This window comes from Chitinophaga pinensis DSM 2588 (assembly GCF_000024005.1).
Classification (GTDB): domain Bacteria; phylum Bacteroidota; class Bacteroidia; order Chitinophagales; family Chitinophagaceae; genus Chitinophaga; species Chitinophaga pinensis.
Genome location: NC_013132.1, coordinates 2,479,728 through 2,537,398, shown reverse-complemented (window position 1 = coordinate 2,537,398; position 57,671 = coordinate 2,479,728). Strand labels below are relative to the sequence as shown.

The following is a 57,671-nucleotide window of genomic DNA, read 5'->3' as shown; positions in this document are numbered from 1 at the left end:
TATGTACCCCATCTTTAAAATCACCTTGCTGCTTGTTTCCTTTGCTATCTTCCACAGCTACAAGCGTATTACTCCAGTTATTATTATCATATGTATACTGTAGGTCATCTATACCTGATTTCACCTTTCCCAGTAACATCCCATCCTGTTTCAATTTTTTGATATTTCCGTTTGCATCATACTCCAGATCGTATACTTTATAATCCACATCGGTATTATTCCAGTTGCTACCTGTATTTTGTGTATAGTCAGCTTTTGCAAGCCCTCCTCCACTGTTGTATCCGAAGCCATACGCATGCCATTCATCGGGATCGCCTTTTCTGCGCCATGTTACACCAGACAACTTATCGTCTGTTCTTCCATTCTGGAAGCCATCATCATAAAAGAACTGCATACCAAAGTAGTTGCCAGCTGACTTATCTTTCGCATATGCCGCATTCATACCAGTTATCCTTCCCTGAAAATCATAATCGTACTGTAATGTTTCAAGTGTTCCCAGCTTATTCTGGGTAATGCGCCCCCATTCATCATAATCATACTCACCCACTAACTTTGAAACCGCTTGCCCGTTCACAATTTCATGATAGACCTTCATTATTCTACCATTCTCATATTCATTGCGGACACGTGTTCTCACTTCGTTCAGTGTAACAGCTTTAGGATTTTTAACTATACTATAGACAGAAAGGACATTGCCAGCAAAGTCATATTGGAAAGTGACAATATCTTTACCCCCGCTTATATTATCAGACTGACACTGAATAGCGTTTCCATAACGGTCATAAAAAAATGTTGTTGATAACCATTGATCTGTGCCTAATACTTTTACTTTATAACCGGTCGGAATCCCTTTAACTTCATAGTCAGGTTCTACATTCAGCGGATATTTGTTATTTCCCGCGCTTACCTGAAAGTCATCACTAAATTTCGCAGCCCCTGACCAATTATAGTTATCATAGTAGGCTGTTACCAGTGGCTCATAGTTACCATAGTCAAAACCAGGGATGATACTTAAGGGTCTGGACTCCACAGTCCCCGGAGCATTGGGATTTATATCAGCTGCAATCTCGTCATTTACGTTTGTTTCAAATCCGTCAATAAATACTATCGAGTTTTTTGCAATGTAGGATGATACTCCTTCTTCACGTTTATCAATGTACAAATCAGAGATTGCTGGTATGGTAATAGACGTCGTTCTCGCAGATGCAGCAGCTGCATCTATCTGAGTCTGAAGACTTGGTCTCGTAGCACTGGCGTTCTTATATACTGCCCGCATTACCTGACGATCGATATGGTCGTAAAAAAACAATATCCATTCTCCTTTATTATTGGAGCGCAATTTGGCATCTTGTGCGAAGATCAGTCGGTCCCTGTTATCATATACCATATATGTCGGCCCGTCCGTTCCTGGCTTTTGAGAACTGATTATACGCCCTTTTACATCGTATAGATATCTGGTAGATAGTTGCTCTAATATTGAAGTTGCTCCTGAAAAGTTCCAGTTGTTATTAGCCACACAATAAGCTGTCGCCAAAGGAGGAAGAATATAACGAAGATTACCTATAGCATCATATATATAGTAGGTTCTTGCACCGTCACCAGGATTATCTGCACCATTTCTTTGGTCAGATTCAAGCACTGTACGGCCTTCTTTATCTGTATAGGTATAGATCTTATTACCTTCGTCATTTGTATAAATGCTTACAGTAAGCGCACCAGGCTCATATAATGCACTACTGGAAGGTATATCATTATCATTATCACCTATTACCCATATTCTTACTTTGTCAGCTACCGTATTCACTCTCAATTCAGACCTCGCCCCCTTATTTATTCCAGCCGCCCTCTTACCCGGACCACTCCCTATACTATTCCTCGGAGCTATTGAATTTTCTTCCGAATATGTGGAATAAAAGTGGCTTTCTTTACCCGCAGTGAGTGTATTATAGTAGGCTTGTTGTGCTGTTCCAGCGTCTACACGGAACTGACCTGCATTATTGGCGTCAGTAGCAGCTACATAAGGCAAAGGCGTTATCTTTTCAACACCAAATTTATCATAGACAGATTGCGACACGATATCTTTTCCGCTTCTACTACGCTTATAGTAAACACTTTGTATGGGACGGGAAATACCATCCTGATAAGTAATCTGTTTTCTATAATCCGCATCAGACAATGGCGTACCAGGATTCTCCCAGTTTACCACATTGGGTTTGAGAATATCCACAGTCGTTCTTTTGCGCAGATTAGCCGTCACAAGTCCACTATATCCAGGAAAGCCCACAACCGGCACAGTAGTGTTAACCGTCGTAGCTGCCGGCGCATTCTGCGTAACATTATTATTAAGAAAGAGTTGTATTGAATTAGAGAAACTCTCCTGACCTCCAGAACTTACCTTCCGATGGAAATACTTTGTAGCAGTCACTGCTGCTGGTTGATAAGTCTGGGCTGTAGCGCCGCTAATCAATGTCCAGTTAGTTTCGTCATCAGAATATTCCCATTGATAAGAATAAGCACCTGCACCTCCAGTAGCGCCAGCCACATTACCTAATACTGATGGGGTAACACCTGGAGCAATGTATTGCGCTCCGGATATCTCACCTCCTGTTAACTTTTCCTGAACAGATATGATAGCTTCGTTAGAATTCAATGAAAACTTTCGTCTGTAATAAATAGTTCCCGTGGTGGTTGCTATTTCATGTAATTCATTACTCCCCCTTCCATTATTAATAGCCACCCAGTTCATTCCATCAGTCGATTTTTCCCATATCTGAACAGGCATCGGAGTCTGTATACTTACGGGAGACCTGGTATTTTTAATATAAATGATATCTCCTTTTACAAAAACATATTTCTCTGGAGCAATTGTACCAGGATCAACACTTATCGTCTGCGCTTTAGCTCTAGATAAATAGCTGCAGAGAAAAGGTATAAGGAATAAGACTACTTTATTTATAATTCGCATACTATTATCATTAATTAAGAGGGGTCCAATCAATAGTTATACTCATAATGCTTTAACATATTGCTATACTGGTCAAACAAGCTTATGGGACGATTTTGATTATCATATTGATATATCAATATCTTATTGTTTTCATCTATAGAAGAAATTATATTCCCTTTTTTGTCATAGTCATAAGTCTGCATAACGGCATCAGATGGATAAAGTCTCAGATTGTCGAGTGTAACTGATCCTGATAGAACAATATCAGATGTCCCCATGGTAAACTCATGTTCAAAGTAGGTATAGTTATTATACTTATTAAGTTTTATAAAAGTATTGGTATAGTTCAGAGTAACTGGTTGCGGATTTGTTGCGATAGCCCCTGTTGTAACCCAATAGCTAATCTTATATTTTTTACCCGCCACAAGACCTGTTGCGCTTTTAGTAATATTCCCGTTGGCGAGTTTATAATAAAAAGTACCCGTCATCGGCTTCGGCGTTTGTATAGTACCATTACTTTCATCCGCGGCGATACCACTAAATGAATATGCCCATGTTCCATTTTCGGCCTCCTCAAATCCTGCATATGCAGTTTCCGAATAGGCAGCATTTGTTGTCAGGGCTAACATTTGACGCCAATAGTCATGAATATAGCTATTGATCTCACCTTTTGTTTCTACCTGCGATACGTTGCCAAAAATATCATATGCATATTTGACATCTTCTTTAAAATAAGCTGGCGCTCTGTTCAACACACCATTAAATACACCAATGGTACCTTCCGCAACCGGTTTGTTACTAAAAAATTGATAGGAAGATGAGGGCAAAACTGCACCGTTAGTCTGCACGACAAAATTAGAAAATACGCCGTTCACTATTTTTCTATCTGTACCGTTTACCAACCAGGTTTCTGTAGCAACAGTTGTATTAATCTCATTGTTACTGGTCATTGAAGTCAAAACACTATTAGCACTGTAGTTGTAAGGATAGTAGATCCTTTCCTCAATGACCTCGTTTTTACTGTTTGTTGTGGTGATCTTCTTTAAGTTATAATAGTTGAGATCATATTCATAGTCAGTAATATTGGTTGTAATATTCCCGTTCAGATCAAAAAAACGCTCTGTTTCTCTCACCAATTCTGCTCTTCCGGTAACAGGATAGTACGTCTCTGAATAAAAATTAATCTTACTTCTCAAACTATTTTGCAATGTCCACGGAGACACACTATTATATTCATCACATTTGCAGGAGACCATTATAGAATCTGAAAGTGATGTCGAGATGACCTTATATTCATTAAAAACATCCTTTATCACTTTACCGGAAGCACTATATGTAGTAACATTTCTTGGATTTCCAATTGCCCAGCTTTGCACACGTTGTGCAGCAGAATAAGGAGGATTTAGTTTTGTGGTATATGGCTCCTTGTCTCCAAAATCAGTATATTGATATACAATTTTTCCTTTATTAGCAGCCTCAGTACCGTGTATGACTTCAACCCTGCTATAAAAGAATGGTAGAGGGTTTGTTGTAAATAAAGGATATGCCGCCCAGGAGCGGGTATTATAAGTAGCTGTTTCCGCCTTATTACCTATGAAAAAAGAAATAATATCATCTATTAGTTTCGTAAGTTCTGAGGCTTGAATACCCGAGCTTAACGTGGGATTACCGCTATAAATTGATACCGCAGTATTAACGGCATAGGAAATAATTTTACTAGCCATGTGAGTGCCATTCGACACATAATATGATGAATTATCCTTTGTATATGTACCTGTCTCATATCCCGTACCAGATGAGGAACCATCAGCATTTCTATATTTATAGGTAACAACCTGATCATTAGCATGATCAATACCATCGTACAATGTTGCGCTTGCAACCCTCACTCCACCATAATATTGTTCAGTACCATTATTGAAATAGCTGTTATTTTCATAATCATACTGCAAATATCCCCCCGCAGCATAGTTAACCTTATCAAGCATTCCCATTTGTGCAGCCATCCTGACCTGGGTTGATAGTGGATTAGTAGCAGCCGGTAACCGGTACTGATCATTAAAGAAATCGTCCAGACGACGGCCATAGGCAAAGACGCCTATAAAATATCCATACATATCCTGCCACATTGACCCCCGACCCGGAACAATTCCCGGCTTATAATCAAAAGACATATATGGCTTGGGACTTCCTGATATTACGTTTTCGATGGACATTAAAGACAGTCGTAGATTGGCCTTCGCCGTAGCAGTTGCTGCAGGAGCATCTGCATAGTTCATAAAGGAACCGACATTATGATACCGATAGTTAAAATTGTAATTAGCAATGACTGCATTTTCATCACGTGCTGTAACCTTAAGTGCCGTAAGTACAGGTTCACCCACAAGATCCTGCCTCGTATTATCGTAAGTAAATGTTAAAGTAGCATAACCTCCTGCGTATATAGTAGCCAAACGCATTTTTACCCCTGCAAACTGCTGATTGAAAATGGTATAATTGATGTTGTCTACCTCATTAGCAGCATTTAAAGTAGCAGTTTTTATAGGCAGGCCCAAAAAAGAATAGTCCACAGAATAACTATCATAAACATAATTAATAGCCTTTTGCGTTCGGACATTCTTTACCTGCGTCAAGTACCAGTTGTTAACTACATACTTGCCTGTATGATAGGGAGTAACAGTCACTTCATCGGATGTTGGAATCGGGTCGCCCGGATGTATTACTTTTATTGGTCCGCTAATCGGCGGGGGACTTACTGCTTCATCTCTATCTGTTGTGAATATCTCACTCAATTCTTTGTTGCTAAACGTATATTGAGTTCCATCTTCAGTAATTATTTCAAACCTTGTAATTCTGGTAATCACATTTGAGGAAGACATATCTGCTTCAAATAACCTTACTTTTAACTTTGAATCCCCTATAACCGTTACAGGGTATTCAGTATCACCAGATTTCTTTCTGCCTATTACGAAGCTACCCGAACGACCGTTAAAGCTGAAGAAGAAAACATCAGCCTCCCTGTCCCATCCATTATACTCTCTTTTCAATGTTCCAACATCGCTATAACAATCAGTCAGCAGAGATGTGTAAGGAGCATACATTCTTCCAGTACCCGTTTTGTTAATTCCAAGGTTACCATACTGATCGTCTGGTTTACCCATAGTCATTCTGCTAATAGAGCCACCAGCGTTTATTTTCCATCCTAGACCTACCTCTGAAGCCATATCATTCACCTTCACACCATTACCGGCTGTATAGGTTACATTTACATTCAGCGCAAGCTTATCCCCATCACTATAAGAGTATAAAGGAACGCTAAGCTCTACGCCTCCGGTAATAGAGTTAACCTGCGCTCTTGAACTGGCCGTGAAAAAAAAGGGAATTAACAGGAGAATAGATCTCCACCATCTTGAATTTACCGTTTTACAGTAATACATTATTCGACGCACTTTATTATTGAGATATTATTGTTTATAACACTGTAAACATTACAGTTATCCCATTCGCGTCAGATTGAATTATCTAACGCAAACATCAATGGAAATAGCTAAGAAGATATAGGATTTATAGCCATAAGGGTAAAACAATACGAACAGGCATATAGGGAAATCTAATACATTCTCTTATACACAAAAATAATGTTATAGCAACAAAAGAATATAACACATTTGTTGTACTCTATTTTCTTCATTTCATTGAGACCATAATCGGAAGATTTCTTGCTTGTTAAGCCAATATCTAACATTGACTTCTCAACTGACAAATTTCTAATCACCCAAACAGATTTTGTCAAGTTATAAAAAGAATAATTATTTTCTTATATGAATCCAACAGCTTATAGTGGTGGTCTTTGAAATAAAACCACATATGGTTGCCTATATAATTCCGGACCGCTAATAATTCTGCTATTTTTATCCGCCCTTCGTTGACCAGAGAGGGGCAATAAACATGTAAAAAATATGATCTGGCTCCGTCATTTAATGACTAGGTCTTTTATGAAAAAATGAATAAATCCAGAATTTTACTTTGTAATACCTCGCTAATTCTATTTCTGAGCTGGAGGGTTAGCTGATTCTCCTGTTATCGTATAATAACTTTGATAAGGCTTTGTACTCTTCCAAATATAGATAGTGTCACTCGATAGCTCTCTGTATATCACTTTTTAACCTCGATTCAGCTGTTCATCTCCATCACGTGCAATTTTGCTTAATACCTCATCTCCGTATTACCTAACATTTCAAAAATAAATTCTGTCAAAACTGTCATATAACAGATTTAGCATTTAATAAATTAACATACAACAACCTGTTAAGATCGTTTTTCATTGAAAACGAAACGATTACGTTTCCACAACGCAAACATGGCCCATATCAGCGATATAAGAATTTCTCTTTTTACCCCATTAAAGTGGGATCTTATTTAGATCGCTGTGTAATATTATAGACATTAGTTACCTTTGCGGACTCGCATTCAAAAAGAAAATTGTATGAGCCGTTATAATGAATATCTTAAGGAAATAGAAGAAAGAAAAGGTCAGGAACTGCATCCAAAGCCGATTGATGGTGCCGAATTGTTAAATGAAATCATCGAACAAATTAGAGATCTGGCAAATGTGCACCGGAAAGATTCTCTTAATTTCTTCATTTATAATGTGTTACCAGGAACCACGAGTGCAGCTGGTGTAAAAGCTAAGTTTTTAAAGGAGATCATCCTTGGAACAGCTAAAGTAGAAGAAATTACACCTGCTTTTGCTTTTGAGTTGTTATCCCACATGAAAGGAGGTCCTTCCATTGAAGTGCTGCTGGATCTGGCCCTGGGTAATGACGCGGCGATTGCAAAAGAAGCTGCTAAGGTGCTCAAAACACAGGTTTTCCTGTACGATGCGGACACAGACCGCCTGAAAGAGGCATTCAAAAATGAAAATCCGATAGCGAGAGAGATCATTGAAAGTTACGCTCAGGCTGAGTTTTTCACAAAACTGCCTGAAGTACCTGAAGAAATTAAGGTAGTGACTTTCATCGCTGGTGAAGGTGATATTTCGACTGACTTGCTCTCTCCTGGCAACCAGGCGCATTCCAGATCTGACCGCGAACTGCATGGTAAATGCATGATCACCCCTGCAGCACAGGCTGAAATCAAGAAATTACAGGCAGAACACCCTGACAAGAGTGTGATGCTGATTGCTGATAAAGGTACCATGGGTGTAGGTTCATCAAGGATGTCCGGCGTAAACAACGTGGCACTCTGGACAGGCAAACAGGCAAGTCCTTATGTTCCATTTGTTAACATTGCCCCTATTGTAGGTGGTACTAATGGTATCTCCCCTATCTTCCTCACGACTGTTGATGTTACCGGTGGTATCGGTATTGACCTCAAAAACTGGGTAAAAAAGGTAGACGAAAATGGTAAACTGATTCGTAATGAAGCTGGTGAACATATTCTCGAAGAAGTATACTCTGTGGCTACCGGCACCGTACTGACAATCAACACAAAGAAGAAGAAACTTTATAACGGCGATAAAGAACTGATTGACATTTCCAAGGCACTGACGCCGCAGAAAATGGAATTTATCAGGGCTGGCGGATCATATGCGATCGTATTTGGTAAAAAGATCCAGACTATCGCCGCAAAACTCCTGAACATCGAAATTCCCCCTGTATTCGCTCAGCCAAAAGAAATTTCTCACGAAGGTCAGGGTCTGACAGCAGTAGAGAAAATTTTTAACAGAAATGCCGTTGGCACAACTCCAGGTAAAGTATTACATGCTGGTTCAGATGTTCGCGTAGAAGTGAACATCGTAGGTTCTCAGGATACGACTGGTCTGATGACTGCTCAGGAACTGGAATCTATGGCAGCAACCGTGATTTCGCCAATTGTGGATGGCGCCTACCAGTCAGGCTGTCACACCGCTTCCGTATGGGATAAAAAGGCACAGGCAAACATTCCAAAACTCATGAAATTCATGAACGAATTTGGTCTGATCACTGCCCGTGACCCGAAAGGCGAATATCACTCCATGACAGACGTTATTCACAAAGTACTGAACGATATTACGGTAGACGAGTGGGCAATCATCATCGGTGGTGACTCCCACACAAGAATGTCCAAAGGTGTTGCCTTTGGTGCTGACTCAGGTACCGTTGCCCTCGCACTGGCTACAGGTGAAGCATCCATGCCTATTCCGGAATCAGTGAAAGTAACCTTCAAAGGAGAAATGAAGGATCACATGGATTTCCGTGATGTGGTACATGCTACACAGGCACAGATGCTGCAGAAATTTGCAGGAGAGAACGTTTTCCAGGGCAGAGTCATTGAAGTGCATATCGGAACACTCCCTGCTGACCAGGCATTCACCTTCACCGACTGGACTGCAGAAATGAAAGCAAAAGCTTCCATCTGTATTTCTGAAGATGATACCCTGATCCAATCACTGGAAATTGCTAAAGGCAGAATCCAGATCATGATTGATAAGGGTATGGACAACAGCAGACAAGTACTGCAGGGCCTGATCAACAGAGCTGATAAGAGAATCGCAGAAATTAAATCAGGTGAGAAACCAGCTTTAACGCCCGACGAGAACGCAAAATATTATGCAGAAGTTGTAATTGACCTGGATGCTATCGTTGAACCAATGATCGCGGATCCGGATGTTAATAACGATGATGTTGCAAAACGATATACCCATGATACCATTCGTGCGCTCTCATACTACAGCGGCGAGAAAAAAGTAGATCTTGGTTTCGTTGGATCTTGCATGGTACACAAAGGTGACCTGAAAATTGTTTCTCAGATGCTCAGAAATCTGGAAAATCAGAATGGCAAAGTTGAGTTCAATGCACCACTTGTAGTGGCAGCACCAACCTACAATATCATTGATGAACTGCAGGTAGAAGGAGATTGGGAAATACTTCAGAAATATTCTGGTTTTGAATTCAACGACAATGCTCCAAAAGGCGCTGCTCGTACCGAATACGAAAACATGATGTATCTTGAGCGTCCAGGTTGTAACCTTTGTATGGGTAACCAGGAGAAAGCAGCTAAAGGTGATACCGTAATGGCTACCTCTACGCGTCTTTTCCAGGGAAGAGTCGTTGAAGATTCTGATCGCAAAAAAGGTGAATCCCTGCTTGCATCTACACCAGTAGTTGTTCTTTCTGCCATCCTTGGAAGAATTCCTAATATGGAAGAATATAAAGCAGCAGTAGTAGGTATCGATCTGACGAAGTTCGCGCCTCCGCTGAAAAACATGACTACAACCGCAACACGTACAGACAGTCTGTCTTACTAATGTTTTAAATCATTATAAAAACAATACCCCTGCTCCTGCGAGTAGGGGTATTGTTTTTATAGCGTTTAGTGAAAACAAAAACAGGATTTTCAATCTATCAGTCAGAAGTCCCGTCAATGACAAATACAAAATATTTGTCAAAGATCTATCTCTGATTTTATCTTCCTGAATACCTCTTCAATACGCTTCTCATTCTTCTTATCAACCACGGATAACAATATCACAATAGCTTTATCATGAATGATAATTTCCCTTGAAAAAAGACTGATAGTATCTCCAGGGTATGCAATACTCAATATACCTGCTTTCCGTTGCACTTTGCCAATCCGCCCGATGTGTTTTTCTACTTTAACTGGTGAGTTAGCATTCACCACATCTTCCAGTTGCCAGTTTAATAGTGAATTCAAATCTGCCGAATTAAACCTGCTGTCATTATAAATACGGACATTCATCCAGGCGGATGAATCCTTCTCGCCCACATATTTATTAAAAATTAAATGATCGTCCAGGAATTCTGGCAGCCTCAATGTATCCCAACTTAGAGGTAAAGGCAAGACTATTTTCTTTTTAATACTATTGTCTGAAAAATCAAAAGACTTATAACTGGTTGAGCCAGCAGTACAAGCCATCATAGAGACAAGCAAGGTAATAACTATGCATTTTATCATTTATCTAATATTTTTTTATAGGTATATGAGCGTTAATATGCCAGACAGCACTCATTCGTCGTGCAAATTCTACCAGCGCTAACAACTAAAATATCAAAAAGTGTAACTTAAAAAGAAAAAAACTGCGCTATTACCCGGAAAAAGCTGAATACATTTATGGTAGCAGTACAATCAAAACAATGGTTGTAAAGCCCACAGATATACAATAACGCATATGCAAATTATTATACTAAAGCGTGTTACGCTGCTTTCTGTACTCCTGGTATTGTTCACGCAGATGCAGCTGTTTGCGGCCACGCCTGACACAACAGCCCACCAGATACAGCTCTCCTGCCCGGGAAATGCTGTTACGCTGCTGATTGACTATAACAACGGCGCTATGATAAAAGCACTTCACATCAATGGTGGTGCTAACCTCCTGTCGGCATCCGGAGTTACTACAGGTATTTTACTTCACTCAGGGAAAGCATATAATAGCGCCTCCGGCCGACCAGCAAGTATACGGCCATCAAAAAACAGACTGGTCATATCTGGTATCAGTTATGGCGATGACAGTCTGCGCGTCAATGAAACCTGGGAATTCTCTTACACCCCTGACAATATCAGTTGGGAAATTACACGTGAATACAGCAATAACGCTATACTGGATGACAACGCATTTCCTAAATGGGCTTTTCAGCATTTGAATACCTGGACTGGAGGCATTCTCGGTAATGGTGGTGTTGTCTGGTGCAAATACCTCAGTGAAATCAATGATACTTATGGCGTGCATACCGGCGACGTTACTTTGTGGAATACCGCATCTGCTGATGGATTAAAGATCACTACACGCGCCACATCAGATCATGAAACGGCCGTCCGCTACAGTCACAGCGATAAAGACGAATTTATCGTTAACCACATGATCAGTGATTCCTGTTTAAAACAACGTTATCATCTGAGTCGCTTTATACGGGGTAAAGCCCTCGTTTTTGCGCCATATAAGGTCAGGAAAAGTAAAGTCAAGGTCCGATATGATATAGCCTATGTAGACTATCCGAAAGTATATTCAAGGGGCAATTTAAGAGGCATAAACGCCACCGCTGTCCGCGAATTGCTGAATACCACCGGTCGTTATGGCGTAGTTGACAACAACATCAGCGGCGGTAATGGATGGCTGACCAATTGGAAATGCCTGCATGAACCATTTTTTGCACAGATAGGACTGGCTTTGAATGACCCGAATTATGACCGCAACCTCTCAGCGACCCTTGACCAGGAACGTGACCAGGCCATCAAGCCAGACGGAAGGGTACTGTCCCGTTGGCACAATGTTCCCGGAGATGAGATCCCTGGCACCTATAACAAAGAAACAGGGTATTATGAAGCGATGTGGGGCTATACTGTCGATTCGCAAACAGGTTATGTCATCAATGTCTGCGAACAATTTGACATTACAGGAAAACTCAGTTGGCTGAGATCGCATCAGCAAAGCTGCGAAAAAGCCCTGAACTGGCTTATCCGGAGAGACAGCAACCACAATGATATCTTTGAAATGGTGAATCATAACATCGCAGAAAAAACAGCCAGCGACTGGCTGGACATTGTCTGGGCCAGTTATGAAAATGCTTTTGTAAATGCGCAGATGTACGAAGCACTCCTGCGCTGGTCAGATTGCGAGCGGATAATGGGCGATACACCTAAGTCGGAATATTATGCTTCGCTGGCGCTAAAGCTGAAAACAGCATTTAACAAACCTACTGAGGCCGGAGGGTTCTGGTCTGAAAAAGACGGACAATATGTTTACTGGCGGGATAATGATGGCAGCATACATGGCAATAATATGGTTACTCCTGTGAACTTTGCCGCCATTGCATTTGGTATATGTGATCAGCCTGCACGTATTAAGATACTCCTTGACAGCATTGAGCAACGTATGACACGTGAAAAACTCTTTCACTGGCCATTATGCTTCGATTCATTTAAAGAAGAAGAGGTGTCCGGGGGGAACTGGCCGTTCCCCAAGTACGAGAATGGAGACATCTTTCCAACATGGGGATATCTGGGCGTCCGCGCCTACGCGTCGTATAACAGGGACATTGCACTAAAATATATCAAGAACATCCTTCATCAATACCAGCTGGATGGACTGTCCTCACAACGGTATAGCAGGGTAACACAACAAGGACTCGGTGATGACGTACTGGCAGGAATATCCACAACAATAACAGCCTTATACCGCGATATATATGGCATCCGGCCTAAATGGAACCGGATGGGCCTTGAGCCGCACCTGAATAACTCGCTGGATGGTACCTCATTCAGATATATACTTCGTGACACTGCCTATCAGGTTACACTCAACCAGGGAAAATATGAGCTGAGTGGAAACCACTTTTCAGTTTCCTCCTCAACAGGTTTCGGTGTAGCAAACTCGCAGACGGGGCTTCGTTATTTTCATCTTAATCAAGACAGTTGCACACTGGAAGTAAAAAAAACTGCCGGAAAACCAAATATAGACCTGACAATCCTCCTTTGGGATGAACAACATCTCTCGTTCAGATTACAATGCAAAGGGCAGGTAAAAATGGAAATAAATGGCCTGGCATCGGATAGCTATTACACGGTCAATACCGGCCAGTTGACAAAACGATTAAAAACTACAAACAAAGGCCGTATGGTCATTGCATCCGGCATTCCGGGGCAGCTGAAAGTCACCATCAAAAAAGACATTTGAGTATTTGTAAAAAATCCTCCATACACAGTATGTTATTGAGCAACAATAAGTATCGATAATATCTGGCATTCCTGTATAGCAGCTACAGGAGATTCTTAAAATCATTAGTCTATTGAGCGAGAAAGGTCCTACACTTATGAGCATAAAAAGAGGCAGCTTTTTATAAGTTGCCTCTTTTTATGTTAACTTTTAACCGCTTAAACCACGCAGCTTTCTTATACTAGTTTAATAATTTAACAATACGGTTACCGTTGCGAAGCATATACGGCATATAATAAATAGATGACACTAGTGAGTCGTCAGAAAAATTAGTGATAATCACATCGTGTTGATAGCCTGTTCGTGAAAATGAGGCACGTTTAACAGGAATTTCAGCATCAGCTCTGGTTAAAGATGCATTTTTCTCACCAACCTTCTGCCAGCTTCCACTTTCATAACGATAAGTAAATACAACAGCATCTGATTCCCTGTAACAAATCACATAATTAAGTATTCGAACCACTTCACCCGATTTTTTAAGTTCTATTATTGTCCAATTGTTTTTAAGAGGTAGCGCATCTGTTGTTATTTTCTTCAAAAACCGCCATCTGATAGAGTCCCTGTTAAGACTATCTGTTGTTACTGACCACATATATGGTAAACTTGCAAGGCGATTAGCACATAGAGAACTGTCATTCTCCTGTTTCATATTATTACACGTTTTTTCCAGCGTGCACAAAGTGAGCCTGTTCCATTGAAGAAATAAGTCATCAATCTTTTCATCTGTATTACCGGATAGAAAAGAAAAAAAAAGACATATTAGTATACCTGATGTGTTCATTATCATGTTTAAAAGTGCTTCTTCCTTTCAAATATGTCTCAAGTATCATCAAATCAATTATAAAACCGGATAAAAATTATCGGCTCTTAAACGATCTTCACCAGCTTCAATCTCTCAATAAACGCCGCAGTACCTTTTATATCAAACTCCTCCTCCATTACATACTGCTTCTTTAAGCTGAGTGGCAGATACCTTCCCCACTTGCCGGTATAAAAAGTATCGGGACTATGATCCATGATATCACTTATACGCTGTGGTAATAGTAATATCTCCTTTTTAAGTAATGGCAGCAAATTTGAAAATCCAATTTCCAGGGTCAGCTCCATACCAGGCGTATCCGGGTGCATATCGACCTCCTTCAGCAGATAAGCCAGTGTACTGTGTATTCTGTCACCTGCAAATGGAAACCAGGTGATGAATCCCTGATGAATAAATACAGGGCGTTCAGACTCAAAATTATGCAGCACCACACGTGAAAATTGCTCCCTGAGTGTATGCAGGCAAGCCAGCGCATCAGGTTGCAATTCGGCCTTCAGCGTATCTGTACAAAGCAGCTCCAGCATCTTCTCCTCTATCTTAGGATGCACAGCCATCCCCTCACTGGAAAAAAATGTTTTTCCGGACTTGTTCGTCGCCACCACCGTTATCTTACCGGCCAGCCGGTCTATATCAGTGATCATCCAGCTTTTTGTGGCCAGCAATATACAGGTGCCAGGAAAAAGCGCATACGCATCTTCTTCATCAATGGAACCAATAGTTATACCTGCATGTACAACCTTTATCTTTTCGGGTGAACTGAACATCGCATAAAAGTCCCGGGAATTCGTGATTGCTTCTCCCTTGTACCCAACAATCAGTTCTCGCTTCAGGTCTTCCAGGAATGACTCCTTTACCATGTGTGTGATCAGACCCGTGATTTCTTCTTTACTTAGCTCCTTAAAAACAGCATTCCCCATGATCCGCTCTACCAATGCTTTGCGGGTTATACCATAGCACTCTCTGGCAATCGATAAAATCTGATGAAAAAGAATATCGAAAGGTTTGGTCCTGTCTTTCAACGGCTCTACATAACCTGATTGGTACAATTCCCAACAGGCAATAGATTGCAGCAGGGACCATGGTCTGGTGGCATACATCAACAGGCGGCTCATAGCACCTTCCTGCCTCCCGCTACGCCCTGTGCGCTGAATAAGCGATGCAACAGAAGGCGAGGCATCTACCTGTACCACCAGATCTACAGAACCTATATCAATACCAAGTTCCAATGTAGAAGTACAAATGATACAGTAAGGCTGCCGCGTACTGTTTTTCGCAAATTCCTCTGCATAATGCCGTTGCTCTTTGGTTAAAGATGCATGATGTGAAAACCACGCGGTATGCCCCTGATGTTGTTCTGCTTTTCCGCGCAGTTTTGAGGCCAGTTCTTCCACGTTTTTCCTACTGTTGGGAAACAGCAAAACCTTGCTGTTCTTAGTATCCTCATACAGATCATTGATAAAAGCGTCGCTAAACCCCTTATAGGCGCTTACCGGCCAGTACACAAACTCCGCTTGCATCTGTTTAGGCGTACTATCCACCAGTACCTTTGTCCTGTCAGGCTCTCCGGTGAATTGCTTAGCAGCTTCATAATCTCCGATAGTGGCAGAAAGTCCGATCATTCTTGCCGGCTTCGTCTTTGCCAGCGCATGTATACGCGATAATAACGAACGCAGATGCAATCCACGATCTGTATTCAGAAAACTATGAACCTCGTCAACGATGATAAACTGCAAATTAGAGAAGAGTACCCGTCCCCGTTCTGGCCGGTTTGAAAATAAACCTTCTATTGATTCTGGTGTGATGAGTAGAATACCATGCGCCTCTTCTATACGCTTCATCTTATCGGAACGATTACTTTCTCCGTGCCATCTTGTCACTGGTATATCCAGGTATTTACATAACAGTTCCGCCCGTTCAAACTGGTCATTGATAAGTGCTACCAACGGTGAAATATACAATACCTGAATGCCTGGCTGCTTAAAGTCCACCGCGGACAACACAGGCAGAAAAGCAGCCTCCGTTTTGCCGGATGCCGTAGCTGATACAAGTATATAATGATTGTCCGTACTGAGTATCCTCGTGATAGCAGCCTCCTGTATCGGACGCAGTGTTTCCCATTTTTTATCTCTTACATACCGGCGAATGGGCTCACTCAACATTTCATAGGCCGTCATATTTCTTTGATATTATCATGGGGCCGTTCATCCCGTATCTTGATTTTCTTTATAAATGCTCTTTTATCCAGATCCGGGTTTTGTCGCATGATGCTGAGTACATTCAGGAAATCACGGATCACTTCGCGGGGCGTAAGGAATTCATGAGCGCCCGGCTTGTTATAGATATCTTCCATGAACTGACGAATGTCTTCTTTGTCGATGTTGATGGTAGTGTTATAATTCAATTCAAAGATCTGTCGCAAACTTTGCAGCAGTACGAATACTTCCGTATTGTCCAGTGGCAACAGGCGAATTACCGGTTGCGCAAAATCGCGTATACCGTTTGTTTCATGCTTGTTTGTCTCCAGTCTTGACTTCAGCGCATGATAACTGAACAATCCACGTCTTTCATTTTCGAGAAATTCTCTCGTACCGGCGATATTGAAGAACAGATGACTTACCTTACCCTGAAAGCAGTCATTATACATGCTTAACAATTTCTCATAATTCTTCTCCCGGTTATGCGACATCGTGATTTTATAGAGATTAATCGCTTCATCCAGATTAATGATAAATCCATTGTATCCCATGCTTACAAACAACCGACAGAAATTTTTAAGCATATTGTAATAGTTCCCATCGTCGATAATCTCCCTTGCCCCCAGTTCCATCCGCGCATGGGTCTTATTGCGATATTCTCCTTTCAGCCAACGCAATGCACATATGCGCAATTCGTCGTCTTCCCTGAGATAGGCTTCAAAATACTTTACAATCACTTTATTAAACTCAAAACTACCAATGTCAGTCACCTCGTTCAGCTTGCGTTCCATATTAGCACGCAATTGCTTCACATATTTCTCCTCTCTTACATCATTTACATCTATATCAAGTTCCTCCGCCGTTTCGGACATGATCTGCTCTATCCATTTCTCCAGCAGAGTTGGTAATGCGCCGCCTTCCGGCATTGACTGAATGGCCAGACTATCGATGATGGCAGTGTATAATAACGTAGCTCTATTTTCAGTTGAATACAGGCGGTTCTCCGGAGTGAAGTCCGCATTCGCTACTACAAATTTTTGTTTCATTGCCACCGTATTCAGCAGGTGCATCATGAATGATTTGCCGGAACCATAATCACCAATCCAGAATTTCATCATGCTATGCCCGTTCTTTACATCTTCCAGCGCAGTCAGAAACGATGCCACTTCAGCTGAGCGGCCTACAGTAATATGTTGGAGACCGATCTTCGGTACCACCCCGCCTAACAAAGAATTAATGATAGCTGTTGCTTCTTTTGGTTTGACATGCTCTATCATACAAGGATAATTTTGTGGTAATATTTTTCAAGTACTTCATAGCCCTCTCCCGTCTCCTCGATTAATACATCATCCAGCAGCTCCTGACAGGCGTCATTGATGCTTTCTATTAATTTATTCTTTAGGAGCTTATGACTCTTGGCATACTTGCTTACCTCATCTTTAGTAAGGGTAAATTTGTGTTGCTGAAATAGCTGCAACAAGCCGGTTTGTATAGGTGTTAATTGGCTGTTAGTGGCTTTTTTCGGTTGTTTGACAGTAGCCACTTCTTCCTCTGCTAATAATTTATTGAGTACTTTTACCGTATCTGCATGTTTGGTGGCCGCCTTATCAATAGCCTGTTCATCGAGTTCTACAGAGGTATATTTCCTGTTATAGATGTAAGGCACTTCCGCCAGTACAGCTTTGAGATCCCTGTGCTGAATCAATTCCTTTATTAATAGCTGTAGCGCTTTTAATTCCTTTTCATTGGAAACGAATTTCCCATAAGTAGCTTTTAACCGTGACAGGGAATTAATGTCTATTTCACTGGCAACGGCGTTTATATATTTCAGGTAAAAGGTAGCGGCGACCTGCCGGTCGTATGTACCAAATAACTTAGCCACCCAGAACCAGAAGGAATCTGCAGCGCCCTTCTTATCCACCGGAACAGGCATCTGGTCGATATGCGCTAACCATTCCTGCCAGTTATCGGCATTGACAGATTTTTCTACATTATAATTGTAATAATCAGCCCATCGTTTAGGCATCCTTTTATAAAACTGTGCCTGCAAAGCGTCACTGGCAGGCATAATCGTGTCAGCATGCTGATCTACAATCCTGTTAAAAACGACACCCAGCGAGTTTTCGAGTTTCTTCACTTCTCTGTCAAACAGGAAAGTATCATGTATCCGGCCGAGGTGATATTTCCTTCTGAAAGCATTTTCTACCTTCCTGAAAAGCAGATAATATATGTCGTACCGGTCATCTTTCCCATGTCTGCCATGAACAGCTACCCGGGCGTCCTTCATCAGTCTTATGATGTAATCCTCGACGTTATCGCCTTCCGCCTGTCGCTCTTCATTTAAGGATCTCATACAGGTGATGTATAGCCGGACGTTCATGTCATAGCATTCATTGATGCGCTGAAAAGGAGTTTCTGAGCGCAATGGAAGCCAGGCCCGTTCTCTTTTGGTGAGTTGAAACTTGCCATAACGTTTTTCTTCTGTGGGTGGAGTCTCGCCTGCTGCTTTGGCAGGTTTAACTGGTCGGGTAGTTATCTTCGCCATGCGCGGCAAAATAATTCATTTTCTTCAGATAGTGATAAGCGGGTAATCTCGACAGTGGTGCAATACGGTAGCCCGCTATCACAGGAAAGAAGTCTTCTCAGGTCCGGTGAATACCCCAGATCCCAGTAATTTAATCATTTTTTTAGTGCATGAACTCATTGAGATAACTGTATACAAACTTCAGAAATAGCCCGCCTCTGTGCCGGTACAACTCAATTAAATGATATGCACATATTTAGACCTTCGCGCCCGCATCTAATACCTGGACAAGCTTTTGCTGGTATTGCCTGATCGTGCCTTCTTTATCTTCAGTCAGCGCTTTTAACAGCTCCGGGTTACCCGGCGGATTATAGGTAGACCCCCAGATCGTCATCTCCATAATAATCGGAACCAGGTCAATTGCCTTTTTAGTTAACGTGAACAGGAACTTATTCTTTTTTTCAGCCGACACCTTCTTTGTTACAAACCCATACTCTTCCAGCTTATTCAACTTATCTGCCAACACATTGGTCGCAATCTTCTCATTGGAACTCAGGAAATCGCCATAGCTGCTTTTACCACCAACTACCATATCGCGCAGAATCAACAGTGTCCATTTATCCCCTAGAAAATCCAGCGTGAAGCTAATCGGGCACCCAGACCGTGGTTCAATTTTCTTCATGAAAAATAAATTTTAAAAAAATACTTGTTTTTTGCAAGCAAATATCTATACCTTTGTTTTACTTGCAATTTACAAGCAAAAATACAAAATAATACGCAAACCTAAAATTAGAGTGATGTCATTAGTTAAGTCATTTGAATGGCGTTATGCGACAAAAAAGTATGATACCGCCAGAAAAGTCGACCCTGCGGTGCTGGCTGATCTGACTGAAACAGTGCGGCTGGCGCCGTCTTCCTTTGGCCTGCAGCCCTATAAATTCCTTTTAATTGAAGACAAGGCGAAGCTGGAAGAAATTAGCCGGGCAGCCCATGGCCAGCCGCAAATTACAACAGGTGCACATGTAATGGTACTGGCGGTAGAAACGGATATAGATGAAAAAACAGTGGCTAGTTATATCGACAAGGCGGCTATTGCCCGGCAAACCGAACGCAAAAATCTTGAAGCACGCGAACAGTTTGTGAACACCGTGCTAAGCAAGCTGGATTATAACCAGCGCATTGTATGGGCAGAGAAGCAAGCTTTTCTAGCCGTAGGAGTATTCGTAAGCGCTGCCGCTGAGGCAGGTATCGATGGCGTAGAAGTGTTCTACCAAACAGTTAAACAGGACGATCCAAATACACTGGTATTCTTTGAAGTATTCAAATCCCAGCAAGCGCTGAAGGATCATCTGGCCGCAGATTACACCCAGGCATTTTTTGCAGGCGTCAAAGATAAGCTGGCAGGCAAGCCTGCATCTAAAATTTTAAAAGAATTATAGGGGATAAATAATGCAAATATCAAAGATAGCCAGCCACCGGGAACTGTTCCTGCGCTAACCTAACAGACAAAAAATTCATTCATCAAAATATTAATAAACTATGAATATTCAGAGTAAAACAGTCCTCGTAACCGGCGGCGGTTCCGGCATTGGATACGCTATAGCAAAATTATTAAGCGAAAAAGGGAATAAAGTGATTCTCTCCGGTCGCAATGCTGCTAAAATTGAAAAAGCCGCCAAAACTTTAGGGCTTGACTACATCGTCTGCGATGTCACCAATGCGGAGGCCGTTAATAACCTGGTCACAAGACTTAATACCGATTACGATGGTTTAAGTGTGTTGATCAATAATGCAGGCGTAGCCAATTTGTACAAACTATCTGAAGATGCGCGTGCGTATGAAAAATCAAAACAGGAATTCGAAACCAACTATTTCGCGCCGGTAAGACTGACAGAAGCGCTGCTGCCATTGCTCAAAAAGCAGCCGGAGGCAGCGATCATCAATATCACATCCAATGTGACCTTCCATCCTTTATTAGTGCTGCCGACGTATTCAGACTCAAAAGCTGCCCTGCATTCCCATACTGTCGCATTGAGATTAAGCCTGTCAAAGGATACCAACATTAAAGTGTTTGAAGTGATGCCTTCGCTCATCAACACAGATGCCACGAAAGACATGGGTGGCGAACAAAATGGCTTACCGCCACAGGTCGTAGCCGAAGACCTGTATTATGGTCTTGAGGAAGACCGGTACGAGATCTATGTCGGTGAAACCGGAAAGCAGCGCGACGCCTATTTTGCAAACCCTGTTGCAGCAGTAGAAAGCTTTAACCAAGGCTTATTTTGATTGAGTGGTTCAACAGTACTGAATAAAGGTGATTCACAACATTTCACTCCCTGAGTTAAAGACCGGAATTCATTTGGTGTCGTACCGGTCTTTAACTTAAAAAGTCTGGTAAAATGTGCAGGATATGTAAAGTCCAAATCAAAAGCAATTTCACCAATAGATTTATCACTGTTAAACATCATTGACTTTGCTGCATCAACTCACAAATGGATGCAGTATATCCAGCGCACCGTGTCATTGTACTGTTTAACGGATCTTTACTCCGCTCACCAAACCTGGTTATTTGATGGTATAGCTTTTGGTAGCTACTTCTGCCAGCCTGAAATACCCCAAAGCGTAATTTTTGCTATTGGTCTGATTGACAATATTTCCGCGAACGGCACTTGGTATGGTAGGGAATGGATTGCCGTCATTACCGGAGGCCACTATCAATTTGAACATATAATTATAATAGTCTTTTGAGATTCCGTACAATTTGATGTCTACCTGGTCACCGGCTTTTAATTTTTCATGTGAATAGGATTCCTGCATTAAATTACCGTTGGTATGTTCATCGTCCTCTACTTCAAGCTCAGGGAACACTGAATAAGGCTGAGTAATGCTGTTCAGGTAAGCATTCATCTGGCGGGCATCGTCCTGATAGTAAAATGTTATCTCCATTTCATCGCCGGCCTCGCCTCCCTTGTTGTTCTGATCAATGTTATCCTCAATTTTAGGAACCGGGGTAAAGGTTTCTGAAGCGGTGTAGGTCTCCCCGTTCAAAATGATCTTTAAATTATAGGTCTGGCCGATAACAGGAAGGAAATTGGTGCAAATGTATTGCCCTGTTCCGGGCGCTTCTACAAAGTTAAAAACTGAATTTGTTGCGTTGGTTACCGTAACCACTGCTCCGGAAACACTCGGAAATTCGGAACTGTAATAACCCGTTGTTGTGGACAACACGATCTTTTGCTCATTGCCGGCTGTATTCTTTACCCAGTCAATAGAGGCATCTACAACCAGTCTTGGCGCCGCTGTTGTAAGATCCGCAGTAATAACCTTCTCACATCCTGTTGCAAGCAGTGCCACAAATGGTATGAGCATTATTTTAAGTAGTTTCATTTTGTATCTTTTTTAAAGTAGGAAAGTGTTTTTAAAATTTCACGTTGTAGGCTATGCTTGGAACAATGCCGAAAATGGATATTCTTCTTGTCTCGCTTCTTCCCGTTTCTTCTTTCTGTCTGAAAGAATACGATGCTGCATTATTCCTGTTATAAAGATTGTAGATGCTGAAATTCCACTCTCCCTGCCAGCCTTCTTTCTTGTTGGGTTTGGGTGTGTAGGTCGCAGATACGTCTAAGCGGTGGTACGCAGATAAAGAATTCCCATTTCTTGCTCCGTAATTCGCAACAGTAACACCCTGGTATAGATATTTTCCATTAGGAAATGTCGCTGCTTTTCCGGTTTGAAAAGTGAGAATAGCGCCGAAAGACCATTTGGGGCTTACCGAATAAGCGCCGGTAACAGATAGATTATGCAATTTGTCGTAATTCGCCCTATACCATTCTCCATTGTTTATACCCGGCTCATCTGCATTTCTGCCCGGTGTTCTTTGTTGCGCTTTAGAAAGTGTATAAGAAACCCAGCCGGTCAGTTTACCTGTATTTTTCTTCAACATCAGTTCCAGGCCATACGCCCTTGCCTCGCCGTTCAAAAGCACTCTTTCTATAGCATCAATACCCAACAGGTCTGCACCGTCTATATAGTCCGCTTTGTTTTTTATTTTCTTATAGAATGTTTCAGTTTCCAGAGAATACCTGCCGTCTTTAAAATTGTGGAAGTATCCCAGCGCCACCTGATCTAAGATCTCTGGTTTAAGGTATTTGTCAGAAGGAGCCCATATATCAAGCGGAGTGGCAGATGCGGTATTGGAAATTAAATGAACATATTGGCTCATTCTATTGTAGCTGGCCTTGATAGCATTGTCATTGTTCAGCGAATAAGCAAGAGCGACCCTTGGTTCCAGGTTATCAAAGCTGGCTATTTTTTTATTTTTCTTATAGTTGGCCGTTCCTGTCGGATCAGCCTCTTCATAAATATGAAACTCCTTATTATAAATAACCGGCTGGTCATTGGCATAGGTATAGACTTCCTGCGCGCCTACTCTTTGAAAGTTGCTGTAGCGGAGCCCATAATTGACAGATAATTTATCAGAGAGACGCTGGTCGGCACTGATATAGGCTGCATTTTCATAAGCATATTTTTTAGCCAACTGGTCCGGATTGATTGCTGAAGCCGTTCCATAAGGCTTGATCGTTCCGGGATTGAAATTGTAATAAATTGTATTAATGCCATAATTTAAAGTGAGGTTATTAGAAACATAATGTTTGAAATCATATTTAAAATTGTAATTTTTCACCTCTGCTTTCCAATCCAAACCGATGGTCTTGATCTTGATCTGGTAGTCATAATCACTGTAAATGGCAGATGCATTAGAAAATATCTTGTTGGAGAATATATGGTTCCATCTTAGATTGAAAAGCTTGTTGCCATAGGTATTGATGAAACTGTTATTAAAATTCAGGTTGTCGTTACCAAAGTATCCCGAAACAAATACATTGTTCTTATCATTTAATTTGTAATTAAACTTGGTGTTCAGATCGTAGAAATAAGCTGAATTAGGTTCATTTGCCATTTTCAAAAAGAGATGTGCATAAGATCCTCTCCCCGCAACCACAAAAGAACTTTTATCCTTAACAATAGGACCTTCAACAAGCAATCGGCTTGAGACTAATCCGATACCCGCGTTTACATGATACGCCTTGTTGTTCCCCTCTTTTTGATAAATATCCAGTACGGATGATATACGTCCGCCGAAATTAGCAGGGATGCCTCCCTTATAAAGTTTCAGGTCTTTGATCACATCAGCATTGAAGACAGAAAAGAAGCCGAATAAATGCGAGGTATTATATACAACGGCTTCATCAAGCAACACCAGGTTTCCATCCACAGATCCGCCCCTTACGTTAAATCCCGTCGCACCTTCCTGGGCATTAGTAACTCCGGGAAGCTGTAAGATCGATTTAAGAATATCTACCTCACCCAAAACTGCCGGCATCTTTTTGATCGTGGCGATAGATAGCTTATTGGTACTCATTTCAGGTTTGCGAATGTTAGCTTGCGGAGTATTATTCTTAATGATAACTTCATCGAGGGTTTTGCTGCTTTCCGTCATCCCGAAGTTCCTTTTTGTATTTTCGGTGAGTGTGATACTTTCTTCCAGGCGATCATAACCCACGTAGGTCAGGATAATAGTATAGTTTCCTTTAGGCAATGTTGTGGAATAAAATCCGTAGGAATTAGTCGTCAAACCTACTTTCGCTTCCGGAATATATATGCTTACGCCAATGAGTGTTTCGGTATTGGACTTGTTTGAGATCGTGCCGCTAAGGGTAACTCTTTCCTGCGAATAGGCATAGGATACCGACGCAAAAAAAAGTATCAGCACGGATAGGATTCTGCTTTTCATTTATAAAAGTTTGAGTTAAATGCTATAATTTTCGGCTAAACTATATTTTTACAGAACCCGCGATTTTTATTTATACGAAACATGCCGCTTTATATATCAAAGCAGCTATTACATATAGAAAAATAAATGCGCAGCAAGATTTCAGTAACAGTTGCGTTACAGTAGCATACTTTTTATATTCAAATATCGCCGGTAGTTCTGCCAGCTTTTGCAGTCCGGTAAAGCTGCCCGGCCAGGTAAAGCTTTCCGCTTAATTGCAGAAGGCTCTTTTTTCCAATGCCGTCCCTGTAAGCGGCAGATCGGCGGGTATGTAATTGCCCCTCAGAGAATGGATATTGCCTGTAAATGTTATTTTGGTATATAATTAAAGGGCTTTTGTATAGTATACGTTATTTAATTCCGGAGGATCGCTTGATTTGCCTGAGATTTAAATTTATGGGTAAACCTTTACACGAAAAAACTATGGATGCTAACTGGATGCTTCAGTTGATCATTTCAGAAAAATACCGTTTTCTGCGGCATATCTTACTGATCATCTTTTGTATTGTTGTTTTATATTACAGTCCGGCGGACTATGTAGAACCTTTTGAGACCTATAACCGACTGGTCATTTTTTTTCAGATAATCCTGATAGCCTACAGTAACATGTATTTTTTTGTTCCCGGATTTTTGTTCAGAAACAAATATCTGAGTTATGGTGTTTTTGTGCTTTCAGGCATGGTCATTTCGTATTATGTTCACGAAGTCTTTGCTGATTCCTTTAAACGGGATCTATTGCCTAATGAGGACGACAACATTAACTTTTTTACTTTTTCTTTTATGACGATGGTGCTTATCATAGCATCGGCAGCAATTAAGTTATTTCAACGGTGGATATCTGATGCACAGCTGATCCATGACCTGGCATTGGCTAATACCAATAGTGAACTGGAACAGCTCAAGAATCAGATCAATCCTCATTTCCTTTTTAATATGCTCAACAATGCCAACGTATTAATTGAGGATGATCCCCAAAAAGCTTCACAGGTATTGGTAAAACTAAGTGATTTGCTTCGTTATCAGCTTTATGACAGCTCAAGAGATAAAGTTCTGCTAACTTCAGAGGTCCATTTTTTAGAAGATTTTCTGAACCTGGAGAAAATCAGACGGGATAATTTCAGTTTTTTAATATCCAAAGAAGGTGAATTGAGCGGTGTTCAGGTGCCTCCCTTATTATTCATATCATTTGTCGAAAATGCCGTAAAACATAATAACGACTCAGCGAAGTTATCCTATCTGAATTTATATTTTGATGTGGGCCACGATGAGCTTTTTTTTAAATGCGTAAATTCGAAACCCGCGGTGAAAGCTGTTAATAAGTCCGGAGGATTAGGTCTGGTAAATATCAAAAGAAGATTAGAATTACTATTCCCGTCCTCGCACACTTTGACAATAGAAGACAATCAGGAAATGTACTGCGTTACCTTACTTTTAAATTTAAAAAAATGAACTGTATAATCGTAGATGATGAACCGTTAGGAAGACAAGCGATCCAAAAACTGGTTCACCAGACAGACAATCTGGAAGCGATAGGATCATTTAACGGAGCAGAAGCTACCAAAGCTTTCCTGGAAAAAAATGCTGTAGATCTGATATTTCTTGATATTCAGATGCCGGGAGTGAATGGTATCGAATTTGCCAGAACCATTCCGAAAACCACCTTAGTGGTGTTTACCACCGCTTTTCATGAATTTGCTTCCGAGAGTTATGACGTAGACGCTATCGATTATCTGATCAAACCTGTAAAACTGGAGCGCTTTCAAAAAGCGGTTGAAAAGGCACAGACGTATTGTAAATTATTCCATACCGATCATGCCAACAGCAACATAGAAAATATAACCACTGACTATTTTTTTGTAAAATCAGAACGAAGAATATTCAAAGTCCATTTCAGCGATATACTTTATATTGAAGGCCTAAAAGATTATGTGATCATTTATTTAGCAAATCAAAAAGTGATCACCCTGATGAATATCAAAACTATTCATGATCTGCTTCCAAAAAGTTTTTTTGTCAGGGTCAGTAAATCTTATATCATCAATGTAAACAACATAGATTCTGTTGATAACAATACGGTATACATAGGGAAAAACGAAATACCGATCGGCAATATTTACAGGGATCACTTCTTTAATGAATTTGTAACAAGGAAAATTTTAGGTAAGTGATAAATTTAAAGAGGGCTACTAGCTGCGCCTGGCAAGCGTCTCCCCCTGCTGCTCATCTTCCACTATCAGCCTGCCAATTTCCCAATACATGTGCAGCATAATGCTGTTAACGCTCCGGTAGGCTGTTTGCCTGGCGTTGCTTCTAGGCTATCCCGCGTTTATTCTTATGCTGAATTCCATTAAATTTCTTCCATATCGGGTTCGATATTCATATTTCAGTGATGTGATCATCACAGCCACGTTCCAGACAAGTCCAAGATGGCCTACAAAAAATACAAACATTATAATGTTCATTATAACAAACAAAATACCTAATTTTGTTAACAATATTAAACATTATAATTTATGAAAGAGTCCATAACTATGTTACCCAGGGCTCGTAAGGTAATGGAGCAGATGGGAGAAAACATCAAACTTGCGAGAAGAAGGCGAAAATTTAGTACGACTCAAGTCGCAGAGAGGGCCGGGCTTAGTCGTGGGACAGTCTGGCAAATTGAAAATGGATCACCTTCTGTATCCCTGGGCAATTACTTTATGGTGTTATTCGTATTAAATCTGGAGAATGACTTTTTGAAACTGGCAGAAGACGATCAATTGGGTCGTAAGCTGCAGGATATTGGATTGATCACCAAAAAACGCGCTCCAAAAAGAAACAAAAAACAAACAGGAGAAGATGCCGACTGATAAGACGATATATGTATATGCAAATTGGGAGGAATTAAATGATGCCCCTTTACTGATGGGCATGCTCAATAGTGTCCATAACAAAGGAAAGGAAATTTTTTCTTTTGAATATTCAGCTGAATGGTTGGCGTCCGGCAATAGCCAGGTCTTAGACCCTGATCTTAGTTTTTATGGAGGGCGACAATATAGTACAGGCGAGAAGCACAACTTTGGTTTGTTTCTCGATTCTTCTCCCGACAGATGGGGACGTGTCCTAATGAAAAGACGGGAAGCAATAATGGCGCGCAAAGAAGATCGCAAACAAGTAACGCTGTTTGAGTCCGATTATTTGTTAGGTGTTTATGATGAACATCGAATTGGCGCATTACGTTTCAAATTAGATCCAGATGGAGATTTTGTAAGCGGTGAACAAATGCTTGCAGCGCCACCATGGGCATCACTGCGGGAACTTGAAGAAGCCAGCAAACAATTGGAGCAGGATGATTTTGATGACGATGAAGCATTGAGATGGCTGAACATGTTGATGGCTCCTGGATCGTCACTAGGTGGTGCACGTCCAAAGGCGGGGGTAAGAGACCCGGAAGGTCAGTTATGGATTGCCAAATTTCCAAGTGGCAATGATGAGGTTGATATTGGCGGATGGGAAGCTGTTGCTATGGAAATAGCCGAGGCAGCAGGTATAAATGTATCTCCTTTTAAAGCACAAAAATTCTCCGGCAAGCATCACACATTTTTAAGCAATCGCTTTGACCGTACTGCCAATGGAGGAAGGATACACTTTGCTTCAGCAATGACTATGCTTGGATATACGGATGGTGCTGATTATACTACCGGCGTTAGTTATCTGGAGCTGGCTGAATTCCTTATTAAAAATGGCGCGAAGGTCGATGAGGATCTGGAAGAACTCTGGCGCAGAATTGTGCTATATGTAAGCATCAAAAACACAGATGATCACTTGCGTAATCATGGTTTCCTATTGACAGCAGAAGGCTGGAGACTCTCTCCGGTTTATGATGTCAATCCATTTGCTGATGGTACAGGACTTACACTCAACATATCGGATAACGACAACTCTCTGGACCTGGATTTAGTTCGATCTGTTGCACCCTATTTCCGGATAACTAAAAAACAAGGCGAAGAGATCATTGCGAAAGTATTATCTGCGGTGAAAGACTGGCGTCAATATGCTGTTAAGATAGGTCTATCTAAAAGAGAACAGGATTTAATGGAAAACGCCTTTACAGACCAGATCTAGATGTAACTGCTATCTATTTTGTTCCTGCTCCTACTCTTATAAAATTAATATGGCACATTTTGGATAAATTATAATAAAAAGGGGATTAAACAACTGATTACAAATTAAATAAACACAAAACAAAAACAGCTACCGGAAAACCAGTAGCTGTTAATATTTCTCCCACATAGGTGAAAGTGGGATTTCTTCGACGTGGACTTCGAGGTATTGAAGTCGAACCAATTCCTCCAGGACCTTAAACGGTTTTCATTATTAAACATTGATTATTAATACTTTATAAAATAAATTTTACGCATTAGGACTTCTACTTAACATAAGTTAAAAAACGAGTTGAGCTCTAGGAAACGCAACACGTTCCTATGTTTGTGTGCAAGAACTTAGTTCACTTAATAATCCGGGAGCTCTTCAAAATAATAACATACAATCCTGAGCATTAAGTAAAGTATCAAGCTCATTAATCACAGTTTTACACCTACTGAAAAACGGGCAAAGGGATAGACTTCGGATATATTGCTCAATTTCCGATAAAACCCATTGAGCGTGTATTGTCCAACACCGGCGGCAAGTGAAAAATTCTTTGGAAGGTAGACTCTCATGTCTGCCGAAAGTGTATTTAAGATATAAGTAGACTTACTACCGTTAAGCGTTTTAAATCTGCTACCTTTATAATTCAGCTCTACTTCAACACATTCATGAAAGTTAATACCACCTGCCGCTGTTAGTTGTATACCTGGACCATAGTCATAATTACGGCCTTCTCCATAGTAAAGATATTTGTCGGGAACAGCACCTAATACAACGATACCGCTACCAATTTCTGTATAGATTTTTGTTTTACGATTGGCGCGCCAATCTGATAATAACTTGAAAATGAAACTTTGTCCACCGTATTCAAATGCATTATTCTTAATAAAGTCATAGTTCATGGCAACGGTATACAGATGCCGCTGACTGCTGTCCTCGCGAAGTGTCCAGGTTTTTAATGCCCCTGTTACCTGAACTGTATTCAGATAGGCTGAATCACCAGCACCAGCTTCGACGATGGCATTAAAGCTCTCAAATGGGGTGCTACTCACCCTGAACCGATCTCCATACTGAAGTCTCAGACGTAAATACAACTCGTTGTGACCATTTGTGTACTGTTCAAGGGAATGAATATTGAAATGTCGTAACCCTACATTTAAATACGCTGTTATCCTTCCGGAGCTATCAGGTACGCCGTATACCCGTCCCCATTGTCCATTTAAAATGCGGTTCAGTCCATTTACCGGATTGATAACAAGTCCCATTACTTCCTGTAATTGACGTTTAGCGCCTGTAGCACGATTGTTAACAATTTTATTCGCCAGCCGGTAAGTCATCTCTCCTAAAGCGATGCCACCGAGGCTGGTATTAATAAAGTCATTGGGAGCTGGCTTGTGGGTCTCACCCGCGATTTCCCAGATAAAGCTGCCGGCAAATGCAGCAGGAGCAGACTGCCAGAAAGAATATCCGTTGCTGCGAAACGTGCTGAAATAAAGATTACCATGATAAGGATGAGCAAACTGGTTTGTCTTAAAATTATTATCATCCCATTCCCAGCTTGAGGGTTTTAAATTTTCCCCGATACTTTTGAAACTGACTTTCGCAAACTCGGCATTGCGGGCAAAACGGTTAAACGACCAGGGGATCAGTTGTGTAACGATCAGTTCCCCTGCGGCGCGTGCAAATCTCTTTTTGGGTTTATACAGGCTATCAAACGGCACTTGCGCAAAAAGGCCGGCACTTGAAAAAATAAATGACAGAATAAGTAAAAGCGATTTACCCATCAATGGAATATTTTATCATAGTTCTTCTCAAGAATTTTCGGCGCTTTAAGTCTGATGCCTGCAAATAACTGAAAGTAGATCTGTCCGTCCTGGTTTACGGCGGTTGTCAGTCCCTGGGCATAGGTAGATGATGTAGCGGTAAGGTAGGCGCCGGCGAAAAAACGGTTGCCGCTATATCCTGTTCCCAATAATGCATCCCATTGATAGATGGGGCCACGGGCATGACTAACTCCATAGTCAGCGCCATTTTGTGTTTGCAGTCTGTAGAAAATGTAACCAAAAGAGGGTGTGAAGCTACCGGTCACATAGAATGCTTTTCGTAGAACGAAAGTATACTGATATCCTGCACCAATTAATGCCTGAATATTTCTTGACTTTTGCGAAAACGTAATGCCAGGGCTATTAATTGTATAATATCTGTATGAAATCTTTGGCAAAAATGCACCCGCAGACCTGATTTGCCTTTCTGTCTGGGATACAGTTGACTGCAGGGACAGATGCGGGTTGGTGTTGTAACCGATGGAACCGGACAAACTGTTTACAGTCAGATCAGGCAACAAAAAATATGGATCACCGGGCTGCCAGTCAGGCCGATAGTCTTTTATATTAGACAGGTAGTAACCGTTAGTATGTGAATAGAAAATATCGGTAAACCAGTTACGGAAATTGAACGAAGTTCCCAGGCCGATGCCGCTGGTACGTCCCTTTATATCATCATCATTATTGCCTGGCAGAAAATGGGGAGTATGGCTGACATAAAAAGATAAAAACCGATAGTTGAAGTAGGCCCTGAATATCTCCGAAGGATTAGGCTTCAGTACATTCTTAAAGTTGTCTCCCTCAACGGCAAGGATTTCAGCAGTATTGATGATAGCCAGTTTAGTAATGATCTGATCGTCAAAACGCTGAATCCATAGACTATCATTCACTCTCCTGGTGTCAGCTTGTTGTCCGTGTACTGGCACGATCTTAAAAGACAATAAAAACAGTATTGTTAATGTAATGCGCAAGACTAAACATATTATTCTTTTGTATTGCACGCAGTTGTCTGTTTCAGGCCTTTGAGTTTCTTTTCTGCTGAGCTGCTGGTTATTTCCTCACAGGAGACATCATTTGCCCAGATTACATCAACATAAGTTATCTTTCCTTGTTCAATTGTTACGTCAAATGGCTTAGAACGCTTTCTTGAGCCCAGACCTGAATTTTGTGCGAATACTGTATGCTTACCGGCCGGCAATGTGTGAACAGAGTATGTTTTATTTTTCAATTTGCACCTGAGGCTACCATCAATATACAACCTGAAGTTAACTGCGGACGCCACATAGCCAGTGGCCCGAATAAAATAAAGTTGTCCTGACCCAGATTGGGCGTGCAACTTTTGCGTATAGAAACATGTAGCGACAAAGACGATTAGAAAAATAAATAATTTCATATAAATTGAGGTTATTTGGTATATAACGGGCAGCGTTTTATCAAATATTCAAGCGTGTTTTTATAAGCATCTTCTGTCTGCCAGAACGCTTTTCTGTTCTGATTATAAATGATCTCGCTCTTTTCGTTATAGATCTTCATGTCCATAACAGTCTGGTAATTTTGTACGTTTGTCGAATAGGTGCTGGCAGTACCACTTTTCTTCTTATCATCATCCTTACTCTTGTCGCTATATGAGGTTGTTCCGTAGTTGGTTTGTGTTGTTCTGTTCTGGGAAATCATGCCATCAATAACATATTCAACGCCAAGGATCTGACAGAGTTCCGACATAGAGTAGTTTTTGATATTCGATCTGTTGATGCCTGCCTTATTTAAGGCAACATTTGTAGCACGGGGACTCATCAAGGTATGTACGCCTGCGTGTTTACCAAGCATGGCATAACATTCATTCTGGACTTCTTCACTTACTTCTTCGGCTAAATTTTGTCCATCCTTTACGAAAGAGAATGGCAATATAGCGACCTTATTACGGGTATCTTCCATGGCCGCCTGTGGCTGCGGAGCAGGTGCCGACTGAGTAGAAGATGCCTGTGGAGCCATATTGTTAAATGCCTCAGTTCTGCCACTGGCAAATGTTATCTTAAGAATATCAGATTTTTTTATTGTATAAACCAACTTCTCTCCACTATAGGTGAAGCGTATAGTGCTGTCAGTTATTTCATGAACTTCACCATTTAGGATATCTCCATTACTTCTAACAATAACATCACTTTTTTTAGTAGTTTGGCCAAAGCCTGCAAAGTAGCCAACAAGCAGGAATGACAGACAGAATATATGTTTCATGAGATTACAGTAACAAATGGAAAATAACTTGGGCTCTACTCAAAAGTAGCGTAAATTACCAAAAGATCAAATATAAGAAACACATTTTAATAATACATATGTTTCGTTTACCTCACCTGGTTTTGATTCTTTCTTTACTGCCAGTCTTCTCACATGCACAAGTGCTGGACAATGATAGTTCCCGGCAATCTAACAGCTTAAAAAAGCAGGAAGATAGCGCACACAGCAATTTCGTTAGCAAGATGCAGCAATTTGCAGCGGCCACTCACCAGCAAACCATTAATGAACGAAATGCAGATAAAGCGGGTATAGTACAGAATGAAATCTTTGAGAACCTGAAGAAGACGATGCAGCATGCAAAGACCTATCTGAAGAATGGCATTGATACCGTTGGCATCAGCGGGGATATCTCAAAAATAAGTGAATGGCATGCCATTGCCGGAGATGGAATCTTTGTTAATATGGGTAGCGCTCAAACTTATCGTAACCTTACTACTTCTTATAACCTGTTAGGGGTATTGCAGAAACGTATCTCGCATCATAAAACTGAACTTGACAATTACCATCATAAGCTATCAAATTTTCGTTTTCAGATTGATTCTCTGGCGAGTGATTCAATGATGTTTGCATTCCCGGGTGATTCAGCTGCACTAACAAAATATCTTGGTAAACTTGCCACCATTGCCCGTGAGATCTCGCCAGCCGACAGCATTCTGCAGAAGGCGATGATTGATGTTGAAGCACTGCAAACGAAGGTCAACATGGAATCGTACCGGTTAACTACCAGTATTGATGAGCTAGAGCTGTATCAGCGTCAGCTCCATCGCCGGACATGGAGCAGGGAGTTTACGTATTTGTGGCAGCCAACAACCTACGACAGATCATTTACGACAATACTTGGTTATTCACTTGCAAAAAGCTGGCTTACATTCCGGTTCTATGCACAGAATAACTATGGGAAAATCCTGTTCATGCTGTTCCTCATCTTCATGACCACTCTATACATCCGATCACTGAAAACAATATATCGTCAGCGTGATTTAATAAGAAATGACTATGAGGGCCAACTGGTGTTGAGATATCCGGTACTGACGGCAATACTTATAATAGTAAACGTTTTTCAATTCATTTTTCCGGCGCCACCGTTCGCATTTAATGCCTTACTATGGTCAGTTTCGGCCGTCTCACTGACGCTGTTATTCCGTCGTTTCATCATTGGCTACTGGATGAAGATCTGGATAGCTTTATTTTCACTGTTTATCGCGGCCAGCGTGAACAATTTAATACTTCAGGCATCGAGAATAGAGAGATGGTTCATGTTTATGCTGGCTGCCTCCGGTATCTTGGTTACCTGGATAGTATTTAACAAGCGAAAGAACTGGCGCCAGCTAAGAGAGCAATGGATCATTTATTTTATCGGCTTTCTCCTGCTTCTTGAACTTGCCTCCATAATAGCAAACTGTTACGGACGCTATAATTTATCTAAAACACTGCTAACAAGCGGCTACTTTAACGTTGTAATAGCGATCATGTTTCTATGGACTGTACGCCTGATAAATGAAGGTCTGGAGCTTGCATTTAATATCTACTCAACACAGGACAGAAAACTTTTCTATCTTAACTTCCAACGTATCGGCAACAGGGCGCCAAAGCTTTTTTATCTCTTTCTTATAGTTGGCTGGTTTATATTGTTTGGCCGTAATTTTTACGCATTCCACCTGGTCACCGGGCCGGTTCAAACTTTGCTTTCTGAAGAACGAAGTGTTGGGGACTATACATTTACAATCAATACGCTGCTTTTATTTGTGCTCATTATGGGGCTGTCAGTAGTGATATCACGAATTGTCTCTTACTTTGCAGCTGACCGCCATCTCAATAATGAACATCCTGGTAAAACTGAAGGCACCGGAATTGGAAGCTGGCTATTATTAATCAGAATATTCATTATCACTTTAGGGTTGCTACTATCCTTTGCCGCAGCCGGTATTCCTATGGACAAGTTAGCTATCATTCTTGGTGCTTTAGGAGTTGGGATAGGCTTTGGTTTACAAACACTGGTGCACAATCTTGTTAGTGGACTTATTATAGCGTTTGAAAAACCTGTAAATGTCGGTGATATTGTCGAGATTGATAAACAATCCGGCGTCATGAAATCAATAGGATTTCGCAGTAGTGTCTTATCAACATGGGACGGGGCGAATATGGTGATGCCAAACGGAGATCTGCTTAATTCTCATCTCATAAACTGGACGCTCGGCGGCAACCGGCGGCGCATGCAGTTAACAGTAAACGTTGCTTTAAACTCAGATCTTGAAAAAGTGCAGGTATTACTACAGAAAGTTTTAGATTCAGATGACCGGATATCAAAACAAAAGAAACCTCTGGTACTTTTTGACGAATTTGTCAACAGTTCAATTAATGTAAAAGTTATATATTGGCTGAATGACTACCGAAACGACATTACTACAAAAAGCGACCTGATTATCGCCATTCAAAAAGCATTTCAGCAAAACGATATTACATTTCATTAGTAATGCCATTATCAGGCCGACCAATATAACTTCAGGCTTTAGAACCCGGTAATTAAGGAAATATTAAAACTGCAGCAGGTCTATGATAGAGTGAGGTTACCTAATTCCTTTTATACGCGTTTTATCTTTTTCCAGGTAATATGATAGTAAAGCAGCACCATTCCCCGGACTAGACTGTGCATGAATACACCATTATGGCTGAGTACAATTTCCTTGCACATTGCCAGGCTTACGCCAGTTCCGGTATAATCCTTGTTTCCATAAAGTCGCTGGAAAATATTAAATATTTTTTCTGCATAGGCCTGGTCAAAACCAATTCCATTGTCCAGGATAGTTATAGCATAATAGTCTGCGTGTTGATCTAATTCCTGTAGTTCTTTTATTTCTTCCTTGTTAAGAGCCCTGGCAGTAATTGAAATAGTAATATTTTTATCCCGGGAATTAAATTTCAACGCATTCGAAATTAGGTTTCTAAATAATTGTGTCATTTACTCAGAGGTTGTTTGGCAAAACCATATCGACTTACTAAAACTAGGTACTGGAAATAAAAAGACTACTCAAAAACACAGTCAAGATATTGCGAAATTTAACCAGTGGTTAGCAAACTGCATTGTAATTCATATAAACAAAATTCCTATACCTAACTAAAGCATAGTAAACTATATACGGGTTACAGATATTAGTGTTCGACTCCCGTCACCTTCCGCTAAAAATCCATAAAATCCGGCCCTTATTCATGAAAAATGTTGAGGAAGGCGATCAATTGTGGATGGCTAGGTGTTTATGTCTTTCACTTAAAATGAGCGCATCAGACTTATTTTGGCTGAAAATCAGCCAGTTATGGACATAAAAAAAGACAACTTTTAAAAGTTGTCTTTTTTTATTTTTTTCCCAGTTCTTCGACATGGGAAATCTGGCTTGTGGAGTCGGCGGGAATCGAACCCGCGTCCAAACATATCCGCCGAAAGCTTTCTACATGCTTATTTACGCATTAGTTTGTCGGGACCTTGCCAGGGGCGCAACTAACCAGCCTGGTCCTTATCCGTTTAGTTTCAGTACTCACTCACAGAAACCATGAGTACCTATTCCGCTAAGGTTTTGATTAGGCGGCGGCAGTTCTAGCAGACAGCAACTGCGGCGGCCAAAATGGGTGCGCTAATCGCTGATTAGGCAGCCATGGCGTAGTTAGATTCGCCAATTAAAGGTTGTATATTCAGATTTACGTGCTAATTATACAACGCACGACATGCTTACACTTTCAAAGATCTATGCTGTCAAAACCAGGCGACCCCAGTTTGCTTTCGCAGCTTACAAAGATATGACTATTTTATCAAATTTCAATAAATAGTCAGACTATAGTTACGCTATGTTAGTGCTGCGTTTGAGAACGCAGCACTAACATAGCGTAACTATAGTCTAAATACGAAAAAAGAGGCCTATAATAGGCCTCTTTTTATATAATCAAATGATTATCAGTCTATTTAAAAATACTTCGCCAGATATCCAGTCCATTCGCATATAACAACAGACCAAACAGGATGATCATCCCAACAATCTGTGCATATTCCAGGAATTTCTCGCTTGGTTTACGGCCGGTAATGATCTCGTATAAGAGGAACAGTACATGACCACCATCCAGCGCCGGAATCGGTAGGATATTCATAAATGCCAGGATGATTGACAACAACGCCGTCATTTCCCAGAAAGCAATCCAGTCCCAATGAGCAGGGAACAGGTTACCGATGCTGATGAAACCACCCAGGGATTCATTGGCTTTTACTTCTTTGGAAACGAAGATCAGACGCAGCTGCTGTACATATTTCACCAGTGTATTGATACACTTAGAGAAACCTGCAGGAATCGCCTGTAATAAAGTATATTCTCTGGTAGCGAATTTGAAATCCTTTTCCGGATTAGCAGGCGCCATACCAACTGTACCATTTTCGGTAACGTGTGCGAATAACTGAATAGTATCGCCGTCACGTAAAACCTGGATAGGAACAGTTTTATTCTTGTAGCTCTGTAATACCTTTCTGAACTCATGGAAATAGCTCGCAGGCGCTCCGTTTACAGACAAAGTTCTGTCGCCTTTTCTGAAACCGGCTTTCTCTGCTGCTGATTTCGGCAATACGGTATCCACTTCAAACGGAATGCGCACATCCATCAAAGTGCCTTTTCTTTTGATCATTTCACGGATAAAACCAGTGGGGATCTTGATGTCAACAGGCTTGCCATCACGCTCTACCTGGATGCTGGTTGCTTCGCGAAGAATGATCTCTGCCGGAATAGAACGGAAATTTTCAACTGGTTCCTTATTCACAGATAATACCATGTCTCCGTCTTTCAAACCAATACTACCAGCCAGGGAGTCAACCGCAATACCATAAGTCAGGTTTTTGGTCGGCAGATAGCTTTCGCCCCAATGCCACAACATCATCGCGTAGATCAGGAAACCAAGTATCAGGTTAACGGTAACACCGCCAATCATGATGATCAGACGCTGCCAGGCTGGTTTTGAGCGGAATTCCCATGGCTGTGGCGGTTTTGCCATCTGCTCACGGTCCATGCTCTCATCCACCATACCGGATATTTTTACATATCCGCCCAGTGGCAACCAGCCAATACCATATTCTGTATCTCCTTTTTTCTTTTTAAACAAGGAAAACCAGGGGTCAAAGAACAAATAAAACTTTTCAACCCTTGCTTTAAAAAGCTTGGCGGGGATAAAGTGCCCAAGCTCGTGTAAAACGACCAGTATGGATAGTGACAGTATCAACTGCCCGGCCTTTACCAATATTTCTTGTGTGGTCATGTAGATGAATCTGACAGTAAATATATAAAGTTATTAATCTATAGATAGTCCGGCAAATATAGGCGGTTCAACTGCAGTACAGCGTTAATGTAATATTAAATCACTATAGCATTGATCATGGAATTTGCATATTCCCTGGCAGCCTGATCGCTTTCATAATAGTCATGCAATGTAGGTTTTTCTACAAATGCAATCTTCGCCATCGTCTCTTCTATCACCTCCGTCATCTGCAGGAAACCAATCCTGTTCTTCAGGAAAGCATGTACCACTTCTTCATTTGCAGCGTTCATGACACAGGCTGCATTTCCTCCCTTGTGCATTGCCTCAATAGCAATGGCCAGGTTACGGAAAGTCTTGGTATCAGGCTGTTCAAATGTCAGCGTAGGATTATTCTTGAAAGAGAATTTCGGGAAATCGTTGGCTAATCTTTCCGGAAATCCTAAAGCCAGTTGTATCGGCAATTTCATATCAGGTACGCCCAGCTGCGCTTTCAGCGAACCATCCACAAATTCCACCATAGAGTGAATGATCGACTGCGGATGTATCACTACCTCGATCTTTTCAGGCGGCAGATTGAATAACCAACGGGCCTCAATCATTTCCAGGCCTTTATTCATCAGTGTTGCACAGTCAATGGTGATCTTCGCGCCCATTCTCCAGTTAGGATGCTGCAACGCATGATCTTTTTTCACATTGATCAGGAAATTAGGCTTTTTACCAAGGAAAGGACCACCGGAAGCAGTCAGGATTACTTTATCCACTTTCCGCAGGTCTTCGCCTAACAGACACTGAAATATAGCTGAGTGTTCAGAATCTACAGGTACGACAGGAACATTCCGCTTGTTGGCTGCTGCCATCACGATATCGCCTGCCACTACCAGGGTTTCTTTATTTGCCAGGGCAATCGGCGTACCCTGTTCAATGGCAGCCAGAGTCGGCGCCAGACCGGCAAAGCCCATTACAGCCGCCAGCATCATATCAATTGTATTCCAGGCAGCTACTTCCACCATGGCTTTCGCACCCGCAAATACCTTGATACCTTTATCGAATAATGCGTCCTTCACCTTCTCATACTGTGTTTCATCGGCTATTACCACCGCATTCGGACGAAATTTTAAAGCCTGTTCTATTAAAAGGTTGGCATTCTGCCCCCCCGTCAATACTTCCACGCTGAACTTGTCAGGATGTGCTTCAATCACCTCCAATGCCTGGATGCCAATAGATCCTGTGGAGCCAAAGATGGCTATGTTCTTCTTACTCATTGCTGCAATAATAAGGGAAATAAGAGAATTAGGAATTAAGAATTAAGGATTAAGAATTATTTGCAGATATCTCCACAAATAATTCCTAATCCTTAATTTTTTAATTCTTAATTACATAAGGAACTTACTCAGTTCATCCGCCAGTGTCCTGTCATTACTCAGACGCGGCACCTTGTTCTGCCCGCCGAGTTTACCTACCGACTTCATATAATCGATGAACCCGTTCTTGCGTACTGGTCTGATTTTCAACGGTTGCAGAATACTGCCCGTCAACAGGTCGTTGTAATAAATGTTCTTCTCCTGCATATAAGCATCTACCTTTTCCGCAAAAGCACGCAGATCGGCAGGCGCCTGCTCAAACTCTACAAACCACTCGTGGAAAGGCAACTCTCCATCCGGCGCTACCATCGGCGCTACGGTAAATTCAGTGATCTGCAGGTTTTCTTCCTTCGCCGCACGCATCAGACTATACTCCACTTCCTCTCCGATCACATGTTCGCCAAATGCAGAAATGAAATGTTTAATACGTCCTGTTACCAGCAAACGGTATGGATTAGTAGAAACAAATTTTACAGTGTCGCCAATGTTATAAGACCACAAACCGGCATTGGTGCTCACCACCAACGCATAGTTCACCCCCACCTGTACATCACGTAATGATAGACGGGTAGGATTCGCGTCAAATATTTCATTGGCCGGAATGAATTCGTAGAAAATGCCGGAATTGGTGTTCAGCAACAGCCCTTTGTGTTCCTGCGTATCCTGGAAAGCAAAGAAACCTTCAGATGCCGGGAATGTTTCAATGGTATTGATCGGACGACCAACAGCCGCCATCAGCTTCGCACGGTAAGGTTCGAAGTTCACCCCGCCATATACCAGCACATCCAGGTTTTTAAACAGCTCCCCAACCGATTTTCCACTTCTTTCGATCAGTCTGTCAAAATACATCTGCATCCATGGTGGAATACCACTGATCAGACGCATATCTTCATTAATAGTTTCATCAACGATTTTGTCCAGCTTGGTTTCCCAGTCTTCTATACAATTCGTTTCATATGTCGGTAACTGATTCGTACGCAGATAACGCGGTACGTGGTGATTCACAATACCACTCAGACGGCCATAAGGAATACCGCCTACCCTTTCCAGGATAGGAGAACCGGATAAAAATATGAGTTTACCATCCGCAAATTCCGTTCTGCCTGTTTCTGACATATAATTCAGCAGGGCATTACGGGCCGTATCTATATGATTGGAGATCGAGTCCTTTGTAATAGGAATATATTTTACACCACTGGTGGTGCCGGAAGTCTTAGCCAGATAAATGGGCTGACCTTTCCACAATACATTCTGTTTACCATCCTTTATCTTATTGATATAGGGCTTGAACTGTTCATAATCCCTTACAGGCACCGCCTGCTTGTAATCATTGTAGTTATTGATATTTCCGAATTGATGATCGTTTCCGAACTCAGTTTTCCTGCCTGTTTTAATCAACTCCTCCAGGATCGCCTCCTGGTCTTCTACCGCCCGTTGCATTTCCTTCCTGATCTTGTTGGCAACAATGGAAGCAAATGGTTTGGCAAGCAGTGATTTAAGCTTCATGCCCTTTTATTTTAAGATAAGAGAAAGGACAAATGTATAAAATAAAAATTGTTATAATAGCTCATATTACAAGGGTTTTCAGCGGATTGAGTAATAAGCCGGATAGCAGTGCTGATAAGGTTTACAGCGAAATCAGCCGTATAAGCAAAGATTGTAATTATCTATATTAAAATAAAGTATGTATCTTTGAAAATATAAATTGTATTTCTCAGCGGAATCAGCCTGTTTTCAGGTCTGATGGCAAAAAGCTGAGAAAACTTTGTCAATTAGAAAACAATTCCTAATTTTGCAGGAAATTATTTTTGGATAACTATGTTTGCAGTTGTAAAAATCGCAGGTCAGCAATTCAAAGTACAAAAAGACCAGGAAATCTTTGTACAGCAGTTGCAGGGAAATATTGGAGATAAAGTGCAGTTCTCTGAAGTGTTGTTAGTAGATAATGGTGGTAAGCCGACCGTAGGTACTGATGTAAAATCAGTGGTAAAAGCAGAGATCCTGAGCCATGTTCAGGGTGATAAGGTAATTGCTTTCAAAATGAAACGCAGAAAAGGTTTCAGAAAGAAAGTTGGTCACCGTACACACTTTACAAAGATCCGGATCAACGAGATTGCTTAATTTTTATTTGATAAAGTTCTAAAATCGTACATAAGAAATGGCACATAAAAAAGGTGAAGGTAGCGTTAAGAACGGCCGTGATTCCCAAAGCAAAAGGCTGGGAGTAAAAATTTTTGGTGGTCAGGCAGCCGTATCTGGTAACATCATTGTTCGCCAGCGTGGTACCGTTTATCACCCAGGAGCTAACGTAGGAATTGGTAGAGATTTTACCATTTTCGCAGTTGCTGATGGCGTTGTTGAGTTCAGAAAAGGACGTGAAAACAGAACCATCGTTTCCGTAAAGTCAATTGACACCACTGCTCAGGCGTAAGTCTGGAACAGTGTTTGCCATAAAGTTTTTTCTAATACCCAATTTTAATTACTAACCCAAAATTCAAAAAACAATGGCAACAATTAAAAAAGCGGCTAAGAAAGCTGCTCCTAAAAAGGCTGCTGCTAAGAAAGCCGCTCCTAAAAAAGCTGCTGCTAAGAAAGCCGCTCCTAAAAAAGCTGCTGCTAAGAAAGCTGCTCCTAAAAAAGCTGCTGCTAAGAAAGCTGCTCCTAAAAAGGCTGCTGCTAAGAAAGCTGCTCCTAAAAAGGCTGCTGCTAAGAAAGCTGCTCCTAAAAAAGCTGCTGCTAAGAAAGCTGCTCCTAAAAAGGCTGCTGCTAAGAAAGCTGCTCCTAAAAAAGCCGCTGCTAAGAAAGCTGCTCCTAAGAAAGCTGCTGCTAAGAAAGCCGCTCCTAAAAAAGCTGCTGCTAAGAAAGCTGCTCCTAAGAAGAAAGCTGCTGCAAGGAAAAAAGCTGGTAAACCAGCCGAAAATCCAAACTCAACTCCAGCGACTACCATCGCTCCAGAGTTGTAAGCTCGACTTTACAAACTGTAAAATAAAAGGTCCTGGCTACCGCCAGGATCTTTTTTTATTTATATATACCCCACCCTCTGTAAATTCGCATTTCAATTCTACTTATGCTCGATAATTACGCTATTGCCGATAATTTCTCCCTGATCTCCAAACTCATGGACATACAGGGAGATAATAGTTTTAAAGCCAAATCTTTCGCCAGCGCCGCATTTACCGTGGAGAAACTCCCTATACAATTGCAGGTTACGCCTCCGGAAGAAATCGCTAAAATTAAAGGCATCGGTGACTCCATCAGCAAAGCTATTCAGGAAATGCTCCAGACTGGCAAATTCGCCGCCCTCGAAGCATACCTACTGAAAACACCTCCAGGCATCCTGGAGATGATGAAAATAAAAGGCCTCGGCCCTAAAAAAATAGCAACCATCTGGAAAGAACTGGAAGCGGAAAGCCTCGGGGAACTGCTATACGCCTGTAATGAAAACCGCCTTACCCTACTCAAAGGCTTTGGACAAAAAACACAGGACGCCGTTAAACAAAGCATCGAATTCTATTTCAGCAACCAAGGCCGCTACCTCTACGCTCAGGCAGAAGCACTGGCACTTTCTCTGGAAAAAGAATTCAGTCAACTACTGACGCCCGCCGCCGTTTCATTGACCGGCCAATTCCGTCGCAATGAAAATATCATCGACGAAATAGAATTTGTCGCCGCTCTCCCCACTCCCGCCCTGCAGGAAAAATTATCCGCATTGCCGGCACTCACCGCAGCTACCGTAACCGGAGATGCGATCACATGGCAACACGAACAACACATAAAAATTAAAGTCTACACCGCCTCCGCTGAAGATTTTAATAAAGTACTATTCACAACTACCGCATCTGCTTCCTTCCTGGAGCACTTTAATGCATCGCTTGACCTGAACAGCATTCCCGCTAATGCAACAGAAGAAGCGATCTTCACACAGGCAGGAATGGAGTATATCGAGCCTTGTCTGCGTAACGGCGGACTCGCCATCAATCTCGCTAAAAAGAAACAACTGCCGGTACTGATCACACACAAAGACATCAAAGGCATCATTCACAGTCACAGTACCTGGAGCGATGGGGAACATACCCTGCTGCAAATGGCAACCACTGCCAAAGAACAGGGCTTTGAATACCTCGTTATCAGTGATCACTCCCGCTCTGCCTTCTATGCAAACGGACTCAGTATCGAGCGTATACAGGCACAACACGCAGAGATCGATGCACTGAATAAACAACTCGCTCCATTCCGTATTTTCAAAAGCGTAGAAGCTGATATCCTTAACGATGGCAGTCTCGATTACCCGGATGAAATACTCGCCTCATTCGATCTCGTCATTGCATCCGTACACTCCAACCTTAAAATGAGTGAAGAAAAAGCAATGGCGCGACTCCTGAAAGCAATAGAAAATCCTTACACTACTATACTCGGTCATATGACCGGTCGCCTCCTGCTCAGCCGTAACGGTTATCCTGTCAATCATCAGCAGATCATTGACGCATGTGCTACACACAATGTGGTTATTGAGATCAATGCACATCCGCGGCGTCTCGATATCGACTGGGAATGGATTCCATACGCACTGGAGAAAAATGTGCTGCTGTCCGTAGATCCGGATGCACACAGCACTGACGGCTTCCACGATATTTACTACGGTACCCTCGCTGCAAGAAAAGGCGGACTCACCGCTGCGCATAACCTGAGCAGTTTCAGCGCCGCCGAACTGGAAGCATTCATCAGCAAAAAGAAAAAATAGCACAACAGCGCCAACTAAAAACGAGAGCACAATCATGAAACTGATCTATATATACGACGCACTATGCGGCTGGTGTTATGGATTTACACCTGTTATCGAACGACTGCAACAACAACTCGGACCAGCCACCGAAGTAGAAGTACTCTCCGGTGGAATGTTGCTCAGCTCCAATCACCGACCCGCTGCTGCCATGTATAACTACATCAAAGAAGCACACAAACAGGTAGAAGCTACTACAGGTGTACAATTCGGAGAAGCCTTCCTTGAACAATACCTGCGCACCGACGATATCATGGATTCAGAAAAACCAAGTATTGCACTCACCGTTTTCAAACAATACCTGCCACAAAAAGCATTGTCTTTTGCACACGATATGCAACTCGCACTCAACTATGAAGGCAAAAGCCTGAATGAAGATGCGACCTACCGTGACCTGATTGCAAAATATCGGTTGCCGGTGGATGAGTTCCTGGAAAAAATGAAAGACGATGCCAACAGATATGATACCATCCAGGAATTCAACCAGGTTGAACAATGGGGTATCACAGGATTTCCAGCCGCTATCTTCGATGATGGAACACAATATTACCTTATCGCAAAAGGATACACTCCGCTGGAGAGCCTGCTGGAAGTGATAAAGAAAATTATTCGAGGAAACTAAAAAAGAATTAAGAATTAAGAATTAAGAATTAAGAATTAAAAATTTGATTAAACTGACAAACAACCTAATAATAAGATCATCTCAATGTTGTCTTTGCCACTGGTTTAACCAATAACAACAGCAATCTCCGCTGCATTCAATTCTTAATTCTTAATTCCTAATTCCTAATTGAATACTATGTATACTATGTATAGAATCGAAATTGCTACAATAACCGACATACCCATTATTCAGCAGCTCAGAGACGAAATCTGGCGCCCTACATACAAAGACCTGCTGAGTCCTGAACAGATAGAATACATGCTGGAAATGATGTACAGCACTGCTGCACTGAGCAGTCAGATGACGGAGAAAGCACACAGATTCCTCCTGTTATATGACGACCAGCGTCCTATCGGATTTGCCTCCTATAGCAACACTGATGAAGCAGGCGTTTTCAAATTGCAGAAAATATATCTGCACAGCGATTATCAGGGAAAAGGTGTAGGAAAATTATTGTTGGATAATGTGGTGGAAAGAGTTCTGGCTGAGAATGGCAAGATCCTCGAACTGGATGTGAAGAAAGATAATAAAGCCAGGTTCTTTTACGAAAAACAGGGCTTCAGCATTTTCAAAGAGAAAGATACCGATATCGGTAATGGCTACTGGATGCTGGACTATGTAATGAGAAGACCGCTATAAAAAAATCCAGCCTGGTAAAAATACCAGGCTGTTTCCCAAGTTAACCATTAAAAGACACAACTTTTCTAATTAAAATTCTTTAGGTGTATCCGGAAAAGATGTTTCCTTCATTCACCTGTCTATAAATACTTACGATAAATGTTTAAACACGGATTTTAAGATTTTCTTTTTTTTGAAAAAAAAACGATCCTGTTTTTCATTCATTATCAATGAGATATAGCGATAAAAAAAATCCCGCATGGAAAATGCGGGAAATTGATAAATCAGTATGTGTTTTCGGTAATAATAACCTGTTTAGAATACGCGTGGGATGATCTCATGATCAACACTCCAGCCGAATCGAAAGTTCAACATCAACTCATGAGATACCGATTGCGCCCCTTTCAGATTGGATGACATAGGCGTATCATAAGAATAACCTATCTGGAACTTCTCTCCCAGTCTCGCCTGCACCAACCCGGTCACGGTCTTCTCTGAACGCCAGGAAACACCCAACCAGATCACCTCTTTCAATAATACGCTGGTATTAATATCGTACTGCAAACCACTTCCCTGGGCCTGTCTCAACAATATAGAAGGCTTCACCAGCAAATCATCATTTACTCTTGCCGCATATGCCGCCTGTAAATACATGTGTGAAATTGCCTTCACTTTATTTACACTGTTGCCCAGATCAAAGCTTTTAAAAGCCGGCGACGATAAACCCAGATAAAAGTTTTCGGCGAATAATGCAAAACCAAAACCTACCTGTGTTTTCCAATAGGCCAGATTCGTCGCAAAAGATGGATCTGTGGTTGTCAGCTGATTGTTGTTCTCTTTATACTGCGACATACCAACCTGTAATCCCAATGCCAGCTTCACCGTTTCACTCAGGTTCACACTCTGTGCTGCCAGTGCATTAAAATCAGTACGTGATTGTACAGTGATTGATTCCTTCATTGCAGAGAAACCAAGATGGGTTCCCCTGTCATTCAGCGGTGAATAGAAACTCATGGTCGCTGTTTTCGGTGCGCCATCCACTCCTACCCATTGGTTACGTCCCACTACGCTCAGACTCGCTGATTCGTCTGTACCTGCATATGCCGGATTGATGACAATTCCGTTCAACATGTACTGTGAGTAGATAGGGCTCTGCTGAGCCTTCGCCGGCACATAACAGGCAGCAGCCATCAGCAGACCCAAAAGGAATTTCTTGTTAGCAATCATCGCTATCGTTTTATTACAATGAACCCTGTGTAACGTTCTTTGTTACCACTTGCATCTGTCGTATGAATAATAAAGAAGTAAGAACCATCCGGAACATCCTGACCCTTGGTCGCACCAACGTTTCCTTTACCATTGAAGTTGTTTCGTTGATTATGATAGTTCTTCGTCGTAAATACAGTACCACCCCAGCGGTTGAATATTGTTACTTCGTTATCAGGATACTTGTCAATGTTCTCAACCTCCAGCGTTTCGTTACCCAGTCCGTCATTGTTAGGCGACATCGCCGGATGTACTCGTAATGCACCCTTGTTATCATCTCTCCATCTGCCATCTGTGATGAAACGCTCTACATAATCAGGTACGCCATCGCCATCCACATCACAATCCATACAGATCTTAATCAGACCGCTCGCTGTCATGATAGAATCAAGCGCCGGTACGTTCTGATTAGATGCTACAGTCGCTCTCAGCAAACGCATACCGAAGATCTTGTCTTTCTCCACACTGTTCACCGGTACCGGTATGTCGATCATTGTCTGACCTGGCAACAATAATATCGGGAAGATAGTCGGATCGTAATCTTTCGGCGCAACTGCCAGCAATGTATTAGCCGGAATCTCCGTTGGCGCTGGTGTATAGAATTCGTAATACACAGTTACAAGACGGGAACTTGCCCGGTTGAATCGAACAGTAAATGGTAATGGTTGTCCAATCGTATCAAAAGCAACCTTCACGGAATACTGACTCTCTGTAAAGGTCAGTTTCATAGAATCATTATCACTTACAGTATTCGATACTTCACTTGCCAGACCTGTATAGTAAGCCGGATTGCCACTGTTAAGATCAAAATCTCTCACCGCAGCTTTCACCCATCCGTCATCATCATTCAGCTCATTCTCGTTTACCTTCACTTTAAAGCTCTGTTCTTTGGAACCTTTTGGCACCACAACAGTCACCGCTTTTCCTGTCACAGTACCACCTGAAAGTGTCAGCGTACGATAAACGTCATTTGTGATATCTACAGTAACCGGAATGTCTACAGTGATAGCGCGGCTCAGTCTTACAAAGAATTCTACTTCGTCGCCTTCTTTCAGCTGACTGGTTGCTGCAAACAGATTCACAGTCGGCGTATCGATATTGTGGTTATAGATGATCAATGTCGCAACAGGATTGTCTACAAAGTTCCAGTTCACATTCGGCAGCGCAGCTGATGCATCCATCAATGTCGCCTGTACGGTTAAATCTGGTCCTGCATAAGTAATACCTGCCGGATTCACATTCACCATTACTTCACTCGATCCTTTAGGAATGATCGCATAACCTGGCAGGATAGCATAGTCCGTACCGGAAGTTGCAGTACCCGCAAGACTGTATACCACTTTCACATTGTCAAAAGCAGTCAAAGTAGGATCCTGAAAACGTATCTTGAATGCACCGGCTGTAGCTGGTTGTGTCGCATCAGCAATACGTTCGATTAACAGTTTACGTGCATCTGCTTTCGGACCGGTAGTAGCATTTTCATCATCCACTACCAGGATTTCAGCAGGCCCGATATCAACTGTCAGGTTCAGCGGGTTGCCACCATTAGCAGCCACCGCACTGGTCAATGTTACTTTTAATACCTCGTCACCCTGCAGTATCAGGTCGTCCTTGATACGCACAGGTACGGTGATCTCTTTCGAACCGGCAGGTATGATCACCGCCGATGGAAGTGGTTCGATATTAGTACCATTATAATCTACTCTGAAACTTACAGTTACATCTGAAGTGGAAGCAACCGGCATCTTAATAATAAAGGCGCCATCTTTTGCTGGTTCAGCTGCATCACTTACTTTTTCTACTGACAACGCCTGACCTGCGATCTCCAGGATCTGTAATGGCGGCACCGGCAGTACAGTATAACCTGCTGCACTTGCAGCAAACTGTAATGTCTTGTTACCTTCTACTACATGATTATCCGGTACACTCAGGAAGAACGTTACCTTGTTGCTGTCCTTTGGTAAGTTTACTACCGTCGGCAGACCAACATAATTAGTGATATCAGCAGTAGAAGACGGATCTGGTGTTACGTTGATCGTAATCGGCAGTTCTGAAGTAACCAGCGGATCAGCAAAACCAATCGTCACTCTTGTATATCCTAAACCTTTGTGTATACCGCTGGAATCAAATGTGATCTTCAGCGCTGCGATAGAAGGATCAGCTGCAGTAGCATCATCTATATACAGATCGAAACTATCCACAACGATCATCGGCAGTAAGGTCACAGCACCGCTGAATCTTACCAGCTCAGGATTTTCAATCACTTTATCAGTCAGCGCAACGATATCGAAATCAGCATGATTCACACCCGGATTCATGGTGAAGGTCGTCGGCAGACCCGTATAATCAGCGCCCGTAGCAACAGATGCCGGTGTAGCAGCAACCTGTACGAATAATGATTTAGCAGCAGTTACACCCGGAGGGAAACTTGCACGAACAGTAAATGTATTGCCTTCTTTCACACGGTTACCCTGACTTACTGGTTCTGGTGTGAAGTGAATTTTAGTATTCGCAGGATCATTGATAGTAACATCAATGATGTTAAAAGTGATCGAATCTGCCGGATAACCGTCTGTTTCTACTACCACCACCAGCTGATCATCATCGGCCAGTATGTTATCGGAACTTGCAGCTACCGGAACCGGAATAGTGACAGAATTACCACTCAATGTGATAGTCTGCGGTACGCCAGTGAAACCTGATGTAGCCGGAGAACTCAATCCTCTTGTTATTTTCACCGTCAGCGGTGTAGATGGCACAGCACCAAAAGGCATGGTCACCGTAATGAAAGCGCCAGCGCCTCCCTCTACCAGGTCCGTTCTGTCAACGGTTACTGTCGGAGCAGACATCTGTGTTTTATCTTTAATGATCACCGAAGCTGGCACTACCTGAACACCACTCAATGCTGTAGCAGCAGTGCCGCCCATTACCATAATTTCATCTCCTTCCACTACCGGGTCTGCATTGATCGTAACACCAGTTGATACCGTATTACCTCCATTATCTATGGTCAGCTGCGTGCTGTCCAGCAGATAATCGTCCGCAATGGTAGTTGAACCTGTCATCAGTGCCGGTGTGATAATAATTGGTATTTCAGTAGTATAACCTGCTGGCAGACTATAAGTAAAGCTATATCCTGAACCGCCTTCATCCATTTCTGTATGACTGGCAGTAACCGTGATCTTTTTATTATTAGGATCATCACCGGTAGCATCCAGTACAGTACCGCTGAAACCTGTAACGGTCAGTCCCGGAATAGTAGTGGCGACACCTGTCACTTTCACCGCTTCATCCAGTTCCAGGATTTTATCAGCAGTGGCAGCGAATGCACCATCTACGGTATATGTGCTCAGTCCTGCAGGTAATGTGATCGTCGCAGGAATAGAATAATCTGTTGTTGCAGCTGTGGAAGTAGCATCGTGTGACAAGGTGATGGAGATAGGCTCCTCAGCAGTCAGTGTGCTGTTTACGAAACTGATTTTGATACCGGTAGTATTACCTTCTTTCAGATCTGGTGTTACCAGCTCGATCTTCATGTCTTTATTACCTGGTATTTCACCTGTTACGTCCTGGATCGTAATCAGAGAAGAATCTACCGTGAAGCCACTCGGCGTAGTAACAATCCACAGACTTTCATCTGATTCCAGTACGTTGTCCGTTTTCGCTTTCACATTAGCAGGAAAAGTAACAGAATTCTTACCTGCTTTAATGACTAAGTTAGTAGGTAACGGACTTTCCAGATCGAGGTCAGTTGCTTTTGAACTGAGACCTCTTGATATAGTTACCGGCACATCATATAAAGAAACGATATCGTCAGGGAAAGCAATGGTAACAGCTGCACCGGCGTCTCCTTCTTCAATCGTATTCGGTGTAGCGGTCACAATCAGTTTCAGACTGCTGTCCGCATCCACATCTTTAATCGTGATGGCAGGTCCTACATAATTATATACACGACCAGCACCCACATCATCGATAGCCAGCATCAGCAGGTCGAAATGTTCAGGTACCGGACCTTCCATTATTTTATCCGGGAATACATAGAAAGGAATTCTTGTTTCTGTAGTACCAGGTGTGATCTTGAACTCAAGACCGGAATAGTAGTTCAGGTCAAAATCCACCTGGTCTTCTGCCGTTGCATTATCCCAGTCCACATACACATCCAGCATATTGATCGTTACCTCCGAAGTAACACCTGGCGGCAGGTGCAGGGAGAGATACCCGTTATATCCCTCAGGTACCGGCCTGGGTGCATCCGGAGATACACAATCGGCCATGATCTGTGAATAATTCGGGTTGAGGAACGTACTATCCTTGATCTGAATATCTTTCTGGCTGGCCACACCAATACCTAAGATCGTACCCTGGAATCGCAGGGACAGGTTTTCGGTGTTTTCCAGTACTTTATCTGACTTTGCGCTGAAGTTAAAGATCGCAGTACCTGTCTGATTAGCAGGGATCACGATATTCGGCGGTACGACGTAATCAGTATCACCGGCAGTAGAAGTAGCTACGCGGGAGAAACTGATCACGATATCTTCCGGACAGGTAATACCGATCGGCAGTGTAATTCTCGCTTTGGAAGAGTTACCCTCATACAGCGAAGTACTATCAATATTCATGGTGAGCGTTCTTGGCTCGTCATCCACGATGGTATAATCCACTTCTGAAGTACCGGAAATACTTAACAGAGAGGTACAGGTACTTACGAGTTTCAGACGTAAGGAACGGCTGTACTGCAACTGATCGTTTCCGACAACATGCAGGTTAGGGATGGTGACTGTCTTAGGAGTTGTATAGTCGCCGGCAGGTACCAGGAATGCCTCTTGTGAGAGGGTAAAATCAGTACCCGGAACGGCAGGATGTGCATAATTAGCGGAGTAAGCGGCATCGTATCTTACCAGTACATAAGCAGGCGCGTTCAGCTTACCGCCGGATACCGTCAGGGTCAGACCCTGTGCAGGCTGTTCGCCGTCAACAGTATTACCCTCATTACCAGACAATGTACCGTTGGAGAACTTAATACTCACAGCAGCAAATCCCGGAACAGGGATCGTATCGATCATCGCCTTCACGGTATCGAACTCCGTCATCGTCGTACCGTAACCGGAAAGGAGACGATAAGTCTTGAAGTTCATCGGATCAGGATCCAGTGATCCATCACGGAAGATAGCACCCAGCGATTTCATGATACCCATGGAACGGCCGTTACCATCTATACCATCGGCAACCGTATTATAAGGGAAAGAACCCGCATCATTTACATAGAAACGGTGACCAGGCACAGAAACCTCCCATGAATCGAATTTACGCAGGGCACGGTATACGTGGCTGCGGGGCGCTTCAGGAGTGGTAGCACAGCTGGCATCACGGTACACGCCGACGGTTGTTCCGGCAGCGTTCATAAAGCCATAGGCACAAGGACTGGCCGCATCAGGATCATCTCCCGCGGCAGCACCCATTACGACCTGCTCTGACTGATACAGCATAGCTTTGGTGAAACCACTGACCTGCGGCATGTGCAGCACATAGTCCATGAAGAAATAGTTCGTATTCTTCACGTAAGACACAATGATGGTAACCGTACCGGTTTGTCCGGTAGGATAGTTTTTATACCTGTCTACGATAGTACCTACAATGTGCACTTTATACGGATCCCAGTATTCACCGGTACCGGATACAGGAGAGATATAGCAGACAGTCGGACTTTTCAGATTAGCACTGGCGAGATAGCCGCTATTCTTAAAATCTAAAAAAGCCCTCATACCCTGAGAGCTGTCTGTTCTGATATAACTTTCGAGTAAACCCTTACGCGTGACCTTAATTCCACCGTCACTGAGAATCTCTATCTTCAGGTCATTGAATGCAGGTGTACCTCCGGTGGGGTTGATCACAGCCCTGACAGTCTGTGCATTCACCTCACTGCAGATAAACAGTAATAAAAATAATGGCAGCACTATCCTGCAAAGGGCATTCTGCGCTTTACTTAACGCAGCTGCAATGCTACGTCGCATAGGATCGGGAAGCTTCAACATAGTACGTGTTCAGTTGTATAATCCATCAAATACTTAATAGGTCATTGTTCAATAAAGATGGCTATCCTGGACACAGGTGATGGCGCCAGATTTTTTTGGCGGTTCATCAAACAATTCACATCAGGTCCTCCCCAGGAACCACCCTCGTATTATCTGATAAAATAAAAGACAATACATATATATTAAATACAAACATATTTGTTTTTTGATACTTACACAAACTTATTTATGTGTTTTGTGAATATATCAGGGTCAGAAATGTGGATAAGTCACCGTAAGTGTTAGTGGTCAGCTTTTTGCAAATCCACATTTTCGGTGGAAAAACTATTAATTTTTTATTTAATAAGAGTGGTAACATATAATTGATAGCCGCGAGGGGGTAAAAGAGGGCTGAAAAGTACAGGTGTTCTGTTCAAAGAAAGAAAAAAAGAACAAATGCATAGTTTAAACCCATAAAATAACACTAGATTTGCACAAAACAAGAATAAATGTCTACAGTAGCAAACTCTAACATCGACTTTAACCTTGCCTACAAGGTAAAAGATATGTCTCTGGCTGAATGGGGACGTAAGGAAATTGAACTTGCAGAAGCCGAGATGCCCGGTCTGATGTCTTTAAGAGAAGAATACGGTAACACCAAGCCTTTACAGGGTGCGCGTATTGCCGGTTGTCTGCACATGACTATCCAGACAGCTGTACTGATCGAAACCCTGGTACACCTGGGTGCTGAAGTACGCTGGAGCTCCTGCAATATCTTCTCTACACAGGATCATGCTGCTGCTGCTGTTGCTGCTGCAGGTGTACCTGTATTTGCATGGAAAGGTCTGAACGAACAGGATTTTGACTGGTGTATTGAACAGACCCTGTTCTTCGGTAGCGCTGACCGTCCGTTGAACATGATCCTGGACGATGGTGGTGACCTGACCAACATGGTATTCGATAAATACACTGAGCTGATCCAGCACATAAAAGGACTAAGTGAAGAAACCACTACCGGTGTTCACCGTCTGTACGAGCGTATGGAAAAAGGCACCCTGCCTGTTCCTGCGATCAACATCAACGACTCTGTTACCAAATCTAAATTTGATAACAAATACGGTTGCCGCGAATCCTGCGTAGATGCGATCCGTCGTGCTACTGACGTGATGATTGCCGGTAAAGTTGCCGTAGTTGCCGGTTTCGGTGACGTAGGTAAAGGTTCTGCTGAATCCCTGAGAGGTGCAGGCGCCCGTGTAATCGTTACTGAAATTGACCCGATCTGTGCACTGCAGGCCGCAATGGAAGGTTACGAAGTGAAAAAGATGAACGACGCTGTTAAAGAAGCAGATATCATCGTTACCACTACCGGTTGCCGCGATATCATCACCGGAGAGCACTTCAAACTGATGAAAGATAAATGTATCGTATCTAATATCGGTCACTTCGATATCGAGATCGACGTTGCATGGTTGAACAAAAACTACGGTAATACCAAAGTTGAAATCAAACCACAGGTAGATAAATACACCATCGATGGTAAAGATATCATCCTGCTGGCTGAAGGTCGCCTGGTAAACCTGGGTTGTGCTACCGGTCACCCGTCTTTCGTAATGAGTAACTCCTTCACCAACCAGACACTGGCTCAGCTGGAACTGTGGCTGAACGCAAACAACTACGAAAACAAAGTATACGTTCTGCCTAAGCACCTGGATGAAAAAGTTGCCCGTCTGCACCTGAAGAAAATCGGTGTGGAACTGGACATCCTGACACCAACACAGTCCGCTTACCTGAACATCCCTGCTGAAGGTCCGTTCAAACCGGATTACTACAGATACTAATCTGATTAATCATTATATTCGCAATAGCCCATAGCTGAACAGTTATGGGCTATTGCTTTTTAGTTGTATAACCCATTATCTGTCACGATGGAGTATCCACGTAATTCCACTAATTTTGCACTATGACCAAGCTAAGCGTAAACATCAACAAATTTGCTACTCTCCGTAATGCGCGGGGTGGCAATATGCCGGATATTCTGAAAGTGGCGCAGGATTGTGAGCGTTTCGGCGCAGACGGTATCACCGTACACCCAAGACCGGATGAAAGACATATCCGCTACCAGGATGTGATTGACCTGAAACCATTGGTAACAACAGAATTCAATATCGAAGGCTATCCTTCTAAAGAATTCATGGATCTCGTATTGTCCGTGAAGCCACATCAGGCTACCCTCGTGCCCGATCCGCCAGATGCCATTACTTCCAATACCGGCTGGGATACCATTCAGCACCAGTCCTTCCTCCGTGAAGTGATCGGTACACTGAAAGCTGCCGGTATCCGTGTTTCTATCTTCCTCAATGCAGAAACTGATAAAGTTGAAGCAGCTAAAACTGCCGGCGCTGACCGTATAGAACTCTATACCGGCCCCTATGCGGAAGAGTTTGAACGTGCCCGTACGCAACCACAGAACCTCCAGTTATTCAACGCCTATAAAGACACTGCACGCGCAGCTACTGCTACTGGCCTGGAACTGAATGCCGGACATGATCTGAATCTCGATAACCTGCGCTTCTTTAAACTGCATATTCCGCAGTTAAAAGAAGTATCCATCGGACATGCACTCGTATGTGATGCGCTGTATTATGGTCTGGAAAATACCATCCAGCTGTACAAAAGACAACTCACAGAGATAGAATAGCCAATACATGATATTGCATAAAAAAAGGGATGACGTAACTGTCATCCCTTTTCTTTTATTCCTTAATACCGCCATTCCTTTAACGGTAAATTAATCCCCAGTTGATTGAGCGCCTCACTCCGCTGATACCAGGAACGGGCATATCTTAACTGCAACCTCCTCGTAATGATCCCCAGACCGCCTGAAAAACCACTCATGCCCTTTTGCTGCGGCATCCCCAGCTCCTGCCGGCGAAGATGATTATACGCCGTTGTCAGCTCAATGTAACGCCCTATCTCCCATTGCGCAGCCAGGATAAAATGCCGGAATATTTTATCGGCTGTTCCTCCCGTACGCGCCGTATCGCCATCAGAAATAACCGTTCCCTCCCGGAAGTCAGGATCTGCATAACGCACATCAAATTGATGCACATGGTGGATCGTTGCTGAAAACTGTAAAGGCGCACCTTCCAGTTTCTTTGAAACACCCACCTGCAGGTCGAAAGGCAAAGGTTCCTGGTTACCCTTCGTATACGTCTTCAGCTGCACCCCCATATTACGGAATACCAGACCGGCCTGCCAGTGATGCGCTGTATCCTGGTAGTTCAGCCCTACATGAAATGCCAGTCCGGAAGCCTTGTACTGCTGATAGGCTGAATGTACATATTGCATGGTGAGACCATAAAACCACCTTTCCAGGTAACGGCGGGAAGCAGTTACCTGAATCGCCATATCCCGGGGCCAGAATGTACCCTGCGCCATGCCGGTAGCATCCGTCTCCGTGATCCTGCCATAATTGATATATTGTATCCCACCCGCAAAGGTCGTCTGGTATTTCTCTGCATGATAGCCGAAAAGCGCATGGGCATACTGTACTCCCCCGAAATAATTGGTATAATTCACCTGCAGATGCTGGTCCATAGACGGACGCAATAAGGCCGGATTGAGAGAAGATAAAGCAATGTCGTTATTCTGTAAACTCACATTTGTACTGCCTAATGCAGCCACCTGTGGTGCTACCGGAAGATCAAGGAATGAAAACACATTTTTTCCACCCAGCACCTGGGCTTTGGCAGACGGTATCAGACAACATAGGTATGGCAATGCGAGCAATAGCGCAATAATGTTCTTCCTCATAGGAAGCATAAAGCTAAAAAAAATACCGAAGCCATTCCCGTCATCTGGAGAATGGCTTCGGTTAAACCCTTAAAACAATCAACATTAGTATCCATTGCCGGTCACAACTGTTAAAAAGACCGACAGTGAAATGTTACTTCTTTAATAACGCTATATCTACCACTTGGTTCATTTCTTTTACAAAATGAAATTTCAGGCCCTTGATATAGTCGGGATTGATCTCCTTAATATCCTTTTCATTCTGCCAGCACAGGATGATTTCCTTAATACCCGCCCTTTTGGCAGCCAGGATCTTTTCCTTGATACCTCCCACCGGCAGTACCTGTCCGCGCAGGGTGATCTCGCCCGTCATCGCCAGGTAAGACTTCACCTTTCTGCCGGTAAAAGCAGACGTCAATGCCGTCAGCATGGTAATACCCGCACTCGGACCATCCTTCGGTACCGCGCCTTCCGGCACATGTACGTGAATAGTACGCTGTCCGAATAACTTCGGATCGATTTTGAACTCCGCTGCATGTGCCTGCAGATAGCTCAAGGCCGTACTTACTGACTCCTTCATCACATTACCCAGGTTACCGGTCAGTTTCAGCTCTCCT

At 42.4% G+C, this 57,671-nt stretch carries 39 protein-coding genes, 1 other RNA gene and 2 pseudogenes (2 of these 42 cut by a window edge); 17 read left to right on the top strand and 25 right to left on the bottom strand.

Features of this window, described 5'->3' with window-relative positions; all coding sequences use genetic code 11:
- On the bottom strand, window positions 1-2,965 hold the 5' portion of the coding sequence (locus CPIN_RS10410; protein ID WP_012789745.1) for a DUF8696 domain-containing protein. 2,258 nt of this gene lie to the left of the window's left edge; the window shows 2,965 of its 5,223 coding nt (coding positions 1-2,965); its start codon is at window positions 2,963-2,965; the stop codon falls past the left edge of the window.
- A 29-nt stretch (window positions 2,966-2,994) separates the two neighbouring features.
- Window positions 2,995-6,384 (bottom strand): RHS repeat domain-containing protein, encoded by a 3,390-nt coding sequence (locus tag CPIN_RS10405; protein WP_012789744.1) that lies wholly within the window; start codon window positions 6,382-6,384, stop codon window positions 2,995-2,997.
- Window positions 6,385-7,433: 1,049 nt separating this feature from the next.
- Between CPIN_RS10405 and CPIN_RS10400 the strand changes: the two genes are divergently transcribed.
- Entirely contained in the window at window positions 7,434-10,235 is a 2,802-nt protein-coding gene (locus CPIN_RS10400) for a bifunctional aconitate hydratase 2/2-methylisocitrate dehydratase (protein WP_012789743.1), read from the top strand.
- A 137-nt stretch (window positions 10,236-10,372) separates the two neighbouring features.
- Here the strand turns inward: CPIN_RS10400 and CPIN_RS10395 are convergent, their stop codons facing one another.
- Entirely contained in the window at window positions 10,373-10,903 is a 531-nt protein-coding gene (locus CPIN_RS10395) for a hypothetical protein (RefSeq protein ID WP_012789742.1), read from the bottom strand.
- A 214-nt stretch (window positions 10,904-11,117) separates the two neighbouring features.
- On the opposite strand from CPIN_RS10395, the gene CPIN_RS10390 reads away from it, so the two are divergent.
- Window positions 11,118-13,619: a glucosidase family protein gene (locus CPIN_RS10390; RefSeq protein WP_012789741.1), complete on the top strand. Its 2,502-nt coding sequence runs from the start codon at window positions 11,118-11,120 to the stop codon at window positions 13,617-13,619.
- Between the two features lie 220 nt (window positions 13,620-13,839).
- Here CPIN_RS10390 and CPIN_RS10385 read toward each other — a convergent pair whose 3' ends face one another.
- The 5 genes from CPIN_RS10385 to CPIN_RS10365 form a co-directional block, all read right to left on the bottom strand.
- A complete protein-coding gene (locus CPIN_RS10385) occupies window positions 13,840-14,307 on the bottom strand; it encodes a hypothetical protein (RefSeq protein ID WP_148230541.1) in 468 nt (155 codons plus the stop codon).
- Window positions 14,308-14,525: 218 nt separating this feature from the next.
- Complete coding sequence (locus CPIN_RS10380) at window positions 14,526-16,652, bottom strand: DEAD/DEAH box helicase (RefSeq protein ID WP_012789739.1); 2,127 nt, start codon at window positions 16,650-16,652, stop codon at window positions 14,526-14,528.
- Entirely contained in the window at window positions 16,649-17,950 is a 1,302-nt protein-coding gene (locus tag CPIN_RS10375; protein ID WP_012789738.1) for an ATP-binding protein, read from the bottom strand. The genes CPIN_RS10380 and CPIN_RS10375 overlap by 4 nt, the downstream gene beginning before the upstream one ends.
- A complete protein-coding gene (locus CPIN_RS10370) occupies window positions 17,947-19,218 on the bottom strand; it encodes a tellurite resistance TerB C-terminal domain-containing protein (RefSeq protein WP_012789737.1) in 1,272 nt (423 codons plus the stop codon). The genes CPIN_RS10375 and CPIN_RS10370 overlap by 4 nt, the downstream gene beginning before the upstream one ends.
- Window positions 19,219-19,453: 235 nt before the next feature.
- Window positions 19,454-19,879, bottom strand: a complete 426-nt coding sequence (locus tag CPIN_RS10365) for a winged helix-turn-helix transcriptional regulator (RefSeq protein ID WP_012789736.1) — start codon at window positions 19,877-19,879, stop codon at window positions 19,454-19,456.
- A gap of 31 nt (window positions 19,880-19,910) precedes the next feature.
- Between CPIN_RS10365 and CPIN_RS10360 the strand changes: the two genes are divergently transcribed.
- Together CPIN_RS10360 and CPIN_RS10355 are read left to right on the top strand one after the other, a co-directional pair.
- Window positions 19,911-20,636 carry a nitroreductase family protein gene (locus CPIN_RS10360; protein WP_148230540.1) on the top strand — a complete coding sequence of 242 codons (726 nt, stop codon included), beginning with the start codon at window positions 19,911-19,913 and terminating at the stop codon, window positions 20,634-20,636.
- A 100-nt stretch (window positions 20,637-20,736) separates the two neighbouring features.
- On the top strand, window positions 20,737-21,483 hold the full coding sequence (locus tag CPIN_RS10355; protein ID WP_012789734.1) for an SDR family oxidoreductase: 747 nt from the start codon (window positions 20,737-20,739) through the stop codon (window positions 21,481-21,483).
- On the opposite strand, the pseudogene CPIN_RS39575 reads toward CPIN_RS10355, so the two are convergent.
- The 3 genes and pseudogenes from CPIN_RS39575 to CPIN_RS10345 form a co-directional block, all read right to left on the bottom strand.
- Window positions 21,429-21,668 (bottom strand): annotated as a pseudogene (locus CPIN_RS39575) (helix-turn-helix domain-containing protein); the annotation flags it as partial. The gene CPIN_RS10355 and the pseudogene CPIN_RS39575 overlap by 55 nt on opposite strands.
- A gap of 94 nt (window positions 21,669-21,762) precedes the next feature.
- Window positions 21,763-22,584 (bottom strand): DUF4249 domain-containing protein, encoded by an 822-nt coding sequence (locus CPIN_RS10350; RefSeq protein ID WP_012789733.1) that lies wholly within the window; start codon window positions 22,582-22,584, stop codon window positions 21,763-21,765.
- 31 nt (window positions 22,585-22,615) lie between these two features.
- On the bottom strand, window positions 22,616-24,991 hold the full coding sequence (locus CPIN_RS10345) for a TonB-dependent receptor (RefSeq protein ID WP_012789732.1): 2,376 nt from the start codon (window positions 24,989-24,991) through the stop codon (window positions 22,616-22,618).
- 435 nt (window positions 24,992-25,426) lie between these two features.
- Between CPIN_RS10345 and CPIN_RS10340 the strand changes: the two genes are divergently transcribed.
- On the top strand, window positions 25,427-26,479 hold the full coding sequence (locus tag CPIN_RS10340) for a sensor histidine kinase (protein WP_012789731.1): 1,053 nt from the start codon (window positions 25,427-25,429) through the stop codon (window positions 26,477-26,479).
- Complete coding sequence (locus tag CPIN_RS10335) at window positions 26,476-27,198, top strand: LytR/AlgR family response regulator transcription factor (RefSeq protein WP_012789730.1); 723 nt, start codon at window positions 26,476-26,478, stop codon at window positions 27,196-27,198. The genes CPIN_RS10340 and CPIN_RS10335 overlap by 4 nt, the downstream gene beginning before the upstream one ends.
- An 18-nt stretch (window positions 27,199-27,216) precedes the next feature.
- On the opposite strand, the pseudogene CPIN_RS38615 reads toward CPIN_RS10335, so the two are convergent.
- Window positions 27,217-27,324, bottom strand: a pseudogene (locus CPIN_RS38615) (hypothetical protein); the annotation flags it as partial.
- A 219-nt stretch (window positions 27,325-27,543) separates the two neighbouring features.
- Here CPIN_RS38615 and CPIN_RS10330 point away from each other — a divergent pair.
- Together CPIN_RS10330 and CPIN_RS10325 are read left to right on the top strand one after the other, a co-directional pair.
- On the top strand, window positions 27,544-27,882 hold the full coding sequence (locus tag CPIN_RS10330; RefSeq protein WP_012789729.1) for a helix-turn-helix domain-containing protein: 339 nt from the start codon (window positions 27,544-27,546) through the stop codon (window positions 27,880-27,882).
- Window positions 27,872-29,137 carry a type II toxin-antitoxin system HipA family toxin gene (locus CPIN_RS10325; RefSeq protein ID WP_012789728.1) on the top strand — a complete coding sequence of 422 codons (1,266 nt, stop codon included), beginning with the start codon at window positions 27,872-27,874 and terminating at the stop codon, window positions 29,135-29,137. The genes CPIN_RS10330 and CPIN_RS10325 overlap by 11 nt, the downstream gene beginning before the upstream one ends.
- 458 nt (window positions 29,138-29,595) lie before the next feature.
- Here the strand turns inward: CPIN_RS10325 and CPIN_RS10320 are convergent, their stop codons facing one another.
- From CPIN_RS10320 to CPIN_RS10305, 4 genes are read right to left on the bottom strand one after another with little or no spacing between them, the layout of a single operon-like run.
- Window positions 29,596-30,945: a DUF3943 domain-containing protein gene (locus CPIN_RS10320; protein ID WP_012789727.1), complete on the bottom strand. Its 1,350-nt coding sequence runs from the start codon at window positions 30,943-30,945 to the stop codon at window positions 29,596-29,598.
- Entirely contained in the window at window positions 30,945-31,955 is a 1,011-nt protein-coding gene (locus tag CPIN_RS10315; protein ID WP_187294752.1) for a DUF4421 domain-containing protein, read from the bottom strand. The genes CPIN_RS10320 and CPIN_RS10315 overlap by 1 nt, the downstream gene beginning before the upstream one ends.
- Window positions 31,956-31,966: 11 nt before the next feature.
- Window positions 31,967-32,377 carry a DUF2846 domain-containing protein gene (locus tag CPIN_RS10310; RefSeq protein ID WP_012789725.1) on the bottom strand — a complete coding sequence of 137 codons (411 nt, stop codon included), beginning with the start codon at window positions 32,375-32,377 and terminating at the stop codon, window positions 31,967-31,969.
- An 11-nt stretch (window positions 32,378-32,388) separates the two neighbouring features.
- Window positions 32,389-33,219, bottom strand: coding sequence for a hypothetical protein (locus CPIN_RS10305; protein ID WP_012789724.1), 831 nt, complete (start codon window positions 33,217-33,219; stop codon window positions 32,389-32,391).
- 98 nt (window positions 33,220-33,317) lie between these two features.
- Here CPIN_RS10305 and CPIN_RS10300 point away from each other — a divergent pair, with 98 nt between their 5' ends.
- Window positions 33,318-35,750 carry a mechanosensitive ion channel family protein gene (locus CPIN_RS10300; protein WP_012789723.1) on the top strand — a complete coding sequence of 811 codons (2,433 nt, stop codon included), beginning with the start codon at window positions 33,318-33,320 and terminating at the stop codon, window positions 35,748-35,750.
- Between the two features lie 110 nt (window positions 35,751-35,860).
- On the opposite strand, the gene CPIN_RS10295 is transcribed toward CPIN_RS10300, so the two are convergent.
- From CPIN_RS10295 to CPIN_RS10280, 5 genes are all read right to left on the bottom strand, one after another.
- Complete coding sequence (locus CPIN_RS10295; protein WP_012789722.1) at window positions 35,861-36,238, bottom strand: sensor histidine kinase; 378 nt, start codon at window positions 36,236-36,238, stop codon at window positions 35,861-35,863.
- Between the two features lie 430 nt (window positions 36,239-36,668).
- Window positions 36,669-37,042, bottom strand: a transfer-messenger RNA (tmRNA) gene (gene ssrA, locus CPIN_RS37410).
- 185 nt (window positions 37,043-37,227) lie between these two features.
- Complete coding sequence (gene rseP / locus CPIN_RS10290; RefSeq protein ID WP_012789721.1) at window positions 37,228-38,562, bottom strand: RIP metalloprotease RseP; 1,335 nt, start codon at window positions 38,560-38,562, stop codon at window positions 37,228-37,230.
- Between the two features lie 95 nt (window positions 38,563-38,657).
- The gene (locus tag CPIN_RS10285; protein WP_012789720.1) at window positions 38,658-39,824 is read right to left on the bottom strand and encodes a 1-deoxy-D-xylulose-5-phosphate reductoisomerase; all 1,167 of its coding nucleotides are present in this window, start codon (window positions 39,822-39,824) and stop codon (window positions 38,658-38,660) included.
- Between the two features lie 111 nt (window positions 39,825-39,935).
- Window positions 39,936-41,429 (bottom strand): GH3 auxin-responsive promoter family protein, encoded by a 1,494-nt coding sequence (locus tag CPIN_RS10280; protein WP_012789719.1) that lies wholly within the window; start codon window positions 41,427-41,429, stop codon window positions 39,936-39,938.
- Window positions 41,430-41,741: 312 nt separating this feature from the next.
- On the opposite strand from CPIN_RS10280, the gene rplU reads away from it, so the two are divergent.
- The 6 genes from rplU (at window position 41,742) to CPIN_RS10250 (ending at window position 46,006) form a co-directional block, all read left to right on the top strand.
- Window positions 41,742-42,044 (top strand): 50S ribosomal protein L21, encoded by a 303-nt coding sequence (rplU, locus tag CPIN_RS10275; RefSeq protein ID WP_012789718.1) that lies wholly within the window; start codon window positions 41,742-41,744, stop codon window positions 42,042-42,044.
- A gap of 37 nt (window positions 42,045-42,081) precedes the next feature.
- Window positions 42,082-42,354: a 50S ribosomal protein L27 gene (rpmA, locus tag CPIN_RS10270; protein WP_012789717.1), complete on the top strand. Its 273-nt coding sequence runs from the start codon at window positions 42,082-42,084 to the stop codon at window positions 42,352-42,354.
- A gap of 73 nt (window positions 42,355-42,427) precedes the next feature.
- Window positions 42,428-42,886, top strand: coding sequence for a histone H1-like repetitive region-containing protein (locus CPIN_RS10265; protein ID WP_012789716.1), 459 nt, complete (start codon window positions 42,428-42,430; stop codon window positions 42,884-42,886).
- A gap of 104 nt (window positions 42,887-42,990) precedes the next feature.
- Window positions 42,991-44,664: a DNA polymerase/3'-5' exonuclease PolX gene (locus CPIN_RS10260; protein ID WP_012789715.1), complete on the top strand. Its 1,674-nt coding sequence runs from the start codon at window positions 42,991-42,993 to the stop codon at window positions 44,662-44,664.
- Between the two features lie 34 nt (window positions 44,665-44,698).
- Window positions 44,699-45,325 carry a DsbA family protein gene (locus CPIN_RS10255; RefSeq protein WP_012789714.1) on the top strand — a complete coding sequence of 209 codons (627 nt, stop codon included), beginning with the start codon at window positions 44,699-44,701 and terminating at the stop codon, window positions 45,323-45,325.
- 186 nt (window positions 45,326-45,511) lie between these two features.
- Window positions 45,512-46,006 carry a GNAT family N-acetyltransferase gene (locus tag CPIN_RS10250; protein WP_222838193.1) on the top strand — a complete coding sequence of 165 codons (495 nt, stop codon included), beginning with the start codon at window positions 45,512-45,514 and terminating at the stop codon, window positions 46,004-46,006.
- A 294-nt stretch (window positions 46,007-46,300) separates the two neighbouring features.
- Here the strand turns inward: CPIN_RS10250 and CPIN_RS10245 are convergent, their stop codons facing one another.
- Window positions 46,301-47,212, bottom strand: coding sequence for a PorP/SprF family type IX secretion system membrane protein (locus tag CPIN_RS10245; protein ID WP_012789712.1), 912 nt, complete (start codon window positions 47,210-47,212; stop codon window positions 46,301-46,303).
- 2 nt (window positions 47,213-47,214) lie between these two features.
- Window positions 47,215-53,283 (bottom strand): T9SS type B sorting domain-containing protein, encoded by a 6,069-nt coding sequence (locus tag CPIN_RS10240; RefSeq protein ID WP_012789711.1) that lies wholly within the window; start codon window positions 53,281-53,283, stop codon window positions 47,215-47,217.
- A gap of 488 nt (window positions 53,284-53,771) precedes the next feature.
- Here CPIN_RS10240 and ahcY point away from each other — a divergent pair, with 488 nt between their 5' ends.
- Both ahcY and CPIN_RS10230 read left to right on the top strand, forming a co-directional pair.
- A complete protein-coding gene (ahcY, locus tag CPIN_RS10235) occupies window positions 53,772-55,100 on the top strand; it encodes an adenosylhomocysteinase (protein WP_012789710.1) in 1,329 nt (442 codons plus the stop codon).
- A gap of 122 nt (window positions 55,101-55,222) precedes the next feature.
- Window positions 55,223-55,960 (top strand): pyridoxine 5'-phosphate synthase, encoded by a 738-nt coding sequence (locus CPIN_RS10230; RefSeq protein ID WP_012789709.1) that lies wholly within the window; start codon window positions 55,223-55,225, stop codon window positions 55,958-55,960.
- Between the two features lie 62 nt (window positions 55,961-56,022).
- On the opposite strand, the gene porQ is transcribed toward CPIN_RS10230, so the two are convergent.
- Window positions 56,023-57,075, bottom strand: coding sequence for a type IX secretion system protein PorQ (porQ, locus tag CPIN_RS10225; protein ID WP_012789708.1), 1,053 nt, complete (start codon window positions 57,073-57,075; stop codon window positions 56,023-56,025).
- 133 nt (window positions 57,076-57,208) lie between these two features.
- On the bottom strand, window positions 57,209-57,671 hold the end of the coding sequence (gene lon, locus CPIN_RS10220) for an endopeptidase La (RefSeq protein ID WP_012789707.1). Its footprint extends 1,940 nt past the window's final position; the window shows 463 of its 2,403 coding nt (coding positions 1,941-2,403); its start codon lies beyond the right edge, outside the window; it ends in the stop codon at window positions 57,209-57,211.

Coding starts and splice junctions, on each gene's coding strand:
- CPIN_RS10405 (WP_012789744.1), bottom strand. CDS start 6,384: ATGTATTACTGTAAAACGGTAAATTCAAGATGGTGGAGATCTATTCTC.
- CPIN_RS10400 (WP_012789743.1), top strand. CDS start 7,434: ATGAGCCGTTATAATGAATATCTTAAGGAAATAGAAGAAAGAAAAGGT.
- CPIN_RS10395 (WP_012789742.1), bottom strand. CDS start 10,903: ATGATAAAATGCATAGTTATTACCTTGCTTGTCTCTATGATGGCTTGT.
- CPIN_RS10390 (WP_012789741.1), top strand. CDS start 11,118: ATGCAAATTATTATACTAAAGCGTGTTACGCTGCTTTCTGTACTCCTG.
- CPIN_RS10385 (WP_148230541.1), bottom strand. CDS start 14,307: ATGAAACAGGAGAATGACAGTTCTCTATGTGCTAATCGCCTTGCAAGT.
- CPIN_RS10380 (WP_012789739.1), bottom strand. CDS start 16,652: ATGACGGCCTATGAAATGTTGAGTGAGCCCATTCGCCGGTATGTAAGA.
- CPIN_RS10375 (WP_012789738.1), bottom strand. CDS start 17,950: ATGATAGAGCATGTCAAACCAAAAGAAGCAACAGCTATCATTAATTCT.
- CPIN_RS10370 (WP_012789737.1), bottom strand. CDS start 19,218: ATGGCGAAGATAACTACCCGACCAGTTAAACCTGCCAAAGCAGCAGGC.
- CPIN_RS10365 (WP_012789736.1), bottom strand. CDS start 19,879: ATGAAGAAAATTGAACCACGGTCTGGGTGCCCGATTAGCTTCACGCTG.
- CPIN_RS10355 (WP_012789734.1), top strand. CDS start 20,737: ATGAATATTCAGAGTAAAACAGTCCTCGTAACCGGCGGCGGTTCCGGC.
- CPIN_RS10350 (WP_012789733.1), bottom strand. CDS start 22,584: ATGAAACTACTTAAAATAATGCTCATACCATTTGTGGCACTGCTTGCA.
- CPIN_RS10345 (WP_012789732.1), bottom strand. CDS start 24,991: ATGAAAAGCAGAATCCTATCCGTGCTGATACTTTTTTTTGCGTCGGTA.
- CPIN_RS10340 (WP_012789731.1), top strand. CDS start 25,427: ATGGGTAAACCTTTACACGAAAAAACTATGGATGCTAACTGGATGCTT.
- CPIN_RS10335 (WP_012789730.1), top strand. CDS start 26,476: ATGAACTGTATAATCGTAGATGATGAACCGTTAGGAAGACAAGCGATC.
- CPIN_RS10330 (WP_012789729.1), top strand. CDS start 27,544: ATGAAAGAGTCCATAACTATGTTACCCAGGGCTCGTAAGGTAATGGAG.
- CPIN_RS10325 (WP_012789728.1), top strand. CDS start 27,872: ATGCCGACTGATAAGACGATATATGTATATGCAAATTGGGAGGAATTA.
- CPIN_RS10320 (WP_012789727.1), bottom strand. CDS start 30,945: ATGGGTAAATCGCTTTTACTTATTCTGTCATTTATTTTTTCAAGTGCC.
- CPIN_RS10310 (WP_012789725.1), bottom strand. CDS start 32,377: ATGAAATTATTTATTTTTCTAATCGTCTTTGTCGCTACATGTTTCTAT.
- CPIN_RS10305 (WP_012789724.1), bottom strand. CDS start 33,219: ATGAAACATATATTCTGTCTGTCATTCCTGCTTGTTGGCTACTTTGCA.
- CPIN_RS10300 (WP_012789723.1), top strand. CDS start 33,318: ATGTTTCGTTTACCTCACCTGGTTTTGATTCTTTCTTTACTGCCAGTC.
- CPIN_RS10295 (WP_012789722.1), bottom strand. CDS start 36,238: ATGACACAATTATTTAGAAACCTAATTTCGAATGCGTTGAAATTTAAT.
- rseP (WP_012789721.1), bottom strand. CDS start 38,562: ATGACCACACAAGAAATATTGGTAAAGGCCGGGCAGTTGATACTGTCA.
- CPIN_RS10285 (WP_012789720.1), bottom strand. CDS start 39,824: ATGAGTAAGAAGAACATAGCCATCTTTGGCTCCACAGGATCTATTGGC.
- CPIN_RS10280 (WP_012789719.1), bottom strand. CDS start 41,429: ATGAAGCTTAAATCACTGCTTGCCAAACCATTTGCTTCCATTGTTGCC.
- rplU (WP_012789718.1), top strand. CDS start 41,742: ATGTTTGCAGTTGTAAAAATCGCAGGTCAGCAATTCAAAGTACAAAAA.
- rpmA (WP_012789717.1), top strand. CDS start 42,082: ATGGCACATAAAAAAGGTGAAGGTAGCGTTAAGAACGGCCGTGATTCC.
- CPIN_RS10265 (WP_012789716.1), top strand. CDS start 42,428: ATGGCAACAATTAAAAAAGCGGCTAAGAAAGCTGCTCCTAAAAAGGCT.
- CPIN_RS10260 (WP_012789715.1), top strand. CDS start 42,991: ATGCTCGATAATTACGCTATTGCCGATAATTTCTCCCTGATCTCCAAA.
- CPIN_RS10255 (WP_012789714.1), top strand. CDS start 44,699: ATGAAACTGATCTATATATACGACGCACTATGCGGCTGGTGTTATGGA.
- CPIN_RS10250 (WP_222838193.1), top strand. CDS start 45,512: ATGTATAGAATCGAAATTGCTACAATAACCGACATACCCATTATTCAG.
- CPIN_RS10245 (WP_012789712.1), bottom strand. CDS start 47,212: ATGATTGCTAACAAGAAATTCCTTTTGGGTCTGCTGATGGCTGCTGCC.
- CPIN_RS10240 (WP_012789711.1), bottom strand. CDS start 53,283: ATGTTGAAGCTTCCCGATCCTATGCGACGTAGCATTGCAGCTGCGTTA.
- ahcY (WP_012789710.1), top strand. CDS start 53,772: ATGTCTACAGTAGCAAACTCTAACATCGACTTTAACCTTGCCTACAAG.
- CPIN_RS10230 (WP_012789709.1), top strand. CDS start 55,223: ATGACCAAGCTAAGCGTAAACATCAACAAATTTGCTACTCTCCGTAAT.
- porQ (WP_012789708.1), bottom strand. CDS start 57,075: ATGAGGAAGAACATTATTGCGCTATTGCTCGCATTGCCATACCTATGT.